Genomic DNA, 55625 nt, shown 5'->3' on the forward strand with positions numbered 1-55625 from the left:
CCGCGCCGTACAGGGCGAAGTGTTTGACGGCGGCCATGATGCTGTCCGGCGCCTGGGTGCTGCTGCCCTGAAAGGCGCGGGTGATGGTGCTGGAGATGCGCGACACCAGATAAGTGTCTTCGCCGAAGCCTTCGGAACTGCGGCCCCAGCGGGCATCGCGGGTGATGTCGACCATGGGCGCAAAAGTCATGTCCAGGCCATCGGCCGCTGCTTCGATGGCAGAAATCCGGCCGGTCTGGGTGATGGCGTCCATGTCCCAGCTGGCCGCAAGGCCCAGGCTGATGGGGAACACGGTGCGTTGACCGTGAACCACGTCGTACGCGAAGAACATCGGGATTTTCATGCGGCTGTGGGCGACAGCGGCGTCTTGCATCGCGCGGTTGTCCGGCAGGACGACGGAATTGAACGTGCCGCCGATTCGGCCCGCAGCGATTTCCTTGAGAATGGCCTCTCTGGGCATTTCCGGGCCAATGCTGATAAGGCGCAGTTGCCCGATCTTTTCATCGAGGGTCATCTGCTTCATCAATTTGGCGATGAAGGCATTCTTGGCCTGCAACTTCGTAACATCAGCGTCGGTGCTGGCAGCAAGCACAGATTGGCTGGCCAGACCGATGAAAAGACCCAGTAAACACAGCTTATTCATGAATGATTTTCTCAAGGCGTTGGCCGGCAACTCACACGTAATACCGGGCGGCCATTATGTTCGGGGTTCAAACCTTCGGCTTTTATTGTCATCAGGACGAAGCGGTCGCTGAACTCTTGATGCCGATAGGGTATCTGTAGCGCAGCAAGTTTTATCTGATTGCCGCTTGGCAATCCAGCACCCTGACAGCAGTTGGGGCGAGATTATGCCGGTGATCGTCTGATTTGGCTAAAGTCATATCTGATCGGAAGACATTTCTACTACTTATTAGGGAGCATCAAGACCATGCAATCACACCGCTGCGAGCAGTTCCGGAGCTATCGTTACAAATTGTCACTCATCCTGCTGATGGTGATGAGCACCTTTCTTTCCGGCTGCGGCATCAACAATATTCCGACGTACGACGAGCAGGTGAAGGCCGCCTGGGCGCAAGTACAGAACCAATACCAGCGCCGCGCCGACCTGATCCCCAATCTGGTGGAAACGGTCAAGGGCTACGCCAAACAGGAACAGGACACGCTGACCGCCGTGATCGAAGCACGGGCCAAGGCGACGTCGATCCAGGTCGATGCCACAACCCTCAACGACCCGGCCAAGCTCAAGCAGTTTCAGGACGCCCAGGGTCAGCTGACCGGCGCACTGAGCCGTTTGATGGTGGTGTCCGAACGCTACCCGGACCTCAAGTCCAACCAGAACTTCCTCTCCCTGCAATCCCAGCTTGAAGGCACCGAGAACCGGATCGCGGTCTCGCGCAAGGATTTCATCGCCTCGGTTGAGCGCTACAACACCGAAATCCGCACCTTCCCGGGCCGCCTCTGGCACACCGTGATGTACAGCGATCTGCCGATCCGACCTAACTTCGAAGCCACTGCCGCCGACGCGGATAAAGCTCCGCAAGTGAAGTTCTGATGCGCGCGCTGCGACGGGTCGTGCAGTTCGCCGCTTTGTGGTTGTGTGCGGTCGGCGTTGTCATGCCCGCCCACGCAGCGCTGAGCTTTCCGGCCCTGACCGGGCAAGTCGTCGACACCGCTGGCATGCTCGATGCCCAGAGCATCGAGCACCTGTCGCAGATGCTCAAGGCGCATCAACAGCTGACCACCGAGCAAGTGGTGGTGGTCACGGTGCCGAACCTGCAGGGCACCAGCATCGAGGATTACGGCTATCAGCTCGGCCGGCATTGGGGGATCGGGCAGAAGGACAAGGACAACGGCGCGTTGCTGATTGTCGCCAAGGACGACCGCAAGGTCCGCCTTGAAGTCGGCTACGGCCTGGAGGAGCGCCTGACGGACGCGCAATCGTCGGTGATCATCAACCAGATCATCACGCCTGCGTTCAAGAAGGGCGATTTCGTCGGCGGCATCACCCAGGGCGCCGAAGCCATGGTGCAGGTGTTGGGCGGTGACCCGCTGGCCGAACCTGCCGCAGGGGCCACGGGCAGCGCTGAATCGTCAGGTTCCACCTGGCAGAGCCTGGGCTTTCTGGTCGTGCTGGTGATTTTTATCTTCCTCAACATGAGAGGCGGACGTGGCGGCCGAGGCGGTGGCGGCGGCGGTTTTCTTACCGGCGCGGTGCTGGGTGGACTGAGCGGCATGGGTTCACGTGGCGGTGGCGGCGGGTCAGGCGGCGGCGGATTCAGTGGCGGCGGCGGCAGTTTTGGTGGCGGTGGCGCGTCTGGCAGTTGGTAATTGATAGCTCAACAGGGATTTGCACGACATGTCGCTACTCAATAAAGCAGAACAACGGCAGGTCGCCGAGGCGATCGACCACGTGGAGCGCACCACCGACGCGGAGCTGGTGACCGTGCTGGCGGGGTCGGCTGACGATTACACCTACGTGCCCTTGATTTGGGCGGGGCTGGTGGCGTTGCTGCTGCCGGGGTTGATCAACGTCTACGGTGGCTGGCTGGACGCCAATCAGTTGCTGATGACGCAAATCGGCACGTTCATCGTGGTCGCGGTGATCTGCCGGTTGCAGGCGGTGACCAGTCGACTGGTGCCGGAACGCGTCCGGCATTGGCGCGCGGGAAACCTGGCACGTCGGCAGTTTCTGGAGCAGAACCTGCACAAGACGGTAGGCGGCACCGGGATTTTGATTTTCGTCAGCGAGGCTGAACGGTACGTGGAAATCCTCGTGGATCACGGTATCTCCCACCGGGTGGATGATCAGGTCTGGCGGGGGATGGTGGACGTGTTCACGCAGAACGTGCGCGATGGCAAAACGCTGGAAGGGTTTCTCGGCTGCATCCAGGCGTGTGGCCAGTTGCTGACCGAGCACGTGCCGGTGACCCATGCGCGCAATGAGCTGCCGAATCGGTTAATCATTCTGGATTGATGCCGCGGACGTTTGCTGCGGACTTTGTAGGAGCGCGCTTGCCCGCGATAGGTTTTTTCAGCGTCAGGGTCATCGATTGACACGACGCATTCGCGGGCAAGCGCGCTCCTACAGGGGGTACGGCGGATTTGCGATACGCGAACCGTCGGCAATACATAATTAAATCCACCCCATCCGCTCAACCCGCCTAAAATACCCGCCTCGCATTTTCAGCTCCCCGAGGCTTCACCCGATGTCCGTCACTGCACCCAACGCCCAGCCCGCGCCGGATCACCGCGCTCAGTTTCTGAGCCTGCTCGACACCTGCCTGATGCAAAACTCGCTGATCAAGCTGGTGCTGGCCAAATACGTCGGCGCCGAGGCGCAGCTGCAACGGGTGATCATCAAGCCGCTGACCGTCAAGGATCAGCCCTGCCTGTCCTTCGTCTATCGCTACAAGACCCGCGACATCACCAAGAACTTCCCGCTGACCGAAGCCCAAACGCTGATTGCCGAGCTGCTGCCCGAGTCGTTCAAGAACGCGCATTTGCTGTCGCTCACCGACGAAGTTCAGCTGGAATTCAGCAAGAAGGGCAAAAGCTCGCTGTTCCGCAACAAGGCTCAGCAGTCGCGTGAGGCGCCTTCCGCTGAGCATGATCGCGAGAAGAAGCGCTACCTGGAATTGAGCCGGCCGTTCCTCACCGACCTGGGCGTGACCAACAAGCAGCACGAGTTGATCCCGGCCATGTCGCGCAAATGGAAGCAGATCAACAAGTTCATCGAGGTGTTTTCCCACGCCCTGGCGTCATCCCCGATCAAGCTGGATCAGCCCGTGACGGTGGCAGACTTCGGCTCGGGCAAGGGCTACCTCACGTTCGCGATCCACGATTACCTGCGCAACACGTTGCAGGCCGAGGGGCAGGTGACCGGTGTCGAACTGCGCGAGGACATGGTCACGTTGTGCAACAACGCCGCCGCGCAACTGGAACATCCCGGGCTGGTGTTCAAGCATGGCGACGTGCGCTCGGTGGCGCCCAGCGAACTGGACGTGATGATTGCGCTGCACGCCTGCGACATCGCCACTGACTACGCGATCCACACCGGCATACGTTCCGGCGCGTCGATCATCATGTGTTCGCCGTGCTGCCACAAACAGATCCGCTTGCAGATTCAAAGCCCGACCCTGTTGCGGCCGATGCTGCAATACGGCTTGCACATGGGCCAGCAGGCCGAGATGGTCACCGATGCGTTGCGCGCGCTGTTGCTGGAGGCCTGCGGGTACGAGACCAAAGTGTTCGAGTTCATTTCACTGGAACACACCAACAAGAACAAAATGATTCTGGCGGTCAAGCGCGCCACGCCGGTGGATCCTGCCCCGTTGCTGGCCAGGATCCAGGAACTGAAAGCCTTCTACGCGATTCAGGAGCAGTGTCTGGAGACCCTGCTCCGGGCCGATGCGCTGATCTAGATCGATGTCCGGACCGGCTGGGGCGCGATGACGGCGGTCTTGCGTCCCAGCATCACGGTCACGATGACGCCGCCGGCGAACAGCCACGTGATGGGGTCGATGTGTTCGCCGAAGAACAGCGCTGAAAACGCCATGGTGAAGAAGATCTGCACCAGCTGAATCTGGCTCACCCGGGCGATGCCACCCATGGCCAGCCCGGCGTACCAGGCAAAAAAGCCGATGAATTGCGAAAACAGCGACACGTAACCGAAGGCCCACCATGCGCCCGTCGAGATCGGCCCCTGATGCTGTGACGCCAGATACACCACCGGCACCAGCAAAAGCGGGCTCGACAGCACCAGCGCCCAGCAAATCACTTGCCATCCGCCCATCTGTTTGGCCAGGCGTCCGCCCTCGGCATAGCCCAGGCCGCCAAAGGCAATGGCCGCGAGCATCCAGAAATCCCCCGCCTGAATACTCCCTGCGCCGCTGATCAGCGCATAACTGAGCACCAGCGCGCTGCCCAATGCCGCGCAACCCCAGAACGCTTTCGACGGGCGTTCGTGAGACAGCCACGCCGCGTAAAGGGCCACCAACAGAGGCTGCAGACCGTTGACCAACGCGCCATGGGAGGAGGGGAGCGTCTTCATTGCCCAGGCGGACAACACCGGAAAACCGATGATCACGCCCAACGCAACCAACATCAATCCTCTGAACTGCGGCCAGGTCGGCCACTTCTCGCGGCGCCAGAGCAACAGCGCCGCCGCCGGAATCGCCGCCACCAGCGCACGGCCCAGGCCGTTGAGCAGCGGATGAACTTCCTGAACCACCACGCGTGTCATGGGCAGCGTAAGACTGAAGATCACCACCCCGATCAGGCCGAGGATCATTCCGGTGTTTTCGCGAGAGGACATCATGGCGCAGGCCTTGTTGTTATGAGTGAGAAACGGGCACCCATCTAGCCACACTCAAGCGTGGCGTCTCCTTTACAGCTGTCGACAGAATCATCCGTACACTTTGTAGGAGGCATTCCCGTTAGCTTTCAGAACGAGTCGCGAACTTTTTGTGTTTCTTCCCCAATAGTGGTTCGAAACTTGAATGCAACCTGACTGCAACACGCTTTGGTCAAAATCGCGCCACTGCCATCAGCCAGGAGAAACACCATGTCGATCATCGGAAAATGGGCTTTACAAGCGGTCGTCGTCTTCCTGTTCGCCTGGCTGGCGACAGTCGCCGCGCAGTGGGGCAGCCGGGTCGCGGCGGCTACCAGCAATGATCGGCTCGCAGTACTGAGCAGCGTGCGCCTGTCGACCGGGCCCGTCGCAAACGGCGCCAACAAAAGCGCATCGGGCAACGCGGTTGTGGCCGCGACGTCCGGGCAAGGTAACGAGTGAAAACGGGGAATGGGTAGAATTGGAGCGTCAGTCGGGCTGGGGTGGCGCAGTCGTACACCCCGCCTCACTATAAATTGAAAATTGATCAGCCCGTCCCCATCAGCGTCACACCTTCAGCCTCGCAACCGGCACCAGAAAGTCACCATCCCCCAGCGGATGCGTCTTGGCATCGAAAAACTTCAGTTCCACGTCCAGCCCTGCGAACAGTGCCGTGTAATGCCGTTTCTGGTGCTGGATGAAGGATTCGCTGCGGGGCAATACCGAGATGGCGAGGGCCTTGGGTTCAGCTGCGCGGACCGCGTCGACAATGTGACGATCCTGCTTGCCCAACGCGTGGCCGAAGATGCACAGCGGACCTTCGTGACGCGCCAGTTGTGCATGGCAGAAGGACAGATAGTCCGACCCGCGGATGACTTTGAGCTTCTCCTCGCTGCTGCCTTCACAGACGAACAGGGGCACATCGTCCAGCGCGTTGACGGCAAAACTGCCGAGCAGCGTGCTTTCCGAGGACAGCAATTTGCGCGCGCTGCCGTCGAAGTTTTTCACCAGATGCATCCCGCCATGCAGGTAAAGCAGTCGCGTCCCTTCGGCGTTGGTGTGGTGCAGGTTGAACGTGGCATCGTCGGCGAACAGATCATCGAACCGCGCCTGTCCGTGCATCGCCGCCCAGTAGGCGAGCAAATCGTAGTTGGTTGAGTACACCGTGTCGTATTGGCTCAGGGCCTCGCTGATGGCCAGCAACGTCGCTTGCTCCATCAATCGCCACGGGATATGCACGGAGCGCACGCCGTGGATCAGGGCTTCCTTGATCGCGAAGTAGCGATTGCGCGGCGAAGACGAGCTGATGGTCAGCGCGGCATTGACCCTTATGGACGTCTTGAGCGCGCTCAGCACGGGTTCGAAGTTGGTCGTCTCCATGGTTTTGAACAACGCAAGCTCGGTCGGGCTCAGCGGCTTGTTGCGCGTGGTCTGCGCCAGCTCGAACAGCGAGTCATACGTAAATTGCTTCCATACCGCGAGACTGGCGCCATTGCCCAGCAGCAGCCCGGAGCAGGGCGTGGTGCTCTGCACATCGTTCCAGTGCGCAAGCGCAGCGTCAAAATCAGTGTGTTCCATTTTCTCGCTTCGCTATCAGTGTTAGAGGGCAAGGCCGGCACCCTGGAATGGGGGACGACTTATAGGAACCCCGCCCGACATTGTCAACGACAGGCCTGCACGACGCGCGGTTCAAAATAATTCGAACCCGGCATTGCCGTCCTCCTCTAAAAATGAGCTGCCTGCCCGATCCATCGCAGCATGTATCGCGTCGTCATGCCGGCCAGGCGTGGCGGGGCGCAGGTAACCAGATATCCGCTGCACAACGACAATAACGGGAGGTGCCCATGAGCACGCCGATACTGAACAAGATGTGCCTCAATGGCTATGAAGTGATCAACGTCAATAACGGCCCCTGGCGGGTCTGCACACCCAGTGACCGACTGGGGTCGTTCGGCACCAAAGAGGAAGCGATGGCATTCGCCGCTGCGCTCCCGGGCTTCAAGGAACGCGCGGCACCTGAAACACGCGCCCGCCGATGAGCGGGGCGACAGTTAGAGCCTCGGTATTGCCGAGGCTTTTTACATTGTGTTTCAGAATTGATACCGGACATCGGTGAATTCAGACGCGCATTGCCCTGTCCGACGTAAGGAAGCAGAATGCCATCAACCTCAATAGAGATCGTCATCATGCGCAGTACACTTTCCGTTTTAGCCTTGACCCTCGCGATGTCCCAGGCGGCTTTTGCTGCGGGCGATGGCACGGCAGCAGTAGGCGGCGGCCTGGGCGGTGCGTTGGGTAACGTGCTGGGTCAGCAAATGGGCGGCAGCACCGCCGCGGCAGTCGGTGCAGGTCTTGGCGGGGCAGCCGGCGGCGCGGTAGGCGCCAAGAACGGCAATCGTGTGCAAGGTGCGGTGGGTGGCGGGCTCGGTTCAGCCGGTGGTTCATTGATTGGTAACCAGCTTGGCGGCTCGACCGGCGCCACCATCGGCGCAGGCCTGGGCGGCGCAGCGGGCGGCGCGGTCGGCAACAACCTTGGTGGCAGCGATGGCCACAGCTCCAAGAACAAACGGCACAAACGCAGTCATCGGTAACCGCTGATTGCATGCCGGGTTCGGATGGACATCCGACCCATAAAAAACCGGCTCTGAAGAGGCCGGTTTTTTTGTGCTCTGCCGGGGAGGGCAATGCACCCATGATGCGTGGATCTTCTGGCCCCTAACTCAATGCAGCAAGCACATGTTCCGGATCGTTGTGAATCGCTCTGAGCAACGCACGGGCAGGTCCCTCTGGCTCGCGGCGCCCCTGTTCCCAGTTACGAAGCGTGCCTACGGCAACATCAATGCGCTTGGCAAAGCTTGCCTGGGACAGCCCGGTTGCGAGACGAATCGCCTTTACCTGGAACGCGTCGATATGGAATTCACGAGACGGTTGACGCTCCCCCCGCGCGATCTCATCCATCTGCGTCATGCTTTCCACCAGACGACCAAAAAGATCTTTGTCCATCATTTCCACCCTTTGTTGATAGCGCGAAGCTGCGCCTTCTGGTCGTCGGTCAAGGAATCCAGGATGCCTTTCCGGTAGATCAGTAGCATTCGGATCTGATAGGCGGCGCTGAGGTGATAGTAAATCACGCGGACGCCTCCACGTTTTCCCTTGCCGTTCGCTGCCCAGCGTACCTTTCTCAACCCTCCTGTTCCCTCAATCAAAGCGCCGCACTGAGGCTGTTCAGCAAGATGTCCTTGTAGTGCCCTGTATTCTTCATCATCCAAATGATCCTTGAGCTGAGCGGTGAAAACCGGTGTTTCGATGAAGATCATGCAGTCCCTGCTATGCGTCATTGGCGTACGGGGAATTCTAGGTTGTCGCCTGACAATGATCAACACTGGGGATCCCGTTTTGGCGATGGTTCGTGTTCAGCCGTGATCCTTTTGCTATCGGGCGCGCATTTGCGTCGGGTGACGGCAGGATACTCGCCACACGTCATCCCCCTGTCACGCGTAGCCGCAATAGTTGACGTCCCCCGCGCCATCGGCGCCATTTTCAGGAGGACGTCCCATGCGTATCGACAGCAATCCCCGCTCGGCAGAAAGCAAATCCGCCGCCCTGGAAGCAGGCCAGCGCTTTGAAAAAATCCTCGGCGTTGCCCGCAAGCCCGTCAGCGACAAGAAGACCGCGCCCGGAACGCCCGCTGACAAAGAAGGTTCGCCGTCCCTGGGTGCCACGGCACTAAAAGTCGTGCAGCACGCGGTGGACGGTGCCCAGTCAGATGCCCAGACCTGGGAACAGGAGGGCTACCAAAGCGGGTTCTACGAGCAGAACCGCGAGACCATCGAGACGATCCGCGAGCGCTGGGACAACTGGAACGGCTCCGACAGCATCGTCAGCGATAAGGATTTGAGGAAGTACGCTGCCGACGAAAATCGCAGCCCGGAAGATCGCAAGGCTGCTCAATTCCTGCTCGACAACAAAGGCTTTTTCGACCTGCTGGATACCAAGGCACACAACAACAAGGCCGACGGCAAAATCAGCAATAACGACCTGAACGCGTGGTTGCGCCCTGTTGCCTTCAAAGCCGAAGACGTCGGTGCTTATAAAGATTTCCTGAAAGCCTCGCCGAAGGCAGACGCTACCTCCATCGAGCTGGCCAAACATTCGGCGCTACTGATGGAAAACTTCGATGACATCAGCAGCAAAACCGGCAGCGGCAAAAACCTGACCCGCGAGGCCTTGCAGAAATATCTGGATGAAAACCCGCACGTCAGCGACGACCTGAAGCAGGCCATTACCTTTTGGCTGCAGCCGGGCGCGTTCGAAAATCTTGAAACCAGCGGCAAGCCATTGGAGAGCAAGCCTGACGGCAAGCTCGGCAAGAGCGACATCCAGAACTGGCTGAAGTCCAGCAGCCCCAAAACGGCCGGGGATGCGCTGCTGTTCCTCAACCAGGTGGCGAACGCCAACGCCGTCTCCGGCATCGACACCGCACAGCTGGGCAAGGACGTCTTCGAAAATCCGGGCAACTACACCGTCGAACAGAAGGCGGCGGTGCTGCAGGACCTGCTCAAGGCGCAACAGTTGATCATCGATGGCGCGGCGGCAGGCATGTGGGGTGATGACTACGGCAAGGTGTCCATCGCCAACGCCGTTGGCAGCCATCCCGATCCGAACAAGTTGCTGGACGATGTCAACAGCCATATCGATCAGCTGCAAAGTGACCCCGAGGTGGTCAAATTCCTCAATGAAAGCAGCTCGACGCAGATGGACAAGCTGTTCGAGGCCGACCCCGGCTTGAAGGCGGCGGTGCAAAAAAACTACGACGACATCAAGTCCGGTGCCGCGCTCGACGCGCTGTGTGAAACCCATACCAAGGACGGCAGCACCGATCAGCAGGCCGCGCTGGCCGAGTACTTCTCCAGCGCAACGCTGTATCAGGAAGCGCTCGGCATCAATGATCGGGCAGAGATTCAAAAGGGCGTCGGCGCCTCTCAGCACGCCCAGGCGTTCACGGACTACTACGAGCACTCGCTGGCGTCCGGAACCCGGCTGGAAGAGCTGATGAAGACCGGCACCTTCGAAGAAGCGGTCGGCACCTTCTCCTCGGAGGTCGCACTTTACAATGCCGCGCTGGACCCCGCTGTCACCGCCCGCTTCGACACGCAGTTGAACGATAACTTCAGCCGGATCGGCCGCGACAACGCCATGAAGGACGGCACCTTCGATGACCTCAAAGAAGCCTTGGGCATCAATGGCGGTGAAGAGCTCGATGAAGCGAAAGTCCGGGCGATGGCCGAAGCGCTGATCAAGTCCAACCCCGAGCTGGTCACCAACCAGGATGGCACCGTTGCAACGGCGGACCAGATCGTCGCAGGCATCCGCTCGGACTGGGACATTCTGCGCCAAGGCACCAAGTCGCTGGCGGAGTTGAAGTCGTCCTGGCTCAACCCAGACCTCAAGAATCTCTCTGACAAAGGCGTGCTGCACGGCATCAGCGGCATCTTCATGGCCGGCGTGACCATCGCCAAAGGTGCTCAGAGCGGCGGCAAGCTGACCGAACGAAACATCATCGACATCACCACGGGATCGGTGCTGACCACGACCCTGCTCACCGAGGGCGGGGCCAAGAACCTCAAGAGCTACCTGAAAAACGCCGGCACGGTCCTTGATCCCAAAATCAAAGCGTTCTTCGACGACCCGATCAAGTCGTTGACCAACACCGTCGACACCCTTGAAAGCACGGCCAAAGGCATCGGCGGCCTGGCCGGTATCGTTGCGGGCGCGTACGGCATCTTTGACGGGGTTCAGTCGATTCGCAAAGGCGACGCGGTCGGCGGCGGCATCAGCATCACCTCAGGCGCACTGGCGACATTGTCGGGCCTGGCATCGGCGATAGAGGGCGGCTCAGGCGTTCTTGGCAACCTCGCACTCCGCGCCGCCGTGGCCCCGCTGGCCGGACTGCTCGGCACCTTCGCTGCGGGCGTCGGCGCCGTAGCCCTCTTGCTGCCGGGCCTGATCGCCGAAGGCAAGCGACAGACCCAGCAAGACCACTTCGGCGATCTGCTCGGCGACTACCTGACCCAGTACGAAATCGATGGGGTTGAGAACGGCGATATCAGTGACGTGCCGGATGAGGATTGGCCTGAAAGCGACTAAACGCGAACGCTCTGCCGGGGCCTGAATAGGGCCCCGGCTTGAGGTTTTGATGGCGCCGTCGAAGGTGCCTCCTGCGGTCCACTCAGTTCAGCGCCTTCCGGTCAACAACACGAACAGCCCTTGCCGTGGGACGCTGGGGCGGGCGGCTTGTCAGGATCTAACCGCGCCACGCGATGCGTGAGCAACGTCGGCCGCAGGTTAAGGACCCTCAGGCAAAGGGCGCCGCATTTCCCGCAATGGGCAGGCTCGTTGCGATCGTCCATGGCGCGCCTTTCTTCGAATACACCGCACTGTTCACATTGGTACTCATAGATGCCCATGATCGACGCTGCCCCCGGATGTCGTTTACCAGTACTTGCCCAGCTCGCCGCGGGCCATGAACTGGCCTTGGCCTGTGTTGCCGACCCAGTGGTCGCCATCGACCAATAAACGGCCACGCAGCAGCACCTTCTTGACCCGCCCGTGGACACGGTGGCCTTCGAACAACGTGAAATCGCAGTCGCTGTGCTGTGTTTTGGCGCTGATGGTGTGCGCTTCATTCGGGTCGAATATGACCAGATCGGCATCGCTGCCCACGGCGATCGTGCCTTTGCGTGGGAACAGCCCGAACAGTTTGGCGGGCGCGGTGGACATCAATTCGACGAAGCGATTGAGCGAGATGCGGCCGGTGCGCACGCCGCCGTCATAGACGACGGTCATGCGGGTTTCGACGCCTGGCACGCCGTTGGGTATTTGCGAGAAGTCGTCACGGCCGAGCGGTTTCTGATTGACCTTGCCCAGGTGTCCTTCCTTGAGGCAGTAAGGACAGTGATCGGTTGACACCAGTTGCAGGTCGTCAGTCTTCAAGGCCGTCCACAACGCATTTTGTGAATCCTTGGAGCGCAGGGGCGGACTCATGACGAAGCGTGCGTGTTCGTAACTGTCCTGCTCGTCGGTCTCTGCGTAAGACGATTCGTCGAAGAACAGATAATGCGGGCAGGTCTCCGCGAAGACCGGGATGCCCAGGTCGCGTGCTTCGATTACGTGCTTGAGCGCTTCCTTGGCCGACAAATGGACGAAATACACCGGCGCTTCGGCCAACTCGGCCAGCTTGATGCCGCGGTGCGTGGCTTCACCCTCGAGTATCGCCGGACGGGTCAATGCATGGTGGCGGGGTGAGGTATGACCCTTGGCGATGGCTTCGCGAATGAGCAGGTCGACGACCGTGCCGTTTTCAGCGTGCAGCGCGATCATGCCGCCATGCTGCCCGACCATGCGCATGGCCTGGAAAATCGAGGCATCGTCGGACATCACGGTGCCCGGGTAGGCCATGAACATCTTGAAGCTGGAGACCCCTTCATGGCGAATGGCGTGCTGCATGTCGGCCAGTACCTGAGCGTCCACTTCGGTGATGATGACGTGAAAACCGTAATCGATGTTGGCCTTGCCGGCCGCTTTGGCCTGCGCCCGTTCGAGGGCCTGCAGCGGGCTGGTTCCGCTTAACTGCAAGGCAAAATCGATGATGGTGGTGGTCCCGCCGTAGGCCGCTGAGCGTGTGCCCGACGCGAAGTTGTCCGCCGTCACCGACGGGCCGAAGGTGTTTTCCATGTGGGTATGGCAGTCGACGCCACCTGGAAACACCATCATCCCGGTCGCATCGATCACCTGGGTGTCAGAACTCACGGACAGTTGGCGACCGATGCTGACGATCTGTTCGCCGTCCACCAGGATGTCGGCGACGTAATCGTCGACGGCAGTGATGATGCGGCCACCACGAATCAGGGTAAGGCTCATAGTGCACTCCGGGCTTTAAGGGTGTCGGTGTTGAATGCGCAGGCGTGATTCAGCACATTTTCAAGGTGCGCGTACTGCTGCGTATCCAGCAGTGGCACTGGCGGGCGCACAGCGGCTTCAGGAAACCGGCCGAGCATGTGCAGACAGGCTTTCAGCCGGGCCGTGGCGTGCATACCCGGCGCCTTGCCATAAATCGCCTGGGCCAACGGATACACATAACCGTGCAGGCGTTGGGCTTCGGCCAGATTTTTGTCGGCCACGGCCCGGTAGAGCGCGACGACCAGTTCCGGTACGACTGCCGCGAGGCTGACCACGCTGCCCTCGGTGCCGAGAATGAAGCAGGTCAGCAAGTGTTCGTCGCCCGATGCCATGACCGCCACGTGCGGGGCAACTTCATGGATCAGGCGGCGATTGGCTTCGTAGGCGGCGGTTTCCCAGCTGCCTTCCTTGACCGCGATCACTTCCGGCAGCCTGACAAGCGCGTCGAGCATGTCGGGTGTGTAGGCCATGCCGCCGGTGCCCACCCCAGCCTGATAAAGCATCATCGGCATCCGCGCGTTGGCGTTGGCGATGCGGTGGTGGGTCAACACCGTCGAGACGTCGGTGGACAACGACCAGGAGTAGGGTGGAAACAACAGCACCACATCTGCCCCGGCTTTTTTCGCGTCGTCAGTGTGGGCCTGAGCCTCAAAGCTGTCTTCGCAATTGACGCCGGCGACGAGGATCGTGCGGTCGTCGCAGACCGCCTTGGCAATCTCCACGACCCGACGCTTGTCACTGCGCGACAGGGCAACGTTTTCACCGGCATGCCCGTTGATCAGCAGACCGCAAATGCCATCTACCGATGCAATCTCGCGCAGATAGCGTTCCAGGCTTGCTTCATCGAGATGGCGGCCGTCGTTGTCCAGCGGGCAGGGGGTGGCGGCGTAGACGCCGTTGAACGGGGTTGGATGCGCTGGGATCATGGCAGTAGTCTCACGTGTTCGGGGCAGTGGCGGCAGGCGTCTGGAGCAATCGAGCCGGATCGAAAAGAGGCAGTTCTGTGGTTTCCCCCAGCATGTGTTGGGCAAGCAACTTGCCCATGTACGGGCCGCTGGTATAGCCCGAATGCACGCAGCCGATGACGTAGGCATTGTCGAGGCCGGGGAGGGCCCCGATCATCGGCATGGCATCGGCGGTTTCCGATTCCAGCCCAAGCCAGATGCGCGCCACGCGGGCATTGGCCAGCTCGGGAATGACGTGCTGGGCCAGGCGCAGGTTGCCGATCAGGTTCTTGGGGATTGTCTCGACCCCGCCGCGCTGGCGATCACCGATGCCTTGCCAGCCCCCTCCGATCAGCACGCTACCGTTGGCAAATTGCTTCATCGACAGCAAACCGCTGGCGATGCTGAGCACCGAACGCATCACAGTGGGCATGCGCTCAGTGACGATCAGTTGGTTGACCAGGGTTTTTACCGGGATGTGCAGGCCGAGCATTTCCAGCAGCGGCTCAAGCCAGACGCCGCCTGCCATGACCAGCCGGGAGGCCTGGAATTGGCTGTCTGCCACTTGGCTGTGGATTTGATAGCCACCCTGAGTGCGCTCGATACGGGTGACGGGCGTTTGCTCGACGATGCGCACGCCGGCCTCTGTCAACGCAGCGTGATAAGCGCGTCCGGTCAGGTAGGCACTGGCAAAGCCATCGGTTGCGCAGTAGGCGGCTTCCAGTACCTGATCGCTCAGGCCAGGCTCAATGGTGCGCGCCTGGGCGGGGCTGAGCATGTCGATGTGCGCACCGTACTCACGACGGGCAGCGGCTCGGGCCTTGAGGATTTCCTGCTCGCCAGGGGTATACGCCAGCGACAATCCGGGCGCTGCGGTCGCCAGTACACCATGCCCCAGCCACGTGTCGGTCTGCATCCACATGTCCCAGGCCTTGATGGCATAGGGCACCAACGCGGCGCGGGTCATGTGCAACGTCAGCGTGCCGGCATTGACGCCCGATGCACCGCGGCAGAGCGCGTCGCGTTCGACCAGCACCACACGCATGCCGGCGCGCGCCAGAAACAGCGCGGTGGTGCAACCCATGACGCCGCCGCCGACAACGCAGACATCGAATCCATGAGTGGTTGAATGGGCTTTGTTCACAGCGGAGCCGCCTTGGGAATGGGGATATCGGCGTAGACGAAATCGCCCGTCAGCGCTGCGACCGAGAGGGGACGAAGCGGCGTGCGCGCAGAGAAAATGCCCACCTGATCCCGCGCCGTGTGGTGATGTGCGGCGACGATTTCTGCCGCCACATCGCCACAGGTGCGGCCCTGACAAGGTCCCATTCCGCAGCGCGTCCAGGCTTTCAGCTGGTTGACGTCACGCGCACCTGCGTCGCAGGCCGCATCAATCTCGGCGCGGGTCACGTCTTCGCAGCGGCACACGATGGTGTCCGGGGAAATGCTGTCGACATGGCCAGGACGCAAGGCCATCAGTCGCGCCATCGATCGACCAAAACGGGCGGAGCGCGCATGCAGGGTCTGGGTGGTTTTCAGTGCGGCGCCCAGCTGTGCGGACCGGTCGGGAAGCTGAAACAGCGCGCACGCCAGCCCCGCCAGTGCACCGTGATGGGCCGCCGCTGCGGCACCGGCGATGCCTGCGCCGTCTCCCACCACATAGAGACGCTCGCGGGAAGTCAGGCCGTAGGCATCCGTTTTAGCGACCCAGCCCCCTGATGCACGGGAATAGTGGTGCTCGGCACGCAGCAGGCGAGTGATGTCGGTGGAGGGCGTCAAGCCGTGGCCCACTGTGACGCAATCGACCAGCAGGCTTTTATGTGCGCCGGCGACGGGACGGCCCGCGCTGTCACACGGGGCAAGGACGGCGCGCAATTGTGGTCCGTCCGGCACGACGCTGACCAAGGTGTGGCGAGTGTGCAGCGGTACCCTGGCCCGGCGAATCGCCAGCGCCCACTTGACGCCCTGGCGAAGGATGTCCGGGCGCGACAACAGGGCGGGTGTGGCCCGAGCCCAGTCTGCCGGGCTCGCAAGATCTGCAATGCCCGCCACGGTGCCGCCCGCTTTGAGGATGCCCGCCGCGACGGCGGCCAATAAGGGGCCGCACCCGGCCACCAGGGTGGTTTTGCCCGGCAGGACTTTTTGCGATTTGAGCAGGATGGTTGCGGCGGCCAGCCCGATCACCCCCGGTGTGGTCCAGCCTTCAAAGGGCACGACGCGTTCAGTGGTGCCTGCGGCAACGATCAAGGCTGTGGAGCGGATGCAGATCGGGCCGGCCGGGCCAACGGCGTCTACCTGGAAGTCAGCGGTGACGGCCCATGCCGAATACCCGAAGTAGGTTTTGACCGCACTCTTGTCCAGCGCGGCGCGCAGTGCATGGCCGGCGGTGGCTTCAGGGCTGTCGTCCGAGGCGTCAAAAACGGCGGGCGCCCGGTAGACCTGTCCACCCGCCGCGCCGTTTTCATCGACGATCGCGACGCTCAACCCGGCGCCCGAAGCCGCCAGTGCTGCATTGATGCCTGCAGGCCCCGCGCCCAGCACGATGAGGTCGAAGTCAGTCATGGGCATGAGCCTGCGGCACCACCGAAATGCTGAGGCCCTGCGTGACAGGGGTCTGACACGCCAGCACGCGACGTCCATCCACCATTACCAGGCATTCCTGACACGAGCCCATCAGGCAAAACATGCCCCTGGGTTGTTGTGCTCTTGGGCTTGCGCGTAACACCTTCACGCCGCTGGCGAAAAGCGCCGCCGCAACGCTTTGCCCGGCCAGTGCGGTGTAAGCGCTGCCATCGAAGCGGAAGTCGACGGTCACGCCGCGGTGTACATCTTGCATGACGGTACTCATGGTTGATCGGGCCTTTGGCAAGGGGCTGCTTGACAAGCGATTCGTCATGCTATCGTATATGTTCGGTATACGCAAAATACTCGAACGATAGATTTTTGCACTTCTCGGCCGGTATTTTTCCTTGAGCCAGAAGCATCTTCCCGGAGCAACAGATATGAGATCACCGTCTACGCTGAGCCGTTTGTTCACCGCAGGGATCGTTGCTTGTGCGCTCCTCGGCGCCATGGACGCCAGCGCGCGCTCCCTTGATGAGATCATGGCTTCAAAGAAAATCATCTTCGGCGTCAATCCAAACCTGCCGCCGCTTGGGGTGTATGACGCCCAGAACAACATCGACGGCTTTGATGTCACTGTTGCGCAGAAGATCGCCGATTCATTGGGCGTAAAGCTGGAAATCGTGCCCATCGGTTCCAATGACCGTGTGCCGTTCCTCATGGCGGACAAAATCGACGCGGTCATGGGAGGCATGACACGCAATGCTGACCGGCTCAAGGTGGTGGACTTCACTAACCCGGTGAACACCGAGGTGCTGGGCGTTCTGACCACCGAAGGCAAGCCTTATACCGAATGGACTCAGCTCAACGACCCGGCGGTGCGCCTGGTCCAGGTGCGGGGCACGACGCCCATCAAACTGATTCAGGAAAAACTGCCTAAAGCGCAGTTGCTGATTCTCGACAACTACCCGGATGCCGTTCGTGCGATTTCCCAAGGCCGGGCCGACGCACTGATCGATGTGCTGGACTTCATGCTCAGCTACACCAAGAACTACCCCACTAAGTGGAAGGTCGTCGACGCGCCCATCGAAGTGGACTACGACTGCATCGGCATCCAGAAGGGCAACACGGCCTTGGCCGCTCGCTTGAACACCGAGCTGGCTACATTGCATTCGTCGGGCTTCATTGCAGCAAGCTGGAAGAAATGGTTCGGCAGCGCCATGTTGCACGACCCAACCACCTCGCCGACGGCTCAGTAATTCAACGACAGCAATGACGGTGCGCGCCTGATGGAGCAGGCGCGCCGCGTAGACCGGCAGGAACTTTCCCTGAATGAATCTGAATTTTGAACCGCTGCTTGAGCAGTGGCCCTACCTGCTGGGCGGCGCCTGGATCAGCCTGCAAATAGCGGTGTCAGCGTTTGCGTTGGGCATGATCGTCGGGCTGGTGTGCGCCTCCGTGCTGCGGTACGGGCCGCGCTGGCTGCGCAGGGTGGTCAACGGGTACGTGATTTTTGCCACCAACACGCCCCAGCTTGTGCAGATTTACTTTCTGTTTTTCGCCCTGCCTGAAGTCGGCATCACCCTGTCTCCCTTCACTGCAGTGCTGATTGGCGCAACCTTCAATGCCGGGGCCTACCTGTGCGAGATCCAGCGCGCAGGCTTTGACTCCGTGCGAAGGATGGAGATTGAGGCGGCTGAAGTGATGGGTTTTTCCAGCGTGCAGATCGTGCGTTACGTGATCCTGCCGCACGTGCTGAAAGTGATGTTTGCGCCGTTATCCAATCAGTTCATCGTCATGACGCTTGGGACATCGATGGCCTCGATCTTTGGCGTTGAAGAACTCACCGGGCGCAGTTTCAATCTCAGTTCGCAGACGTATCTGTCGGTGGAAGCCTTTTCGATCGCCGCCGTTCTGTACATCGTCATTACCTTGATCGCGACATTGATGCTGGCAGCGGTTGGGCGTTACGTCTTCCGCGCCAAGCTGAAGGCTTTCTGATGTCCGACGCTCATATGGCTGAACTCGTGCAGCTGTTCTCTTATTACAACGTTCTGTTGTTGCTCAAGGGCCTGCTCGCCACGTTCGTGCTCTCGGTCGTTGGCTGCCTCGCCGGGTTCCTCTTCGGGTTCCTGATTGCCGTTGTGCGCCTGACTCGATCACCGGCCATGGCGCCACTGCGGGCACTGGCCTATCTGTACTGCTTTCTCTTCCGGCGGATCCCGTTCCTGATCACGTTGATGTTGGTGTTTTTCGCCAGCCAGACGTCGAAGCTGGGCCTTTCGACATTTTCGGTAGCACTGGTCAGCGTGTGCCTGATCGCGGCGGCGTACCTGGGGGAGATCATCCGCAGCGGGCTGGAGTCCGTGCACCGCAATCAATGGGAGGCGGCGCAGACCCTCAATTTCAATTACCTGGAAACCCTGCGGTACGTCATCGTGCCTCAGGGCTGGCGGATTATCGTGCCTCCGACGTTCAGCTTCTTCGTGATGTTTATCAAGGACACTGCGCTGGCTTCGCAGATCGGGGTAATGGAGATGACGTCCGCCAGCAATGTGCTGACCAGTAAAGGCTTCTCGGCGGCACTCGTGTACGGAACGATATTGATCCTGTACTTCGCGCTTTCTTACCCGTTGTCGCGCTTTGGTAAGCGCCTGGAGAGAACACTTGCCGCAACTCGAAATCGTTGAGCTCAAGGCGTCGTACGGCGCACAAAGCGTTCTGGAACACATCAATCTGTCGGTAGAGAAAGGTGAGATTGTCAGCCTGATCGGCCCTTCAGGCTCGGGCAAAAGCACGCTGCTGCGTGTACTGATGGGCTTGCTGCCACCGGTCTCCGGCAGCGTCCGGCTGGAGGGGCAGGCGGTGGACTACGGCAACAAAGCCAGCGTTCGTGGCTTGCGCGCGGACATTGCCATCGTGTTTCAGCAGTACAACCTGTTCCAGAACATGACCGTGCTGGAGAACGTCATGATCACGCCCACCAAAATCAAAGGCTGGCCCAGGCAGGAAGTCGAAGCCGACGCGATCCGGCTGCTGAACCGGGTCGGGCTGGGGCATCGACTCAAGGCCTATCCCGACGAGTTGTCGGGCGGTCAGCAGCAGCGCGTGGCGATTGCCCGTGCGTTGGCAGTCAAGCCCAAGGTGCTGCTGCTCGATGAGGTGACTGCCGCGCTCGACCCGGAACTGGTCAACGAGGTGCTGGACACCATCCGTGAGCTGGCGGGTGAGGGCATGACGATGTTTATCGTGTCCCACGAAATGAGCTTCGTGCGGGAAATCTCCTCCAAGGTCGTTTTCATGGCGGACGGCCTCGTCGTCGAAGTCGGCTCGCCGCAGGTCATTTTCGACGCGCCGAACGAACAACGCACCCGAGCATTCGTCGGCAAGATCCTGCGTCATTAATCTCATTCCAAGGACAATTTCATGAGCCAGACGGTTTCATCCGCGCAGCTGTGCACAGCAGTCGACGCCCTTTTCCCGAGCCAGATCGAGTTCCTCGCGGACCTTGTGCGACGTCCTTCCGACAACCCGGCCGGCGACTGTGCCGAGCACGCCGAAGTCACGGCGCTTGCGCTGGAAGCGTTGGGGTTTGTCGTTGAGCGCTACAGCGTGCCGCAGGAGGAAGTCACGGCCGCCGGTATGCTCAGCGCCACCAATCTGGTGGTTCGGCATCGCTTTGGCGACGGCCCGATCATCGCCCTGAACGCGCACGGCGACGTGGTTCCGCCGGGTGAAGGCTGGACTGCCGATCCGTACGGCGCACTCATTCGCGACGGCATGATGTATGGGCGCGGGGCCGCTGTTTCCAAGTCCGATTTTGCAACCTACGCGTTCGCCCTCAAGGCGTTGATCGAATCGGGTGCGCAGTTGGCGGGCACAGTGGAGCTGCACCTGACGTATGACGAGGAAACGGGCGGTTTGATCGGCCCGGCATGGCTGTTGAAGAACGGCATCGTGAAGCCCGATTACGCCATTTGCGCGGGTTTCAGCTATGCAATCACCACCGCGCACAACGGCGCGATCCACCTTGAGGTCGTTGTGCGCGGCAAGTCGGCACACGCCGCCCGGCCAGACACCGGTCATGATGCGATGGAGGCCATAAACACGTTACTGACGGCGCTGTACGCCTATCGCGACACGCTGGTTCACACTCGCTCACAGACACCGGGCATTGAGCATCCCACCCTGGTGGTCGGCTTGATCGAGGGTGGTATCAATACCAACGTCGTGCCCGACCGCGTCACCCTGCGGCTTGATCGACGCGTCATTCCGGAAGAGAAAGCACAGACCGTGCTGCATGAGCTCAAGACGCTGATAGCTTCTGCAGTCGACGGGTTACCGGGCATCACGGCTCACGTGCGGGAAATTCTGGTGACGTCGCCGCTGTACATGCTCGACGGTGCCGAGCGTCTGACGCTTGCATTGCAAAGCGCCGCAAAACAGACCTTGGGGATGGACATCCCCACCGAGGGCGTTCCGCTGTACACCGACGCGCGTTTGTACTGCGAGGCTGGCGTGCCGACCGTTATCTACGGCGCGGGTCCACGCAGCCTGTTGGAGGCGAACGGGCATCGTGCCGACGAGCGCATCGTCCTAGAGGATTTGCGAATCGCCACCCAGACCATCGCGATTACGCTCAATGATGTGCTTGCCCCCGCCTGAAAAGACGTCGCCGGGGGGCAGGCTTTGCGAGCGCTCTAGCTGATCCGGTCAAGCACAAACAAGCGCAGGTTTTGCAGGTGGTTACGCACACTGGCACGGGCGGCGTCGACGTCGCCCGCCAGGTAGGCTTCGAGGATGGCTAGGTGCTCGGCCCGGTCCTCTTCGATTCGGTTGAACGGGCTGACCAGTTCGAAAAGGCGACTGTGGGTGCGCACTTGTTCAATCAGCCGGGCCAGGACCGGGTTGCCTGATGCATGGGCATACATGGTGTGCACTTGATCATCGATCTGCCAGTGCGCCGGTTCCTGCTGGCCCTTGCCCAGTGATTTGAGTTTCTTGATCAACTGCTCGATCTGGCGGTGGTCAATCTTGCCCATGGCCAGTCCGATCGCCTCCATCTCCAGCAACTCCCGAACCTTCATGGTCTGAAAGTATTCCTGCGCGCTGACATACCGCACCGAATAGGAGCGACCGCCGCTGCGCACCAGCAATCCCTCGCCTTCCAGTCGCAGCAATGCCTCGCGAAGAGGTGTGCGGGAGATATTCAGTTCCTCGACCAAGCGACCTTCGACGACAGGACCGCCGGTGCGCAGAACCTTTTCCAGGATCATCCGGCGCAGCGTTTGATAGGCCAGTTCGGCCAATTTGTCGGAGGGAATTGCAATAGGTCGCGTCACGGTCAATCACTCAAAAACTTTGCCGAAGTATACGAGAGATATGCGCTGCTGCGCAGTACACCCGTTGTAGCGAGCAAATGTTCAGGGTCAATCGACAGCCAGAAGAGGTCGTGCGCTGGAGACAGACGCGATCTGATGTTGCCGAAGGCTTCGAATAGAAGGGGCAACATGAAAAGCCGACACGGCATTGGAGGGGGCAGGGGAGGAGATTTGTGTGTTGCGCTGTTGCGCAAACATTTCCAGATTCAGTCACTGTCACCCGCATTGCATGGTCACATCGGTACCGCTGGAAGCCTTGAATAGATTGGAGCGGGTGAAGGGAATCGAACCCTCGTTATCAGCTTGGGAAGCTGGAGTAATGCCATTATACGACACCCGCTTGTCACGCTTTTGGAGCGGCTGACTTTGTACCAGAAGCGGTGCTTTAAATGAAGCGCTAATTTGCGAAGCTGGCAAGTTTCAGCGGCACGGACGCAAAGGCAGAGACCGGCGCGACGGCGGCTGTGGGGCGAACGCCGACGCGTGGGGCCCTTGCGGGTGATCATCATCAGAGGGCGAATGCCGGGTGGCGCTGTTCCTGTCGGTACTGGGATCGGCGAGGCTCGGGGGCGGTTTTCAGAAAGCTCAGCAGCGCGTTTTTCGAGTCCAGGGACGCGGCTTTGTTTTCCATGTCCAGAAAGTGCCCGGCGGACTGGATGGTGCTGAAGTGGCATTCGCGCACATGGTTGGCGAACAGCCGGGCGTCGGGGGCCGCGGTGTATTCGTCCCACTCACCGTTCATGAACAGCACCGGCACGTTGATGCGCTTTGCCAATTTAAGCTGCCCCGGTGCATCGATTTGCAGCACGTGGTTGATGTGGTGGTGCATCTGTGCGTACTCGTGCAGGTCCAGGGAGCTGACGTGTTTGTGGTTGAAGCGCTTGAACAACGGCGGCAGGTGTTTGCCGAGGGTGCTGTTGATCAGGTTGCCCACTTCGTACCGGTCAAACGCGCCAAAGTGCTGGACGCCGCGTTCGAGGTAGTCGCGCAGGGGGTTATTGATGACCGCCGTGAACGAACTGATCACAGCCCTTTCAATGCGCTTGGGCCTGTGCGCCAACGCCACCAGCGCGGCCGCGCCACCCCACGAAAACGACATGATGTGCTCGGCGTTGAAGTGGTCGATCAGCTCCAGCAGGATCTGCCCTTCGACCCCATTGGTCAGCGGCTTTTCATGCAGGTTATGCGGCTTGGATTTGCCGGCGTAGGGTGGGTCGTAGAGCACCACATTGAACTGCGGGTGCAGGTTGCGAACGGTTTGTGCGAACGATGCAGTCGTGGCCAGTGAGCCGTTGACCATGATGATGGTCTTTTCTGCGGCGTCTGCGCGATAGAACTCCGTGTAAACCCGAAACTGGCCCTGTAGATCAAGCACAGCGATTTCTGGCCTCATAGTGTGTCTCCTGACGTGAACAGGTGTGCGCGCAATCAGGTTGCACGTGTCTCGTGACAGGTAGGCATTTGCCTTGTAAAAGGCCCATGTCGATCCGAACGATCTGTTCGACAGGTATTGTTATTGGCGGGCGATTCGCCGACGGCGCGGCCAGGACAGTGGCCAGCACGGCGAAAGGTTTCTTGGAATGGTGCATGACTCGTCAGTCACAGGCGAACCGACGATTGGAGTCAAGCAGGCGACGGGGGATGCCGCAAGTGCCATTCGTACATTGCCAAGCTGTTCGGCAGGGCGGGCAACGAACGTCAGATCAGCGAAATTTCAGCGGTGCTCAACGCCCGGTATTGCCCGGGCTCCAGCTCGGGGTCCAGCGTCAGCGGCCCCATGCTTTCGCGGTGCAGATTCAGCACTTTGTTGTCGAAATGACCGAACATCCGTTTGACCTGGTGGTAGCGTCCTTCGACGATGCTCAGCCGCGCGTGATGGGTGTCGAGCACCGTTAACTGCGCCGGTTGGGTGGTGAGGTTTTCGAAGGCGAAGTAGAAGCCCTCGGCGAATTTCGCGGCGTAGTGCGCGCCGATGGCCTGCTCGGTCTCGACGTAATAAACCTTCGGCAGTTTCGTCGCCGGTTGCGTCAGGCGTCGCGACCACTGCCCGTCATTGGTGATGAGCATCAGGCCCGAGGTGTTGTAATCCAGTCGCCCGGCGATGTGCAGTTCGTGCTTGTCGGGCTCGTCCAGCAGATCAAGCACGGTTGGGTGTTGGGCGTCGACCGTGGCGCTGACGCAGCCCGGTGGCTTGTGCAGCATGAAATAGCGCGACGCTTTGCCGGCCTGCAGCACCTCGTCATCGAACATCACGCAGCTGAATTCACGCACGTCGTGGTGAGGGTCGGCGACGGTCTGGCCATCGACTTTCACGCGGCCAGCCGTCAGCGCAAACCGGACGTCCTTGCGGTTGAAACGGGGCAGGTTGCTGAGAAAACGGTCGAGGCGCATGGCGTAATGGGTGTCAGTCGGCAGGAGCGATGTTGACGGGCAAGGCATTGTCCGCGGGCTCGGCTTGGGACACACCCGCGCAGCGTGGACACAGGCACGCGGCATTGCGTAGCGCTTGCGGCAGCGATGCGAGCACCGCCGGGTCGATCTGCGCAGAAAAGCACCAGCAGGGGTTGGCTGCCGTGCGCGGGTCCGCCAGGGTGCAGCGGTTACTGAAACCGCAGACAGGGCAAATGTCGGCACGTGGCGAGTCGAGCGTCGAGCGAAGGGGCATGACCGATCCGGTTTCAGGGCATTTCAGACGATTGCGCATGCTAGCGTGCCAACACCGTGGGCGCCATGACCTGTCGCGCCTTCGGGCGGGCAGTTCACGGGCTGATCGGGACGCTGCCTCCCGGCGCCTTGAAAGCCGGGGCCCGACCCAGCGCTGAACTGACCGCCGAGCAGCGGCAGTGCAGGAGCAGGATGTGATCGTAATGAATGCCTTGCCGGGCCAGTGCGCCGAACAGGGTTTCCAGCGACGGGTTGCGGGTGCCGAAGCGGTTTCTCACCGTCAGGACATCCATCGGCGTGGACATCAGTTGGCCGTAAAACGGTGACGCGTTCGAATACCGGACCACGTTGCTGATGTCGCGATAGCTTTCGTAGCGCTCACTTTGAAACTTGCCCAGCGTGTAGTTTTTTACCTTGCCCAGTTGTGACGTGCCCGCCAGCGCCTTGTGGGTCAGTTGCCAGGCCGGCAGTTGACTGGAAGCCGGCCCCGGCATGTTTTCGCCAGCCTTGAGCAGCGAAAACGGCTGAATGTTCTGGCTCACGACCCGGTGCAGGCGAGGGTCCACCAACTCGAATCCGTGGGGCGCGTAGGTGCGCAGTTCGGTGCCATTGGGTATCGCGGCGGTTTTGCTCCATGGCAGGTAATAGCCGTGGGTGCTGACCACCAGCGTTCTGGCCTGGGCCCGTTCCGAGGTCCACAGCAGAAACTTGCCTTCCAGTTTCCAGGCCTTCACCGGCAGCGTGGCGAAGTGGCCGGAACCCGGAATCGTCCAGGTTTTGAGCAGGCTGCCGCTGGAGAAGAAGCGCTCCAGTTGCGTCCTGCGCCCCCGCATGGAGCGTTGCAGCAAGGTGCTGAAGCTTCGTTGGCTGACCGATGCCAGGGGCGCTGCGGCTTTGCTCGTCGTAGTGAAGGTCCGAAACGCCCGTAACAGACCTGGCGTCAGGACACCGGTTTGCAAAAGGCCCAATGACAGGGCACTCAGCAGCAGCTGCCGTTTTTCCTTGTCTCGATTGCCCGGCAGGTTCGCCGCGCGAGCATCCAGATAGAGCGTGCCGGCAGCGGTGACCATCGATGCGACGGCGGCGGGCGACAACAGCACTGAAAGCGGCGCGAGCATGAGTTGCAGGTGGTTAAGCCGTTTGCTCCACTCGCGCAATGACACCTGCGCGGATGTCGTCACGCTGTCCTGCGCGTCATCCAGTGAGTTGCGGCGCATGACCTGGCACATGAACACGAACGGCGAGAGCGTCAGCGGATGTTCGCAGAATTCCCTCGCCTGGGCCTGATGAACGTCTTCGTGATAAAGCGCATTCAGCCATGGTCGCAAGTCCGACAGCGGTTTGGGCGCTGCGCGCACCTGGCCCCAGAGCGTAAGGATATAGTCCAGGCGCGCGTGCTGGCTCAGCGGCACGTAACGAAGCAACGTCTGGCGCCACTGCGCGTCGGCGGCGGCGCGGGCCAGGTGCGCGACAAGCTCATCGCGGTGCTGGAACTCGATGAAGGGCTCCTCCTGCCCGGGCTGATACAGGACACGCCCCGGGTTTTGGTCGTGGCTGAAGACCAGCAGCCCGATGCAGCCATCGCAATGCGTGCTCGGTAGCAGCGATCGCTGTAAGTGAAATCCCAGTGCCGACCACTGTGTGCTGCGTTCTCGGGGTTCGGTTTCTGAGTCCTCCAGCACCTGAGTGAGCAGGTCAAAGCCGGCACGCGACAGCGTTCCGCGTTTCAGACTCACCAGCGCCTGACCCACGAATGTCTGGCGCAGCGAACGTTCGACCTCGGTGCCCTGTCGGTCCCAGAAGCGTTGCAGCTGCTGCGTCATGACCCCCAGAAAATCGATGTCCCGGATGTGCTGTTCGATGGTTTCGGCGCCGATGGGCACCTCGTTTATCGCAGACCATTGACCCTTTGAGGTGCGGTCGATGTACACCGCTGTCCGCCCGCCTTCATCGATATAGCCCACCGGGTGCTCGACGCGGTAGTTGTCCACCAGCGCCTGATCCAGCGCGACCGGCAACAGGCTGGGCGCGCGAACTTCTGTCACCGGTGCTCGCGCGTGGCCCAAGGGTGTGGTGGATGATCCGGGCAGGTAACGGATGAACACCTGATCCGGGTTCGCATCCAGCGCGTAATTGTCGTTGAGCCAGCGCTTCATCATGTGGTTGGCGGTCTGCAACGCGACGGGAATTCGCGAGCGGATATCGGCGTGTTCGTCCCAGATATCCAGTGCAGCAACGTGCTTGAGACTGCGCTGGATCGGCATGAGTACGCTGTCGGCCGCATCAAGTCCCTCCGGTTTCAGGCACTCGGCCACAAAGGCCTGTTGCGCCAATGTCAGCGCACGAAACACATCGCCGCTGCAGTCGCGCAGGCCCAGACCGGTAGCGTGGTCGATACGGGGGACGGCGTCGAGATAGCTTCTGTGCCAGGGCGAGCGATTCAACGCGTCAAGCAACGGCGGTTCGCGCCATGGCGCATCGGCGCTGATGTATTCAATGCACTGCGGCTCTTCCCCCAAAACGTGGAGGTAGCAGTGGTCGGTGTTTCTGGATTTGAGCTGAAAAATGCCCGGAACGGTCCGGCCGTTCAGCTCCACCAAGCCAACCACCGAGAGCCGGGCAACGCTCTCGGCATCCAGGCTCGCAAGGCTGTCGGGAAACGTACTCAGCCCCAGCGTATCCAGAGCGAGCCGGTAGCCATCAGCGCTGATCCGGCGCTGGCTGCGCAGTTGGCACAGCCCGTCGATGAACGAGCACCTGGCGAGCAGGTGATAGGTGCGTTCGTGTTTTGCCCAGAACGTGTTGAGCAGCCCTTGGTAGTCCTCGGTCCATGTGGATTGCGTGATCAGCCGGATCAGTTTTTTCAGGGTCAATTCCGGCGTGTCCGGGTGCAGCGGGCGGTCCGCTTCCATGCTCCGCATCAGCCCGAGAAAGGTGGCAGGGTCCAGAGATGTTCTCGCCAGTTCGGCCACGCTCAGGCGGCATTCATGACGTTCGACCCCGTCAGGGCTCACGCCGGGCTGGGCGTCGGTGGAGAAATCGATGTGCAGCGTATGAGGACGCAACCGGTCACTGCCGTGCTCGGCCAGGAGCGTCGTGCACTGTTCGTCGATGTAATCGTCGGGCCCTGGCGGACAGTCCATGTCGAGCTGGTACGCCTTCAGCACCCACGGCGAGCCCTTGAGCAGTTGCGCAATCGGGCTGCGTCGCTGCCGCGCCAGTGCCTTGCGGTTGAAGTGATGAACGCCCTCGGTCGGCACGGCGGGAACAAGCGGCGCGGTGTACGCCGGGAACGGCGACACCGCGTAGTCGGGAGAAGGTCGGGAGTCGTTGCTTTCAAGGGCCAGCCCATCGCGGGGCGGTGCGTTCCAATGGTCGTTCATGGGGGGACAGTGACGGCGTGATGGGGGCGCTCACTATGTCGCAAAAGATTTTTTGTCTGGGTTACGTATGTACCGCAGCTCACGCGAAATATGCAGGAGCGAACGTGTTCGCGAAGCGTTGCGCCTGACACGCCGCGTTGTCCGATTCGCCAACAAGTTGGCTCCTACAGAAAAAGGGGCGTTAGCCCTTCAGATAACGGCGCCACCCGCCGAAATGGCTGATGTCTTTCGCGCCCTCAAGCCCATACTGTTCACAGATGAAACCCGTCTCCCAGCGACCATCGGCGAGCTGCACTTTGCCCAGCCCCAACGGCGCCGGGATGCCGGTCAGAAACGAGCCCAGCTCGCGACTCGGCAGTTCCCAGACCTCGACCTCGATGGCCACGCCGCCCTGATCGACCCGCACCATGCCCGGCCGAAACGGCGGGCCGCCGGCCAGTGCATACAGCTGATAGTCCGGCGAGCTGTGGGTCGCTTCAATCAGGCGCGCGCCCCTTTGTTTGAGCTGCCAGTTCAACGCCAGGCCGTCCAGGTGCGCGCCGCAGACCACCAAGCGTGCAACGTCACTGCGCGCCGCCTGACTCGGAGCATTTGCAGCCAGCGCCTGCCCGCCAATCAGCGGCAATCCTGTCTCCCCTTGCAGGGCCTGGGCGACGCTGAGCAGGTATTGATCGGTGAACGCGCGGCCAAACAGGGTCACGCCCCACGGCATGCCGTTGTCCATGAACGTGCTTGGCACGGCGATGGCGGCGTAATCCAGCAAATTGACGAAGTTGGTGTAATAACCCAGTTCCGAGTTGCGCAGCACCGGTTCGGCGTCCAGTTCGGCCAGCGTGACCGGGCGGCCGATGGTGGGCGTTACCACGCAGTCCAGGCCTTCCAGCAGGGCGTCGCATTGCGCTTTGAGCACTTGCAGGCGGTATTGCGCGCGGAAGGTCTGCACGCCGGTCACCGTCGGGGCTTTGGCGAGCACCGCGCGAATCACCGGCAACACCGCGTCCGGATTCGTCGTGAGCAGTTCTTCCACCACGCTGTAGCGCTCGGCGACCCACGGGCCTTCGTACAACAGGCGCGCAGCTTCCAGGAACGGCGAGAGATCAAGTGTCACCGCTTCGCCGCCCAGCGCGATCAGTCGATCAATGGCATCGCCAAACAAACGCGGGCCCTGGGAGCAGCCGAAAAATTCCAGATCCTCAGTGCGGGGCACGCCGAAGCGGAACGGGCGCGGCGTGCCGAACGCCGATCCGTCGTTCCACGAAGGGTTGCTGCGGCTGTATTCATCGCGCGCATCCAGGCGGGCCGTGAGGGCCAGTAACTGGCTGGCTTCCTGGGCGGTGGCGGTGAAGGTGGTCACGCAGTCCAGGGTGCGGCAGGCAGGCACAACCCCGCCGGTTGAAATCAGACCTTTCGTGGCCTTCATGCCCACCAGATTGTTCAGCCCGGCCGGCACGCGGCCTGAGCCTGCGGTGTCGGTGCCCAGGGAAAAACTCGAAACCCCCAGCGCCACGGCCAGGGACGATCCCGCGCTTGAACCCCCGGCCGGATAGTCCATGTTCACGCTGTTGGGGCAGGCGCCGTAGGGTGAGCGGCTGCCGTTCAAGCCGGTGGCGAACTGGTCCAGATTGGTCTTGCCCAGCGGGATCGCGCCCAGGCTGAGCAATTGCTCGACAATGGTCGCCGAGCGCTCGGGGGTGTACGCGAAATCAGGGCACGCCGCCGTGGTGGGAATCCCGGCCAGGTCGATGTTGTCCTTGATCGAAAACGGCACGCCATACAGCGCCAGGTCCTTCAGTTCTCGGCCTTCCAGCGCTGACAAGTACGGCTCCAGCTCTTCGACGCTCAGCAGGTGGATAAACAGGTGGTAATCGGGGTTCAGCGCCGCGGCTTTTTCCCGTAGTGACAGGATCAGCTGGCGCGGTGTCTGGCTGCCGTTTTCATAGGCGGCACGCACGCTGTCCAGCCGCAGGTCGAACGAAGACGTGTTCTGGTTCATGGCTCTATTCCGTAGTCGTTAAAAGAAAACCGCATCATTGGGCTTGCAGCACCACCACCCGTTGCCCGGCGCGCACGGCGGATCCGGGTTGCACGCGCACCTCCTGCACCACGCCTGTGATCGGCGCGAGCAGGGGGATTTCCATCTTCATCGATTCAAGGATCACCAGCGTGTCACCGGCCTGCACCTGTTGGCCGACGCTGACCTGCACCTGCCACAGATTGCCGGCGATGTGGCTGTCGACGCTGATCTGACCGACCTCCAGCGCGGCTTCGTCAGCGACCTCGGCCACCGCTTCATCGCTCTCGAACGTCGCCTGACCGTTGGCGATCCAGCGTTCCCGTTCAGCCTGAAACGCGCTTTGCTGCTGTTCGCGAAACGCTGCGATGCCCTCGGCTTCCTTGGCCAGGAACGCCTGGTAATCGGCCAGGTTCAAGGTGCTGTGCTCGATCTGCAGCGGGTAGCGCCCGAGGGGGAAATCCCGGCGGATGCGCAGCAGTTCATCGGCGCTGACCGGGTAGAAACGGATCTGGTCGAAGAAGCGCAGCAGCCACGGCTTGCCGTCGAATGCGGCGACTTCCCGGTAGCGGTTCCACATCTGCAGCGTGCGGCCGACGAACTGATAACCGCCCGGGCCTTCCATGCCGTACACGCACATGTATGCGCCGCCGATGCCCACCGAGTTTTCGGCGGTCCAGGTGCGGGCCGGGTTGTACTTGGTGGTGACCAGACGGTGGCGCGGGTCCAGCGGCGTGGCCACTGGCGCGCCCAGATAGACATCGCCCAGGCCCATCACCAGATAGCTGGCGTCGAACACCGTGCGCTGCACTTCGTCCAGATTGGGCAGGTCGTTGATGCGGCGGATGAACTCCAGATTGCTCGGACACCACGGCGCGTCCTTGCGCACGGTGGTCATGTATTTGTCGATGGCCAGCTGGCAGGCCGGGTCATCCCAGGACAGCGGCAGATGGACGATGCGCGACGGCACTTCGAGGTTTTCGCTGGCGCACACCGCGTCCCATTCACCGGCGACGATGTTCAGCAGGTCGGCCAGGGGCAGTTGTTCGGGTTGGTAGTGGACTTGCAGCGAGCGGATGCCCGGCGTCAGGTCGATCACCCCGTGCAACGCCTTGGATTCCAGCGCCTGCATCAGCGCATGGCCACGGAAGCGCAGCACCAGGTCCAGCTCCGGCGCGCCGATTTCCAGCAGCAGATGAGTGTCGCCGGAGAGGCGGGCGACCAGGCGGGTGTCGTCCTCGCCAATGTCCAGCACGACCGGGGATTTAACTGAAAACCCCTGTGGGAGGGAGCTTGCTCGCGATGCCAGTGGTGCGCCCGATGAAGATGCATCGCCTGTCCCGGCCTCATCGCGAGCAAGCTCCCTCCCACGGTGTTGCGTCCCCTGTAGGAGCGAATTCATTCGCGAAGACGGCGTTTCCAGCGCTAAAGATGCGGCGGATGTCCCGGCCTCTTCGCGGACAGGTCCGCTCCCACGGTGTTGTGTCCCCTGTAGGAGCGAATTCATTCGCGAAGACGGTGTTTCCAGCGCTGAAGATGCGGCGGATGTCCCGGCCTCTTCGCGGACAGGTCCGCTCCCACGGTGTTGCGTCCCCTGTAGGAGCGAATTCATTCGCGAAGACGGTGTTTCCAGCGCTGAAGAGGCGGCGGTTGTACCCACCTCTTCGCCAACACGTTGGCTCCTACAGAATATGGCGCGGGCAGCTTCGACGGTGACCGGCGCAAACCGCACTTTATCTCCGGCCTTGAGCTGGCCCAGTTGCCACAGGTCCGCCTCGATGATGGTCACCGGGCAGACGAATCCGCCGAGGCTCGGGCCATCCGGGCCGAGGATGACCGGCATGTCCCCGGTGAAGTCCACCGCGCCAATGGCGTAGGGATTGTCGTGAATGTTCGACGGGTGCAACCCCGCCTCACCGCCGTCGGCCCGAACCCACTCCGGCTTCGGGCCGATCAGGCGCACGCCGGTGCGGCTGGAGTTGAAATGCACCTCCCATTCCGTGGCGAAGAACGTCTCGATATAGCCTTCGGTGAAATACTCCGGCGCCCCGTGCGGCCCGTAAATCACCCGGATATCCCGTACCGCCGGCAGCTCATGAACCCACTCGTCCGACAGTCGTTGCCCCACCACGCGGCCCATCTCCACCGCCTGAAGCACTGCATCCGCGGGCAAACGCGCTCCTGCAGGCGATGCAGATTCCTCGCGATCCACTAATGGCGATACGTGCAGCACGTCCCCGGCCCGCAACGCACGACCGCCGTGCCCGCCAAACTGGCCCAGGGTGAACGTGCTTTTGCTGCCCAGATAATCCGGCACGTCCAGCCCGCCCCGCACGCACAGATAGCTGCGCGCACCGGCACATGAAATGGTGCCCAGCGCCAGGGTCGATCCCGCCGCCACCCGTAACGACGTGTTCATCGCCTGCGCCACGCCGTCCAGCGTCAGCGGAATCACAGCCCCGGTCACCGCCACCACCGCATCGGTGTTGAAGCGCAGTGTCGGCCCGCTCATGGTGATTTCCAGCGCGGCGCAACCTTCGGGGTTGCCCAACAACCTATTGCCCAGCCGCAGCGAACGACTGTCCATCGGCCCGGATGGCGGCACACCGACCGCCCAGTAACCCAGGCGGCCGGGATAATCCTGCACGCTGGTCTGCGTCCCGCCGCTCAGCACTTCAAACGTGTTGGCGCGGTAGACCAGGCCCTCCAGGCAGCGGGTCCACGGCTGACCGCTGGCGAACGGTACGTCGGCGATGATTTGGCGCAGGTAATCGCGGTTGGTTTCCAGGCCGTACAGACGGCTGTCGCTCAGGGCCTGGGAAAGCCGGTGGCTGGCAGTGCCCCGGTCAGGCGCCCAACTGATCAGCTTGGCGATCATCGGATCGAAGAACGGCGGAATCTCGCAACCGGCCTCCACCCAGGTATCGATGCGCAGGGTCTTGCCGTCGGCGGCGGGGAAGTGCACTGCGGTCAACAGGCCGGGGCTCGGCTGGAAATCCCGGCCCGGGTCTTCTGCGTACAACCGCGCCTGAATCGCGTGGCCGCTGGCTTTCAAACCTTGTTGCAGCTCGGACAACGGCGGCAGATCCCCAGCGGCCAATTGCACCATCCAGCTCACCAGGTCGACGTTCCACACCTGCTCGGTCACGCCATGCTCGACCTGCAAGCGGGTGTTCACTTCCAGAAAATAGAAGCGTTGATCGTCGCTGTCGAACATAAACTCCACGGTCCCGGCGCTGCGATAATCCACCGCTTTCGCCAGCTTGATCGCCGCCGCGCACAGCGCTTCAGCCATGCCGTCGGGGAGGTTGGGCGCCGGGGTTTCTTCCAGGACTTTCTGATTGCGCCGCTGCACTGAGCAGTCGCGCACGCCCAGGGCGATGACGTCACCCTGGCCGTCGCCGAACACCTGCACTTCCAGATGGCGGGCGCGCTGGATGTACTTCTCGATGAACACCCCGGCGTCGCTGAAATTGTTCTGCCCCAGGCGTTTCACCGCGTCGAACGACTCGCTCAGTTCGCCGGCACTACGGCACACGCGCATGCCGATGCCACCGCCGCCGGCCGTGCTTTTCAGCATCACCGGGTAACCGATGACATCAGCCGCCGACAAGGCAGACTCAACGCTGTCCAGCAGGTCGGTGCCTTCGAGCATCGGCACGCCGTGCTGTCTCGCCAGTGCCCGGGCGGTGTGCTTGAGGCCGAAGACCCGCAGCTGTTGCGGCGTAGGACCAACGAAAGCGATGCCCGCGTCTTCGCAGGCCTGAGCGAAGGCGGCGTTTTCCGAAAGAAACCCATAACCGGGATGAATGGCCTTGGCCCCGGTCGCCTTGGCGATGGCCAGGATCTTGTCCACCGCCAGATAGGTCCCGGCCGCGCCGCCTTCCCCCAGGCTGTGCGCCTCATGGGCTTGCACGATGTGCAGACTGGCGACGTCGGCTTCGGAGTAGACGGCAACGCCCTGAACGTTCAGGTCACGCAGCGTGCGCAGGATGCGGCAGGCGATGGCGCCGCGGTTGGCGATCAGCAGTTTGTCGAACATGGTGTTGACCCCGGAGACCAATGTGCATCGATCCCACCCTGGGAAGCGGGCCGTCCCGCTGTTAAACGATCTGCACAGCGGTCGTCCGCTGTGGCTTAACCCGACATGCAGCGATCAGCGATCAGTCCCAGACCAGCAATTCGGCGGGTGTCGGGTTGTAGCCGTTGCACGGGTTATTCAGCTGCGGGCAGTTGGAAATGAGCACGATCACGTCCATCTCCGCGCGCAGTTCCACGTATTTGCCGGCACCAGAAATGCCGTCCTCGAACGTCAACCCGCCGTCAGCCGTGACCGGCACGTTCATGAAGAAATTGATGTTGGGGCTGATGTCGCGTTTGCCCAGGCGACCGTCGTGAATGCAGGCGCGCAGGAAGCTGTCGCGGCAACTGTGCATGTGGCGTTTTTCCAGCGCGTAACGCACGGTGTTGCTCTCTTGGGCACAGGCACCGCCGAGGGTGTCATGGCGACCGCAGGTGTCTTCGACGATGGTCAGCATCGGCCGGCCAAGGTTGGAATACAGCACGCTGCCTTTGCTCAGATAAACGTTGTTCTGCCGACGCAGGGTGCGTTGCACGTCGTAGCGTTCCCGGGGGTTGGCCAGGCTGTAGAACAGGGTGTCCACCGCCTGATTGCCTTCCAGGTCCAGCAAACGCAGGGTTTGTCCGGCCTTGAGTTCGGTCAGTGAAGGTTCGCCTGCCGGGATGTGGGTGAGGGAAATGGGAGCTGGCATGGTGTTGATCCTCAAGCGAACAGGCGGTCGGTGTTGATGAATCCACGCACGTTTTCCGCGCGCGAGGTGCGGCAGTGCTCGGCGACGCTGGCGTCGGCCTTCATCCAGGTCAGCTTGAGCGGCTGCGGCGAGTACTCCGGATTGGGGTCCATCGGGTGTTGCAGCGCGGTCAGCACCACCAGGGTGTTCATCGGCGCGTACAGCTCGATGAAGTCGCCGGCTTTCGAGTTGCCCGGCACGAAGGCCAGGCGCCCGGCGTTATCGACGTTGACCCGGCTGAACAGGTTCAGGGTCATCAACAGGTCGGCCAGGCCCAGGTCCCATTTGCCCAGTTCTACCAGCAGGTTGTCGGCGCCGTTGCGAAAGAAGTCGTTGCGCAGTTCCTGATAGCGGCCCTGGCCGTATTTTTCAGTGACCTCTTCGGCGCAGAGCACGCCGCCAAGGCTGTCGCTCCAGCCGCAGGTGTCGGCGGTGATCGCGGCCAGTACACGGCCCATGTCCGAATACAGGCAATGGCCCTCGGTAAGCTTGGCGGTGTGTTGGCACTTGAGGCTGTCGGGCAGGTTCAGGCGCTCGGTTTTCTGGTCGGCGTTGAGCATCGTCAGGCTGACGTTGGCGTTGCCGTTAAGGTCGGTCAGGCGCAGCAATTCGCCACGCTTGAGCACGAACGACAGGTGGCCTCCGCCGGGCAGAAGGTCTTCGGCGAACACGGGAAACAGGGAAGTGGAATCAGTCATGTGAAAAGTCCTCTAGACCGTGTGCAGTGATTCGAAGGCGGCGCGGGCGGCGCGACGATCGCTGTTGAGGGGGATGTCATAAGTGATGCGTGCGCCATAGGCGCCGGGGGCGTGCGGGTCGTGGCGGACCTTGTCGAACACCATCAGGCGGGTGCCGAGGTTGAAGCCTTCGGACAGGTCGTGGGTGACCATGAACACTGTCAGTTGCGTCTCGCGCCACAGCTCCAGCAGCAACACGTGCATGTCCTTGCGGATGCCGGGGTCCAGCGCGCCGAAGGGCTCGTCCAGCAGCAACACCCGAGGTTTCATGATCAGCGCCTGGGCGATGGCCAGCCGCTGCTGCATGCCGCCGGACAGTTGCGTCGGGTACTTGTCCAGCGAATGGCCGAGGCCGACTTTGTGCAGCAGCATCGACGCCTGTTCCCGGGCCTCGCGCTTGGCGCTGCCGAACAAGCGACCGAGCAGGGCAGAGCGCGGCAATTCCAGGCCCAGTGCGACGTTGTCCAGCACGGTCAGGTGCGGGAACACCGAGTACCGCTGAAACACCACGCCCCGGCTGGCATCCGGTTCGCTGGCCAAGGGCTTGCCGTCCAGCAGGATCGCGCCTTTGCTCGGCACTTCCTGGCCCAGCAGCAGGCGCAGAAAAGTCGATTTGCCGCAGCCCGACGCGCCAACCAGGGTGCAGAACTCGCCCTCGGCCACGCTCAGGTTCAGGCCTTCAAGCACCACCTGATCGTCGTATTGCTGCCAGACGTTGTTCACCGAAATGAAGCTCATGGGCGGGCTCCCTCATACCAGGGGAACGCTTTGCGGGTCAGCGCCTTTAGGGCCCAGTCCATCAGCCAGGCGAGCAGGGTGATCCACACCACGTACGGCAGGATCACGTCCATCGCCAGATAACGACGCACCAGAAAGATCCGGTAGCCGAGGCCGTCCGTGGAGGCGATGGCTTCGGCGGCGATCAGGAACAACCAGGCCGACCCCAGCACCAGCCGCAGGGAAATCAACAAACGCGGCAGCAGTTGCGGCAGCACCACGCGCAGGATCAGGGTCCAGGTAGAGGCGCCCAGGGTCTGCGCCTTGATCAGCAGCTCCACCGGGATTTCCCGCGCGCGCTGTTCCAGGTCACGGGCCAGAATCGGCGTGATGCCGATGACGATCAGCATCACTTTCGACAGCTCGCCCAAGCCGAAGACGATGAACAGAATCGGCAGGATCGCCAGCGGCGGCACCATCGACAGCACCGTCAGCAAGGGCGACAGCGGGGCGCCGAACAGCGGCAGGATCCCCGAGGCGATGCCCAAGCACAGCCCGACCAGCGCGCTGATGGACAGACCGATGGCCAGCCGTTGCAGGCTGGCGGCGCTGTCCTGCCACAGCAGGTATTCGCCGGTGCGGGCGTCCGGGACAATCGCGACGCGTTTGATGGCCTCGGTCATTTGCACAGCGCTGGGCAACAGCTTGTCGTTGGGGTTTTCCGTCAGCCGCGTCGCCGAGCCCATGAAATAGGCGAGCAGCAGTAAGGCGAACGGCAGGAGCACCAGAATCAAACGGCTGGCGCGATCCGGACGGCGGTTTATCAGTCGCATGGCAAGGGCCTTCGTTTAGAGCTTGCCGTCGGCGGCCATCTGCACGTAGCTCGGGTCGAAGTGCAGCTTGAGGTTGGCCTTGTCGCCTTCGGTCACGCCGCCGGCGAAGCTCATGCCCACGGCGCTGGCGTCTTTGGCGCCTTCCCCGAGCAGGCCGTGGGCGAAGGAGAAGTCCGCGACTTTACGCATGGTGGTCGGCAGGTCCTTGCTGGTGGCGAAGGCCAGGGTTTCTTTCGGGGTGTAGAACAGCTTGGTGGTCGCCAGTTGCGACTTGAAGCCCGCCAGGTCGGTGCCCGAGGCTTTGGCCATGTGCTCAAGGGCGGCGGTGGACGCCGCGGTCTTGGCGTTCATGGTGTCCATCACTTCAAACCAGGCGCCGGTCAGGGCTTTGCCCAGGTTCGGGTTGTCCTTCAGGGTCTGGGTGTTGACCACCATCATGTCCATGATCTCGCCGGGAATCTTGCTTGAATCGAACACTTCGGTGACGCCGGGCTTGGCCTTGATCTCCGACAGCATGGGGTTCCAGGTGGTGACGGCGTTGACGTCATCGGTGTTGAAGGCAGCGGCGATGTCAGCGTCGGAGGTGTTGACGACTTTCAGGTCTTTTTCCGTTAGGTTCGCGGTGTCCAGCGCCCGGGCCAGCAGGTAGTGGGAAACCGACAGTTCCACCAGGTTGACGTCCATGCCCTTGAGGTCGGCGACCTTCTTGCCTTCGCCCTTGATCACGACGCCGTCGTTGCCGTTGGAGAAGTCGCTGACGATCAGCGCGGTGCTTTCCACGCCGCCGGCGGCCGGGATCGTCAGTGCGTCCATGTTGGTCATGGTGCAGCCGTCGAACTGGCCGGCGGTGTATTGGTTGATGGATTCGACGTAATCGTTGAGCTGGGTGACCTTGATGTTGATGTTGTACTTCTTGGCCCACTTGTCGACGATGCCTTGGGTGCCGGCGTATTCCCACGGCATCCAGCCGGCGTAGATGGTCCAGCAGACATCGAAGTCTTTCTTGGCGGCGGCGCTGGCCGAGAGGCTTGTGGCGGCGATGACGGCTGCGGCGAGCAGACCGAAAAGACGGGACTTTTGCATGGGGGCATCTCCAGTAGCGAAAAAGGGCGGGCAGGAGCACGGCGACACCACTGGTGTCCTGTCTCCCGGGCTTTTATCCCGCCGTGTAACCTCTACTGGAGGTCGCCAACTCTCGGACCAGCCACTCGCGAATCGCGAGCCGGAACCCTAGTCGGCTATTGCAAATTGTGGTGCCGCGAACCGGTGTTGACTCCTGCACGAATGTTTCTTAAGCGAGAGTTGTGCCAATTCGCTGGAAGCCCGGGCGGACAAGGGCTCTTGCGGGAGGAGGGTGGGTCTGGCTGCCTCAATGCAGGTTTTCGCGCGCCTCTGTGTGCACCGTCACGGGGCGCCGCCGGGCGGGTTCGGCACGTGTCGGGGCACTAGGTCACGAAATTGCAGTCTTACGGGTTGTCCGTCAGTCATTTTGGCGGATGCCGACCAGCGTCGCTGGTTTGAGCCCTACCGCGGTCCAGGAGGCCGCCATGTATAGACGAATCCTGTTAACCCTTTTGATGACTTCGGCGCTCGCAGGTTGCTACGCCGATTCCGGCTATTACCAGGAAGAGGTCTACACGCAGCCGGTCTATGCGCAGCCTGCCTATAGCGGAGTTTACAGCGGCACTTATATCTATCAGGGTGGTTATCAGCCCTACTACCGGCGTGATGTTTATGTAGCGCCACGTTATTACGCGCCGCCGCCGCGTTATTACAACGGCTACAACGGTCGCCCAGGGTACGGACCGCGACCTGGTTATGGCGGACCACGTCCCGGCTACGGCGGTCCAGGCTGGAATGGCGGACCGCGTCCCGGAAATGGCAGCGGACAAGGCTGGCACACAGGGCCGCGTCCGGGGTCGGGCTATCAGCCCGGTCGACCTCCGGGCGGTGGCGGCGGCCCTCGTCCGGGCTGGAACGGCAATCCAGGCGGTGGCGGTGGACACGGCCCAGGCCCAGGTCGTCCCGGTGGCGGCAATCAACGCCAGGACGGTAATTTTGGCCGAGGCGGCCACGGTGGGCCCGGCGGTGGGAATCGCTGAAGCCTGAACACAAAACGGCGCTCCTCGGAGCGCCGTTTTTCGTTTAGCTGCCGCATAGCCTGTAGGAGCTGACGAGCCCGTGCGAGGCTCCGGGGTCGCGCTCGACCGATGCGGTATACCTGACACACCTCCAGCGCCTGATCCTTTGATTCGCGAATGAATTCGCTCCTACAGAAGCGAGCAATTCAATACTCCGACAAATCCGCCAACGGATGCCGTCCTTCCCACGCCTTCTCGAAATGCGCATCCACCACCGCCAGTGGGATCGCCGCCACATCCTGCCAATGCCAATGCGGGGTCTGATCCTTGTCGATCAGGCGTGCGCGCACCCCTTCGCTGAATTCCGGATGACGGCAGCAGTTGAGGCTCATGCTGTATTCCATCTGCAACACCTCGGCCAGCGACATGTGCCGTGCCCGGGCGATCTGTTCCCAGACCAGGTGCGCCGTCATCGGGCAGCCTTCGGTCATGGTCTTGGCGGCCTTGGCCAGCAACGCGTCACTGCTGTGGAGTTGGTGTTTGATGGCATTCCAGGCGCAAGGCGCGTCGGCAATGTCCAACAGCTCGTCAATGACCTGCCGCCGTGGCAGCCACTGGGCGGGCGGCAACTGCGGCAACGCTTCGTGCTGCAACGCCTTGAACAGGCTGTTGAGCTGCACGGCGGTCTGTTCCTGCCAGTTCAATTGCAGCAGGCGCTCGATCATGTCTTCCTGCTGATCGTCCAGCAGGAAGCGGTCGGCGAGGTTCAGGTCCAGCGCGTCGTGGCCATTGATGTGGGCGCCGGTCAGGCCAAGGAACAGCCCCAACTTGCCGGGCAGTCGTGACAGAAACCAACTGGCGCCGACGTCAGGAAACAGGCCGATGCTGATCTCCGGCATCGCCAGACGGCTGCTGGGGGTGACCACCCGGATACTGGCGCCTTGCAGCAAGCCCATACCGCCCCCGAGCACGTAACCGTGGCCCCAGCAGATAAGCGGTTTGGGGTAGGTGTGCAGCGAGTAGTCCAGGCGATATTCCGCCGCGAAAAACTGCGCGGCCAGCGGCGGGACTTCGCCTTTGTGATTGCGTCCCGCCTCCACCAACGCGCGAACATCGCCCCCGGCGCAAAAGGCCTTCGGACCGTTGCCGCGCAACAGCACGCACACGATCTGCGGGTCGCTGGCCCAGGCGTCGAGGCGATCCTGCAGCGCCAGAATCATCGGTAGCGAGAGGGCGTTGAGGGATTGTTCGGCGTCGAGACTGGCGATGCCAATGCGGGCGCCGTCGATGCCGGTGAGCTCTTCGAATTGCAGATTCATCGTGACCTCATATAAGGGGGACCGGAGCGTCTCTGGAAGTTGTGAGTCCTCGCGACGCAGAGAAGTTGCACATCAGCGCTGAGGGAGAGTGTAGGAACGCAGGGGTCATCGCGTCGGTTTTTTCCCTGGCACCGCGCCTTGCGCTGAGGCGGCAACAGCCCCTAAAGTCCGCCCAATGTTTTTGCCGGACGACACCATGACAAGCGATGACCGCATCAAACTGGAAGCCAGCTGGAAACACGCGCTGCGTGATGAATTCGAAAAGCCCTACATGGGCACGTTACGTGAATTCCTGCGTCAGGAGCACGGGGCGGGCAAAGAGATTTATCCGCCGGGCCCGTTGATCTTCAACGCGCTTAACTCCACGCCGCTGGACAAGGTGAAAGTGGTGATCCTCGGCCAGGACCCGTATCACGGGCCCGGCCAGGCCCATGGCTTGTGCTTTTCCGTGCAACCGGGCGTGCCGGCGCCGCCGTCGCTGATCAACATTTACAAAGAGCTCAAGCGCGACCTGAACATCGACATACCGAACCATGGCTACCTGCAATCGTGGGCGGACCAGGGCGTTCTGATGCTCAACACCACGCTGACCGTGGAGCGCGCCAACGCCGCCTCACACGCCGGCAAGGGCTGGCAGCATTTCACCGACAAGGTGATCGAGCACGTCAGCGCCCATCAGCCGCATTTGGTGTTCCTGCTGTGGGGCGCCCACGCCCAGAGCAAACAGAAACTGATCGACGCCACCAAGCACCTGGTGCTGACCTCGGTGCATCCGTCGCCGCTGTCGGCGTACAAGGGGTTTCTGGGCTGCGGCCACTTCAGCAAGGCCAACAAGTTTCTGGAGCAGAACGGCATTGCGCCGATCGAGTGGCGGTTGCCGCCGACGGTGTAACTCTGTTGATTGATCGTTTCCACGCTCCGCGTGGTAACGCGCTTACCGAAGATGTGTCAACGGACGCGGAGCGTCCCGAGAGGCATTCCCACGCAGACCGTGGGAACGATCAAACGCTCAAGCACTGCGCCGAACCCAAACCCGAAACAGCGGCTCGGCCAGAAACAGCACAAACAACAGTCGCATCACCTGCATCGCCGTCACCAGCGGCACGGAAAGCTGCAGCACTTCTGCGGTTAGGCTCATTTCAGCGATGCCGCCCGGCATCATGCCCAGGGTCAGCGAACGCAGATCCAGCAGGGTCAACGCACTCAGAATGAAGGCCGCGACGGCGGCGATGATCATGGTCAACGCCGTGCCCACCAGCGTGCGCCCGAGAAACGACGGCGCGCGACGAAAGAACGCGCGATTGAAATGACAGCCCAGACCGCTGCCGATCAACCATTGCCCGATCTGGCTGCCGCCGTTGGGTAGACCGATGTGCAGGTCAGCACTCACGCTGACCACAGCGCTCACCAGCAACGGCCCGAACAGCCACGGATTGGGCTGCCGCAAGCGCTGCCACAGATACGCCATCGCCGCGCCCGCCGGAAACAGCACCGCCAGCCAGGCCCAATCCACCGTCACCGGGTGCAACGGCGGTGCGCTGGCACCCAGCAGGTATTTGAAGATGGCCGGCACGCACAACACCACGCACAGCACCCGAAGGCTCTGGCCGGCCGCAACGTTACTCAGGATCGCGCCATTGCGGGCGCCGAGATTGACCATCTCTCCGGAGCCGCCCGGCATGCTGGAGAAGAACGCCGTGGCCCGGTCTTCGCCGGTGCGCAGCATCAGCCACACGCCGACCACACTGGAAACGCTGGTCACCAGTGCGCCAATGAAGATCAAGCCGAAATGGGAGAGGACTTGTTCGATCACCACAGGGGTGAAGTGCAGGCCGATACCGATGCCGACCACCCATTGGCCGCATTTGCGGCCGCCGGGGATTTCAGCCAGCTGCCACGGCGTCAGGCAGCGGACCAGGATGATTGCCAGCAGTGAGCCGACCATCCAGGGTAATGGCCAGCCGACCTGGCTGGCGAGGTAACCGCCAAGCAGGCCGACCAGCGGTGTACCCCACCATGTACTGAAGGGTCTGTCAGACATTCGTCACTGCGCGACGTTGACGGGCACGCTTGCGCCAGATGCGGATCAGCGGTAACACCAGCATGAACGCGGTCACCACCCAGACACCGAGGGTGATCGGGCTCGACCACAGGATCTCCAGCGCACCGTTGGAAATCGACAGCGCGCGACGCAGGTTCTGCTCCATCAGCCCGCCGAGGATGAACCCCAGCAGAATCGGCGACAGCGGGAAGTCCAGCTTGCGCAGGATGTAGCCGAAGATGCCGATGCCGACCATCAGGAACAGGTCGAACGTGGTGGCGTGAACTGCGTAGACGCCAATCCCGGTGATGATCGCGATGACCGGCACCAGTGCCCAGTTCGGCACAGCGAGGATGCGGGTGAAAATGCGGATCATCGGGATGTTGAGGATCACCAGCATAATGTTGGCGACGAACAGCGAAGCGATCAGGCCCCAGACGATGTCCGGCTGTTGCTGGAACAGCAGGGGGCCGGGAGTGATGTTGTACAGCGACAGCGCGCCGATCATCACCGCCGTGGTGCCCGAACCCGGAACGCCCAGGGTCAGCATCGGCACCAGGGCACCGCAGGCCGTGGCGCCGATGGCGGTTTCAGGCGCGGCCAGACCACGCATGTCGCCTTGTCCGAATTTGCCCGTGTTACCGGCGATACGTTTCTCGGTCATGTAGGCAACCGCACTGGCGAGGGTCGCTCCGGCACCCGGCAGCACGCCCATGATGAAACCCAGCAGGCCGCAGCGAATGTTCACCGCGAACACCGCGCCGGCTTCCTTGAGGTTGAACATCATGCGCCCGGTGGCTTTGACCGCTTCCTGACCGCGGTGGGTTTTCTCCAGCAGCAGCAGAATCTCACTGACCGAAAACAGACCCAGCACCAGCACGACGAACTGAATGCCGTCAGCCAGGTGGATATTGTCGCCCGTGAAGCGGTAGACACCGCTGTTGGCATCAATGCCGATGGTCGACAGAAACAGCCCGATCAGCGCGGCGACAAAGGTCTTGAGCGGTCGATCACCGGCCATCCCGCCGAGACAGACGATGGCGAACACCATCAGCACGAAATACTCCGCCGGCCCGAAAGCAATCGCCCATTTGGCCAGCAGCGGGGCGAACATCACCATGCCGCAGGTCGCGATGAACGCACCGATGAACGAACTCCACGCCGACAGCGACAACGCCACACCGGCCATGCCCTGACGCGCCATCGGGTAACCGTCCAGCGCGGTCATGACGGTGGAGGCTTCGCCCGGAATGTTCAGCAGAATCGAGCTGATACGACCGCCGTATTCGCAGCCCAGGTACACCGCCGCCAGCAGAATCAAGGCGGATTCAGGCGGCAAGCCCAGTGCGAACGCGATAGGAATCAACAACGCCACGCCATTGATCGGGCCCAGGCCCGGCAGCAGGCCGACGACGGTGCCGATCAACGTACCGGAGAGGGCGGTGATGAGGTTGTAAGGGGTCAGCGCAACGCCGAAGCCCTGTCCCAGATAGCCGAGAGTGTCCATGTTATTTCTCCAGAACGTCGAGCAGACCCAGGGGGAGCGGCACGTCCATCACTTTGTCGAACAGCACGTACAGGCCAATGCTCATCAGGACGGTGGTCACAATGCTGGGCAGCCAGCGGCCGCCATACAGGCGCGCCATGGGGATGCCGATCAGGATGCTGCTGAGGATGAAGCCCAGCGGCTCGAACAGACCGGCGAACACCAGCAGCAGGACAATGCAGATGGCGATCTTGATCAGTGTCGGGCGGTCCAGCTCGGGTTCGTCTTCGGAGTGCACCACCGGCGCGGGGCGAAACACCATATACAGCAGGGAAATGCCCATCAGGCCCAGCATCAGCAGCGGAAATGCCCGCGGACCGACGGGTTCGTAGGAGAACGGTGCCTTGTAAGGCCAGGCCATCATGGCCAGACCGATGCACACCAGCAGCAGCAAAAAGGAGAAGATTCTTTGCAAGGGGATCATGGATAAAACTCCTGGGTCGCGCCGCCGCGTGGACAGCGCAACCGCTCATCAGTCAATCGAGTTCATTCACTGAATCAGGCCGAATTCCTTGGCCAGCGTTTTGTAGTCGTTCACGCTTTTCTTGACGTAGGTGTCCAGCTCCTGACCGGTCATGGCGAACGGGAACAGCTCGCGCTGATCACGCAGCTTGGCGAAGTCTTCGGACGCGAGCAGCTTGTCGAACGCCGCCTTCCACCAGTTGTATTCTTCGTCGGTCACCTTCGGCCCGAGGTAGAAGCCACGCACCACGGGCCAGACGATGTCGTAGCCTTGCTCTTTGGCAGTGGGAATGTTCTTCATCTCCGGCTCGTCCAGACGCTCGTTGGCGAACACCGCCAGCAGGCGCATGTCACCGCTCAGGATGTGCGGCATGGAGTCGGAAATGTCGGTACTGCCCACCTGAATGTGGCCGCCGAGCAAGGCGGTCGCGATCTCGCCGCCGCCTTCGAGGGCCACGTAACGCAGGTCGCGCGGGTTGATTCCGGCCGCCTTGGCGATCAGCGCGGTCTGCATCCAGTCCTGGCTGCCCACCGTGCCGCCTGAGCCGATCACCACTTTGCTTGGGTCGGCCTTGAGTGCCTTGACCAGGTCATCGAGGTTTTTGTATGGCGAATCGGCTTTCACCGCAATGGCGCCGTAGCTGGTGCCGACGGCCGCGAGCCAGCGCACCTGATTCTCGTCATAGCGCCCGAACTTGCCTTGGGCGAGGTTGAGCAGCGAACCGCTGGACCAGGCCACCAACGTGCCCGCATCCGCAGGACGCTGCGCAACGACGGCGTTGTAAGCCACGGCGCCCACGCCACCCGGCATGTAGGTCACGCGCATGGGCTTGGACAGAATCTTCTCGTTGACCAGTGCGCTCTGCACCAGCTTGCAGGTCAGGTCGAAGCCGCCGCCAGGGGAGGCGGGGGCGATGCATTCAGGTCGTTTGGGTTCGTTGGGCTCAACGGCCCAGAGTTGAGTGGCCACCAGCATGCAGCTGGCGGCGACGCTGAAACGGCGCAGTGTCGGGTTCATTGATCTGTCTCCAGAGGAGTTGTTGTTCTTGAGGTGTTGGGGTCATCAGGTAAACGGCTTGCGATCATCAAGCAGGCAAAGGGTTACTGCGATGATCGATAGAAGGAGGCATGGCGAAGCGACGGGTACGGGCAAGCCGTATCGTTGGGTTGTACAGAGCGTATCTGGGGGCAAAGCGGGAAAGCAGGGACAGGGCCCAATACTTGAAGGCGTGGCATCGCGGTGACTCCGATATTGTTTTTATTGTTGAAAACGCATCGAGGCGCTTTTCGTTACGACTCGGGTCACTGGAACCGTAACAAGTCGTGACTTGATCGTAGTCGGCGAAGCTTTCATGAACCTTTCAGCTACCTTTCAATAATCCTGGACTGAACCTACACGGACCGGCCCCGAATATGTTTGCTGTACGCCGGCCCTTCACAGCGCCCACGGCGCCTGTAAACTCCGCCTCCACCCCACGCCTCATATCGGAGAAGTCGATGCGTGTATTGCTCGTCGAAGACCATCTGCAACTGGCTGACAGTGTTGCGCAGGCGCTGAAGAGTGGCGGGCTCACCGTTGACGTCCTGCACGACGGCGTGGCGGCTGATCTGGCGTTGAGCAGCGAGGAATACGCCGTGGTGATCCTGGACGTGGGCTTGCCGCGCATGGACGGTTTCGAGGTGCTGGCCCGGCTGCGCGCACGGGGCAAGAACCTCCCGGTGATGATGCTGACCGCCCGCAGCGACGTGAAGGATCGGGTCCACGGCCTGAATCTGGGTGCCGACGATTACCTGGCCAAACCCTTCGAGTTGTCCGAGCTGGAAGCGCGGGTGAAGGCCTTGCTGCGGCGCAGCGTGCTGGGCGGTGAACGCCAGCAGCGCTGCGGGGTGCTGGCGTACGACCTGGAAACCCGACGTTTTTCCGTGGGCGAAGACCTGCTGACCCTGACCTCCCGCGAGCAGTCGGTGCTTGAGGCGCTGATCGCGCGGCCTGGCCGGGTGATGAGCAAGGAGCAGCTGGCTGCCCAGGTGTTTGGCCTGGACGAGGAGGCCAGCCCCGATGCCATCGAAATCTACGTGCATCGCTTGCGCAAGAAGCTCGATGGCCAACCGATCGCCATCGTCACCTTCCGTGGCCTGGGTTACCTGCTGGAAAGCCGCGATGCCTAGTTTTTTTCCAGACCGGGAAAACAGTCTGCGCTGGCGACTGCTCTGGAACCTGGGGCTGTTGCTGGTGGTGTTGATGATTTTCAGTGGCATGACCGCCTACTGGAACGGGCGCGAGGCCGCAGACACCGCGTACGACCGGACGCTGCTGGCTTCGGCGCGCACCATCGCCGCCGGCCTTTCCGAGCGCGACGGCACGTTGAGCGCGGACGTGCCGTATGTGGCCCTGGACACGTTCGCCTACGACAGCGCCGGGCGGATTTACTACCAGGTCAACGACATCGACAAGCGGTTGATCTCCGGTTACGAAAACCTGCCCGGTCCGCCGGCCGGCACTCCGCGCACCGACGCGTACCCGGCGCTGGCGAAGTTCTACAGCGCCCGCTATCAGGGGCAGGACGTGCGCGTGGTCAGCCTGCTCAAGGCGGTCAGCGAACCCAATATGAACGGCATGGCCGAAATCCGCGTGGCCGAGACCGAGGAAGCGCGGATCACGATGGCCCGTGGCCTGATGGCTGACACCTTGTTGCGACTGGGCATGCTCGGCGGCGGCGCACTGCTGTTGGTGTGGTTCACGGTCAGTGCCGCGCTGCGCCCGCTGGATCGCCTGCGCACGGCGGTGGAGGAACGCCAGCCGGACGACTTGCGCTCCCTGCCGCTGGTGGAGGTCCAGCACGAGTTGCGGCCACTGGTCAGCTCGCTCAACCATTTCACCGAGCGGCTGCGGCTGCAGTTCGAGCGACAGGCGCAGTTTATCGCTGATGCCGCCCATGAATTGCGCACGCCGCTGGCCTCCATCAAGGCCCGCCTGGAACTGGGCTTGCGCGACAGCGACCCGGCCGCCTGGCGCTCGACGCTGGAAACCGCCGCCGCCGGCACCGACAAGCTGACCCATCTGGCCAACCAGCTGTTGTCCCTGGCCCGTATCGAAAACGGCGCGCGCGCCATCTCCGAAGGCGGTGCCGAAGTATTGGACTTGAGCCAGCTGGCCCGTGAACTCGGCATGGCCATGGCCCCTCTGGCCCACGCCCGGGGCGTCGCCCTGGCATTGGAGGCCGACGTGCCGATCTGGCTGAGGGGTGAGCCGACCCTGCTCAATGAGCTGCTGAGTAACCTCATCGACAACGCCCTGGCCCACACGCCTCAGGGCGGCAACGTCATCTTGCGGGTCCACGCGCCTTGTGTGCTGGAGGTTGAGGACGACGGGCCGGGCATTCCGCTGGAAGAGCGGGGTCGGGTGTTTGAACGCTTCTATCGGCGTAATCAGTCCGGGTCCGGCCTGGGACTGGCGATCGTGGGGGAAATCTGTCGCGCGCATTTGGCGCAGATCAGCCTGCACGACGGGGCGGAGCGAGGCTTGAAGGTGCGGGTGAATTTTGTGCCGCTGGATCCGTGTTCTGTCTGATCCAGCCGCTTGCCATGTTGGAGCGAGGCTTGCCCGCGAAGAGGACGTCACGGGCAATAAAAATGTGGCGACTGAACGGCCGTCTTCGCGGGCAAGGCTCGCTCCAACAGGTTTCAACGCTAATAAAGCAGCGTCATCGCCTCGTTCATCTGGACGATCAGTGCGCCCTCTGCGGGGTTGAGACCCAGCTGCTTCACCGCTGGCAGGACGCTCATGTCGGTGTTTTTGTAAGGGTGGCCTGTCACGTCGTGAACATGCACGGTCGCCACTTGCACCAGGTCAACGTAATCGGCCTTGTGGGAAACGCGGGAAAAATTCTGGAATTGCTGCGGAACAATTGCCAGGGCGTCAGGGAAATCCCAGGACCGCAGCAGCCGCTCGCCAATCACCGGGTGAATGCGTTCGATCACATGATTGAGGCTGACGGCGTCGGACAGCAGTTCATAGTTGTCCTCGGCGTAGGTCAGGATCGGCAGCACGCCAATCAGGTGCACCAGACCCGCCAGCGTGGCCTGGTCGGCCCGCAGGTGAAAGGTGCGCTGGCTCAGGCTGCTACTGATGCCGGCCACCTGCAGGCTCAGCCGCCAGATGTCGCGCATCTTGCTTTCGATTACCGGCGACTTGGCGTGAAACATCTGCTCGACCACCAGACCGATGGCCAGGTTGCAGGTGTAATTGACGCCCAGTCGGCGAACGGCCGTCATGACATCGCTGACTTCAAAGTTCGGACGCAGCAGGGGGCTGTTCACCACCTTGATCAGGCGTGCCGACAACGCGGTGTCAGAACCGATGACCTTGCTGAGGGCGGCGATGCTGATTTCGGCGTCTTCCGCTGCAAGACGGATTTTAAGCGCTACTTCAGGGAGTGTTGGCAAAAACAGGGCGTCCTTGTCGATCGCCCGGATCAGGTCCCTTTGCACCTCGTCAGCCATCTTGCTCATTTCGCATCTCTGGGGCGTTGGAAGGAATCGCCACCTGCGCCGCGGTCGTCCCGCAAGACGATGGATACGCTGACGCCGGATCGACGTGGGTGTAGCAAGCGGTTAGCGCTGTGTCTCAAGTTTGCTGTCCAGGGTGTAGGGCAAGTCCAGCAGGCGTAGCGCGGGACCGTCTGCCGAGCCCAGGTGGATGTGGCCATCCTCTGCGGCATCCGCCTGCAACACGGCCAGCAGTTCAATGCCTTCTGGAGTGCTCGCAGCGATAACAACCTCGCCGACAGCACTGGCATGCACCGGGGAGAACAGTGCAACCCCAGCTTCAGGCAACTCGCCATCGTCAAGGTTCAAGCGATAAAGGCGGCGCTTGAGTTTGCCCAGATACTGCATCCGCGCAACGATCTCCTGGCCGGTGTAGCAGCCTTTCTTGAAGCTCACGCCGCCGACCGCTTGCAGGTTCAGCATCTGCGGGATGAAGGTTTCACGGGTCGGCCCCACCACCTGGCCGATGCCGGCACGGATCTGACCCAGCAGCCATTCGTTGAGCGGAAGATGTGGGAGCACACCGGCAAGCCGCGTCTCGACAGCGGCGGCCTGATCGGCGCGGACCCAGAGCTCGGCACGGCCCGGCGACACACGAATCGCGATCAGGTCATCGGCCCGCACGACGGCGTCGGTGTCCTGAGGCAATTCCAGGCCCAGTGCGACCAGCGTGCTGTCGCTGTTGCTCAAACCGAAGCGGGTCCAGGACGCGCTTTCATCGGTCAGCTTGGACTTGGAGAACACGGCGTATTTTTTCAGGTCGAGCAATTGCGCTTCAATCAGCTCGCTGGCCATCGCCAACAGGTAGCCATCCCCTTCGGGCAGGATGCGGAAACTGGATTGCATGCGACCTTTTTGCGTGCAGCGCGCACCGAGGGTCGCTTTGGCGTCGCTCAGGTAATCGATATTGCAGGTCAATTGGCCCTGAAGGAATTTGCCGGCGTCCACGCCTCGAACGGCGAGAACACCTTCGTGGGAGAGGGTGCAGAAGAATGCTGAGTCGGCCATGGGTCATCGCAGGGTTAAAGTCTGGGGCACCATGATAGTGCCGAGTGTCATCGATGGGTATATGAAAACTGCCGAGACGAAGTGCAAGTGCGCCCGTCGGTCATGGCCCTGTATACTCGCCGCCAAATTCGAGGAGCCCTCCATGGTCGAAGATGTTGAACTCAATCGCCTCTTCTGGCACAGCCGACGCGGCATGCTGGAGCTGGATGTCCTGCTGGTACCGTTCGTCAAAGAAGTCTATCCCCACCTCAATCAGGTCGACCGCGACCTCTATGTGCGTCTGCTGACCTGCGAAGACCAGGACATGTTCGGCTGGTTCATGCAGCGGGCAGAATCCGAAGACCCGGAACTGCAGCGCATGGTTCGGATGATTCTGGACCGTGTCCAGCCGAAGTGAGCGCTTCGAATGCCGCTGGCAGGCGTCGCGCCGCCTGCTGGCGGCGTACATCGGTGTCCAGTGCCTGGCGCTGATTGCCCTGTTTTTCCTGAACGTCCCCGTCTGGATCAAAGCCATCGGCGTGCTGTTGTGCCTGTGGCACGGCGTTCGTTATCTGCACCGTGTGGTTTTGCAGCGTGACGAGCGGGCGTACACCGGTTTACGCCGTGATCCTGGCGGCTGGCAGGTGTGGAGCGAACGTTCTGGCTGGCAGGGCGTGCAATTGCGGCGCGACAGCGTGGCGTTGCCGCTGCTGGTGATCCTGCGTTTCCGCGTCACCAGCGGCGGCTGGATGGATCGCTGGTGGGTCTCCAGCGTCTGCATTCCGGCGGACGCGCTGCCGCCGGAGACCCATCGACGCCTGCGTCTGCGGCTGAAGTTCAGCCGGCGTAGGTGGGCGGCACCAGAATAGTGTCGACGGCCTCAGGCAGCAGGTCCGGGTAATCCAGCGTGTAGTGCAGCCCTCGGCTTTCCTTGCGCGCCATGGCGCAACGAATCATCAGCTCGGCGACCTGCGCCAGATTTCGCAGCTCGATCAGATCGCGGCTGACCTTATAGTTGCTGTAGAACTCATCGATTTCATCCAGCAACAGCCTGACCCGGTGAGCGGCTCGCTGCAGACGCTTGGTGGTGCGCACGATCCCGACGTAATCCCACATGAAACGCCGCAATTCATCCCAGTTGTGGGCGATGATCACGTCCTCGTCCGAATCGGTGACCTGGCTGGCGTCCCAGGTGGGCAGCCGTTGCGGCTCTGGGACAGCGTCCAGTTGCGCAATAATGTCGTTCGCCGCCGAGCGCGCATAAACGAAGCATTCGAGCAGCGAATTGCTGGCCATGCGATTGGCGCCGTGCAGCCCGGTCAGGCTGGTTTCCCCGATGGCGTAAAGGCCCGGCACGTCGGTTCGTCCCTGCCGATCGACCTTCACGCCCCCGCAGGTGTAGTGCGCGGCGGGCACGACAGGGATCGGCTGTCGGGTGATATCGATCGAAAACGCCAGACAGCGCTCGTACACGGTCGGGAAGTGCGTCTTGATGAAATGTGCGGGCTTGTGGCTGATGTCCAGATAAACGCAATCGATGCCCAGCCGTTTCATCTCATGGTCGATGGCGCGGGCGACGATGTCCCGTGGCGCCAGTTCTGCACGCGGGTCGAATCGCGGCATGAAGCGTTCGCCGTTGGGCAGCGTCAGGTACGCGCCTTCACCTCGCAGGGCTTCGGTGATCAGAAAGCTCTTGGCCTGGGGGTGATACAGGCAGGTGGGATGAAACTGGTTGAATTCCAGATTACCGACCCTGCAGCCCGCGCGCCAGGCCATGGCTATGCCATCGCCGCAGGCGCCGTCGGGATTGCTGGTGTACAGATAAACCTTGGCAGCGCCGCCGGACGCCAGCACTGTAAAGCGGGCGCTGTGGGTATCGACCTCGCCGCTCGATCGGTCCAGAACATAAGCGCCGAGGCAGCGTGTCCCTTCCAGACCCAGGCGCCGCTCAGTGATCAGGTCAATGGCCACACGCTGGTCCAGCAACTCGATATTGTCGCGGGTTCTTACCTGAGCCAGCAGGGTGTTGAAGATCGCGGCGCCGGTCGCATCGGCAGCGTGGATGATACGCCGATGGCTGTGACCGCCTTCGCGCGTCAGGTGAAATTCGAATCCACCGTCTTCATCGGTGGTCGGGTCGTCACGGGTAAACGGGACGCCCAGGTCAATCAGCCATTGGATGGCTTCACGGCTGTGCTCGACGGTAAAGCGCACGGCGCCTTCATCACACAGCCCACCGCCTGCGTTAAGGGTGTCCTCGACGTGGGATTGAACGGTGTCGGCAGTGTCCAGAACGGCTGCAACACCCCCCTGAGCCCAAAATGTCGAACCGTTCGCCAGATCGCCTTTGCTCAGGACTGCTACACGTAAATGATCCGGCAAGGTCAGCGCAAGGCTCAACCCGGCAGCACCGCTGCCAATCACCAGCACATCGTGATGGAAATGTTCGCTCATCTGAATTTGGCTCTCTTATTCGGCCACTAGTATATGTAGGGGTGTACCGGCACAATAGCGGCGATTTTACGGCATCGTGAATCCACAGCGGGCCCGGATTGAGTGCAACCCCGAGCACCGTGCATACCGTCATACCGTCAGGCATGTTCGAACCGTCGAAGGGCTTTCCTAGGCTTCGTCCTGCATACGGAGTGCCGTGAGTCTTACACCCCTAAAGGAATGTGGAACTTTTCATAAAGTGCCACGTTCAATAGAGGGTTGCCGATAAAGGGACAGCGTCGGCGCCAGGTGAGGATCAATCAATAGCCATTGCCAGCGCTTCGACGACAAGATTATTCACGCAGCCGACCTGGTTCGGGCTGCGTTTTTCGTGCGTGCCGCCGTCGCGCGCCGGAAACTTGCTTGAAGGGGGGAGAACTTTTGCGAAAAGCCCGAGTCTATTTTTGCAAGCCTGTTGAAGAGCCGATGCAACGCTCCTTTAAGCTCTATGAGGAGTATGCATGCTAACCCAGGAAGAGGATCAGCAACTGGTCGAACGCGTACAGCGCGGCGACAAGCGAGCCTTTGATCTGCTAGTGGTGAAATATCAGCACAAAATTCTTGGATTGATCGTGCGATTCGTCCACGACACCCATGAAGCTCAAGATGTTGCGCAAGAAGCGTTTATCAAAGCGTATCGCGCACTTGGAAACTTCCGCGGAGACAGTGCCTTTTACACATGGCTGTACCGCATCGCCATCAATACGGCGAAGAACTATCTGGTGTCGCGAGGTCGGCGACCGCCGGACAGTGATGTGAGGTCTGAAGACGCGGAGTTTTACGACGGCGATCATGGCCTCAAGGACATCGAGTCGCCGGAGCGGGCGCTACTACGGGATGAGATCGAGGGCACTGTCCATCGAACTATCCAGCTCCTTCCGGAAGATTTGCGTACCGCTTTAACTTTACGTGAGTTCGACGGTCTGAGTTACGAAGACATTGCTAGTGTCATGCAGTGTCCGGTTGGCACCGTGCGTTCACGCATTTTCCGCGCTCGGGAAGCCATTGATAAAGCCCTGCAGCCTTTGCTGCAGGAATCCTGAGACAGCGGCGATAGCCAAAAGAGAGGAACCGCCATGAGTCGTGAAGCCCTGCAGGAATCGCTGTCCGCGGTGATGGATAATGAAGCGGACGAACTGGAATTGCGTCGAGTGCTCAGTGCAATCGACGATGCGGATACACGTGCCACATGGTCGCGTTATCAGATCGCACGTGCCGCGATGCACAAGGAATTGCTGATCCCGCACCTGGACATCTCGGCGGCGGTCGCTGCTGCTATCGCTGATGAGGTCAGTCCGCTCGAGGCGGGTCGTGGCCCATGGCGCACGCTGGGTCGCCTGGCCGTCGCCGCTTCGGTGACAGTTGCCGTATTGGCCGGTGTACGTTTGTACAATCAGGACGACATCGCTGGCGCACAAATGGCGCAACAGTCGGCACAGCCTGCCAACCTTGCACCACAGGTGAAAGGTCCGGCAGTATTGGCGGGCTACACTGAAAGCGAGCAAGCGCCAGGCCCTATGGCCAGCGGTGTGTTGCAAGGGCAGGCCGGCTGGCACGATCAGCGTCTTCCAGGCTACCTGCGTCAACATGCTCAGCAAGCTGCGTTAAAGGGTACTGAGAGTGCGCTGCCTTACGCTCGCGCTGCCAGTCTGGAAAACCGTTAAGGAGGATCATGCGTCCCATCCCTCTATTGCCGATTCTGCTAGGTGGATGGCTGGTCCTTCCAGTTCATGCCGATGATGCGCAAGACCAGCTCAAGCGTCTTGCGCAGGCAGAACAGTCTCAGAACTATCAGGGCACCTTCGTTTACGAACGAAACGGTAGCTTCTCCACTCACCGAATCTGGCATCGCGTCGCTGATGGCAAGGTTCGTGAGCATCTTCTTCAGCTCGATGGCTCTGCCCAGGAAGTGTTGCGCGTAGACGGGGTCACCCAATGCGTGAGCGGCTTGCTGGCGCCCGGGCTGAACAATATTCCCGATTCCCCGGCCCATTCGTTCAACGCAGCCAAGTTGTCGGCGTGGTATGACATGGCGGTTGCGGGGAAATCGCGAGTCGCTGGTAGACCGGCGGTAATCGTTAGCCTGACGCCGCGCGACCAGCACCGTTACGGCATCGAACTGCATCTGGACGCAGAGACGGGTTTGCCGCTGAAGTCGCTGTTATTGAGTGACAAAGGGCAATTGCTCGAGCGCTTCCAGTTCACAGAGCTCAACACCACTGACTTGCCTACTGATCAGATGCTGGCGCCCAGCGCGGATTGCAAACAGGTTGAAGTCGCCAAGGCGAAAACCGACACCCAGCGTTCCGCACCCGTTGCATGGCGTTCGGACTGGCTGCCGGGCGGTTTTGAGCTGAGCAGCGCCGCCGCCCGCAAGGATGCCGATTCGAAAGCCCTGGTCACCAGCCTCATGTACGACGACGGGCTGGCGCGATTCTCGGTTTTCATCGAGCCTGTTTCCGGTGCAGCGGTCACTGACATTCGCACGCAACTGGGGCCGACCGTTGCAGTGTCTCGCCGGCTCAATACCCCGAAAGGGGATGCCATGGTGACCGTCGTAGGCGAAATTCCGATGGGCACCGCCGAACGTATTGCCTTGTCGATGCGCAACGATCCGGCTACCCCCAGCAAAAAATGATCTGACAGCGCGGCAGGCGCCCACTATGAAAAAGGTTTCATTTCGGGCTACTCCGCGTTTCCATCCAGTGTTTCCGGCCCTCGGGCCCACCTCTGAAATGTTTGGTGGGTTTTGCAGGTTGCAAACAATCAAATTATTTTCTATAGGTCACAGCTTCGCAGCTCTGGCCTTTGTCG

The 55625-nt window shown here is 61.6% G+C and carries 53 protein-coding genes, 1 tRNA gene and 1 riboswitch (1 of these 55 only partly in view); of the genes, 22 read left to right on the plus strand and 32 right to left on the minus strand.

Annotated elements, in window-relative coordinates:
• On the minus strand, window positions 1–643 hold the beginning of the coding sequence (bglX, locus tag ABQX22_RS19145; RefSeq protein ID WP_349801419.1) for a beta-glucosidase BglX. Its footprint begins 1649 nt before the window's first position; 643 of the gene's 2292 nt are visible here — the first part of the coding sequence; it begins with the start codon at window positions 641–643; its stop codon lies beyond the left edge, outside the window.
• Window positions 644–928: 285 nt separating this feature from the next.
• Between bglX and ABQX22_RS19150 the strand changes: the two genes are divergently transcribed.
• The 4 genes from ABQX22_RS19150 to ABQX22_RS19165 all read left to right on the plus strand — a co-directional run bounded on the left by ABQX22_RS19150 (window position 929) and on the right by ABQX22_RS19165 (window position 4421).
• Window positions 929–1552, plus strand: coding sequence for a LemA family protein (locus ABQX22_RS19150; RefSeq protein WP_349801420.1), 624 nt, complete (start codon window positions 929–931; stop codon window positions 1550–1552).
• Window positions 1552–2328 (plus strand): TPM domain-containing protein, encoded by a 777-nt coding sequence (locus ABQX22_RS19155; protein WP_349801421.1) that lies wholly within the window; start codon window positions 1552–1554, stop codon window positions 2326–2328. Before ABQX22_RS19150 ends, ABQX22_RS19155 begins: the two co-directional genes overlap by 1 nt.
• Window positions 2329–2356: 28 nt before the next feature.
• Entirely contained in the window at window positions 2357–2974 is a 618-nt protein-coding gene (locus ABQX22_RS19160; RefSeq protein WP_349801422.1) for a TPM domain-containing protein, read from the plus strand.
• A 232-nt stretch (window positions 2975–3206) separates the two neighbouring features.
• A complete protein-coding gene (locus ABQX22_RS19165; RefSeq protein ID WP_349801423.1) occupies window positions 3207–4421 on the plus strand; it encodes a class I SAM-dependent methyltransferase in 1215 nt (404 codons plus the stop codon).
• Here ABQX22_RS19165 and ABQX22_RS19170 read toward each other — a convergent pair.
• On the minus strand, window positions 4418–5317 hold the full coding sequence (locus tag ABQX22_RS19170; protein WP_349801424.1) for a DMT family transporter: 900 nt from the start codon (window positions 5315–5317) through the stop codon (window positions 4418–4420). The two genes, ABQX22_RS19165 and ABQX22_RS19170, sit on opposite strands and share 4 nt — an antisense overlap.
• Window positions 5318–5563: 246 nt before the next feature.
• Between ABQX22_RS19170 and ABQX22_RS19175 the strand changes: the two genes are divergently transcribed.
• Window positions 5564–5794: a hypothetical protein gene (locus ABQX22_RS19175; protein WP_349801425.1), complete on the plus strand. Its 231-nt coding sequence runs from the start codon at window positions 5564–5566 to the stop codon at window positions 5792–5794.
• Window positions 5795–5899: 105 nt separating this feature from the next.
• On the opposite strand, the gene ABQX22_RS19180 is transcribed toward ABQX22_RS19175, so the two are convergent.
• Window positions 5900–6910, minus strand: a complete 1011-nt coding sequence (locus ABQX22_RS19180; RefSeq protein ID WP_349801426.1) for a DUF4917 family protein — start codon at window positions 6908–6910, stop codon at window positions 5900–5902.
• Window positions 6911–7176: 266 nt separating this feature from the next.
• Between ABQX22_RS19180 and ABQX22_RS19185 the strand changes: the two genes are divergently transcribed.
• Both ABQX22_RS19185 and ABQX22_RS19190 read left to right on the plus strand, forming a co-directional pair.
• Window positions 7177–7371, plus strand: coding sequence for a hypothetical protein (locus tag ABQX22_RS19185; RefSeq protein ID WP_349801427.1), 195 nt, complete (start codon window positions 7177–7179; stop codon window positions 7369–7371).
• 117 nt (window positions 7372–7488) lie between these two features.
• Entirely contained in the window at window positions 7489–7923 is a 435-nt protein-coding gene (locus tag ABQX22_RS19190) for a DNA transfer protein p32 (RefSeq protein ID WP_349801428.1), read from the plus strand.
• A 124-nt stretch (window positions 7924–8047) separates the two neighbouring features.
• Here the strand turns inward: ABQX22_RS19190 and ABQX22_RS19195 are convergent, their stop codons facing one another.
• Window positions 8048–8335 (minus strand): helix-turn-helix domain-containing protein, encoded by a 288-nt coding sequence (locus ABQX22_RS19195; protein WP_349801429.1) that lies wholly within the window; start codon window positions 8333–8335, stop codon window positions 8048–8050.
• Entirely contained in the window at window positions 8335–8649 is a 315-nt protein-coding gene (locus ABQX22_RS19200; RefSeq protein ID WP_349801430.1) for a hypothetical protein, read from the minus strand. Before ABQX22_RS19200 ends, ABQX22_RS19195 begins: the two co-directional genes overlap by 1 nt.
• A gap of 238 nt (window positions 8650–8887) precedes the next feature.
• Between ABQX22_RS19200 and ABQX22_RS19205 the strand changes: the two genes are divergently transcribed.
• The gene (locus tag ABQX22_RS19205) at window positions 8888–11479 is read left to right on the plus strand and encodes a type III effector HrpK domain-containing protein (RefSeq protein ID WP_349801431.1); all 2592 of its coding nucleotides are present in this window, start codon (window positions 8888–8890) and stop codon (window positions 11477–11479) included.
• A 101-nt stretch (window positions 11480–11580) separates the two neighbouring features.
• Here ABQX22_RS19205 and ABQX22_RS26990 read toward each other — a convergent pair whose 3' ends face one another.
• From ABQX22_RS26990 to ABQX22_RS19230, 6 genes are read right to left on the minus strand one after another with little or no spacing between them, the layout of a single operon-like run.
• The gene (locus tag ABQX22_RS26990; protein WP_441005312.1) at window positions 11581–11898 is read right to left on the minus strand and encodes an FmdB family zinc ribbon protein; all 318 of its coding nucleotides are present in this window, start codon (window positions 11896–11898) and stop codon (window positions 11581–11583) included.
• Window positions 11825–13252, minus strand: coding sequence for a dihydropyrimidinase (hydA, locus tag ABQX22_RS19210; protein ID WP_349801432.1), 1428 nt, complete (start codon window positions 13250–13252; stop codon window positions 11825–11827). The genes ABQX22_RS26990 and hydA overlap by 74 nt, the downstream gene beginning before the upstream one ends.
• The gene (locus tag ABQX22_RS19215) at window positions 13249–14217 is read right to left on the minus strand and encodes a dihydrodipicolinate synthase family protein (RefSeq protein WP_349801433.1); all 969 of its coding nucleotides are present in this window, start codon (window positions 14215–14217) and stop codon (window positions 13249–13251) included. The genes hydA and ABQX22_RS19215 overlap by 4 nt, the downstream gene beginning before the upstream one ends.
• A gap of 10 nt (window positions 14218–14227) precedes the next feature.
• Entirely contained in the window at window positions 14228–15379 is a 1152-nt protein-coding gene (locus tag ABQX22_RS19220) for an NAD(P)/FAD-dependent oxidoreductase (protein ID WP_349801434.1), read from the minus strand.
• Window positions 15376–16797, minus strand: coding sequence for an NAD(P)/FAD-dependent oxidoreductase (locus ABQX22_RS19225; protein ID WP_349801435.1), 1422 nt, complete (start codon window positions 16795–16797; stop codon window positions 15376–15378). Before ABQX22_RS19225 ends, ABQX22_RS19220 begins: the two co-directional genes overlap by 4 nt.
• On the minus strand, window positions 16790–17071 hold the full coding sequence (locus ABQX22_RS19230; RefSeq protein WP_349801436.1) for a (2Fe-2S)-binding protein: 282 nt from the start codon (window positions 17069–17071) through the stop codon (window positions 16790–16792). Before ABQX22_RS19230 ends, ABQX22_RS19225 begins: the two co-directional genes overlap by 8 nt.
• Window positions 17072–17237: 166 nt before the next feature.
• On the opposite strand from ABQX22_RS19230, the gene ABQX22_RS19235 reads away from it, so the two are divergent.
• The 5 genes from ABQX22_RS19235 to ABQX22_RS19255 all read left to right on the plus strand — a co-directional run bounded on the left by ABQX22_RS19235 (window position 17238) and on the right by ABQX22_RS19255 (window position 21462).
• Entirely contained in the window at window positions 17238–18056 is an 819-nt protein-coding gene (locus ABQX22_RS19235) for a transporter substrate-binding domain-containing protein (RefSeq protein WP_349801437.1), read from the plus strand.
• 73 nt (window positions 18057–18129) lie between these two features.
• On the plus strand, window positions 18130–18798 hold the full coding sequence (locus tag ABQX22_RS19240) for an amino acid ABC transporter permease (RefSeq protein WP_349801438.1): 669 nt from the start codon (window positions 18130–18132) through the stop codon (window positions 18796–18798).
• Window positions 18798–19487 (plus strand): amino acid ABC transporter permease, encoded by a 690-nt coding sequence (locus ABQX22_RS19245; protein WP_349801439.1) that lies wholly within the window; start codon window positions 18798–18800, stop codon window positions 19485–19487. The genes ABQX22_RS19240 and ABQX22_RS19245 overlap by 1 nt, the downstream gene beginning before the upstream one ends.
• Entirely contained in the window at window positions 19465–20202 is a 738-nt protein-coding gene (locus tag ABQX22_RS19250) for an amino acid ABC transporter ATP-binding protein (RefSeq protein WP_349801440.1), read from the plus strand. The genes ABQX22_RS19245 and ABQX22_RS19250 overlap by 23 nt, the downstream gene beginning before the upstream one ends.
• Window positions 20203–20223: 21 nt before the next feature.
• Window positions 20224–21462, plus strand: coding sequence for an ArgE/DapE family deacylase (locus ABQX22_RS19255; RefSeq protein ID WP_349801441.1), 1239 nt, complete (start codon window positions 20224–20226; stop codon window positions 21460–21462).
• A gap of 35 nt (window positions 21463–21497) precedes the next feature.
• Here the strand turns inward: ABQX22_RS19255 and ABQX22_RS19260 are convergent, their stop codons facing one another.
• The 13 genes from ABQX22_RS19260 to ABQX22_RS19320 all read right to left on the minus strand — a co-directional run bounded on the left by ABQX22_RS19260 (window position 21498) and on the right by ABQX22_RS19320 (window position 38417).
• Window positions 21498–22139 (minus strand): GntR family transcriptional regulator, encoded by a 642-nt coding sequence (locus tag ABQX22_RS19260; RefSeq protein WP_349801442.1) that lies wholly within the window; start codon window positions 22137–22139, stop codon window positions 21498–21500.
• Window positions 22140–22444: 305 nt separating this feature from the next.
• A tRNA-Gly gene (locus ABQX22_RS19265) sits at window positions 22445–22518 on the minus strand.
• A 168-nt stretch (window positions 22519–22686) separates the two neighbouring features.
• Window positions 22687–23571 (minus strand): alpha/beta fold hydrolase, encoded by an 885-nt coding sequence (locus ABQX22_RS19270; protein WP_349801443.1) that lies wholly within the window; start codon window positions 23569–23571, stop codon window positions 22687–22689.
• A 305-nt stretch (window positions 23572–23876) separates the two neighbouring features.
• Window positions 23877–24569, minus strand: a complete 693-nt coding sequence (locus tag ABQX22_RS19275) for a pseudouridine synthase (RefSeq protein WP_349801444.1) — start codon at window positions 24567–24569, stop codon at window positions 23877–23879.
• Between the two features lie 13 nt (window positions 24570–24582).
• Window positions 24583–24843, minus strand: a complete 261-nt coding sequence (locus ABQX22_RS19280; protein ID WP_349801445.1) for a cysteine-rich CWC family protein — start codon at window positions 24841–24843, stop codon at window positions 24583–24585.
• A 94-nt stretch (window positions 24844–24937) separates the two neighbouring features.
• Window positions 24938–28225 (minus strand): dermonecrotic toxin domain-containing protein, encoded by a 3288-nt coding sequence (locus ABQX22_RS19285; RefSeq protein ID WP_349801446.1) that lies wholly within the window; start codon window positions 28223–28225, stop codon window positions 24938–24940.
• A gap of 181 nt (window positions 28226–28406) precedes the next feature.
• On the minus strand, window positions 28407–30218 hold the full coding sequence (atzF, locus tag ABQX22_RS19290) for an allophanate hydrolase (RefSeq protein ID WP_349801447.1): 1812 nt from the start codon (window positions 30216–30218) through the stop codon (window positions 28407–28409).
• A 34-nt stretch (window positions 30219–30252) separates the two neighbouring features.
• Window positions 30253–34278 carry a 5-oxoprolinase/urea amidolyase family protein gene (locus ABQX22_RS19295; RefSeq protein WP_349801448.1) on the minus strand — a complete coding sequence of 1342 codons (4026 nt, stop codon included), beginning with the start codon at window positions 34276–34278 and terminating at the stop codon, window positions 30253–30255.
• Window positions 34279–34399: 121 nt separating this feature from the next.
• The gene (locus ABQX22_RS19300; RefSeq protein ID WP_349801449.1) at window positions 34400–35008 is read right to left on the minus strand and encodes an urea amidolyase associated protein UAAP2; all 609 of its coding nucleotides are present in this window, start codon (window positions 35006–35008) and stop codon (window positions 34400–34402) included.
• An 11-nt stretch (window positions 35009–35019) separates the two neighbouring features.
• Window positions 35020–35745 (minus strand): urea amidolyase associated protein UAAP1, encoded by a 726-nt coding sequence (locus ABQX22_RS19305; protein ID WP_349801450.1) that lies wholly within the window; start codon window positions 35743–35745, stop codon window positions 35020–35022.
• 12 nt (window positions 35746–35757) lie between these two features.
• Window positions 35758–36522 carry an ABC transporter ATP-binding protein gene (locus ABQX22_RS19310; RefSeq protein ID WP_349801451.1) on the minus strand — a complete coding sequence of 255 codons (765 nt, stop codon included), beginning with the start codon at window positions 36520–36522 and terminating at the stop codon, window positions 35758–35760.
• Complete coding sequence (locus tag ABQX22_RS19315) at window positions 36519–37334, minus strand: ABC transporter permease (RefSeq protein WP_349801452.1); 816 nt, start codon at window positions 37332–37334, stop codon at window positions 36519–36521. Before ABQX22_RS19315 ends, ABQX22_RS19310 begins: the two co-directional genes overlap by 4 nt.
• A gap of 15 nt (window positions 37335–37349) precedes the next feature.
• Window positions 37350–38417, minus strand: coding sequence for a putative urea ABC transporter substrate-binding protein (locus tag ABQX22_RS19320; RefSeq protein WP_349801453.1), 1068 nt, complete (start codon window positions 38415–38417; stop codon window positions 37350–37352).
• Between the two features lie 60 nt (window positions 38418–38477).
• Window positions 38478–38579: riboswitch (guanidine-I (ykkC/yxkD leader) on the minus strand.
• Window positions 38580–38881: 302 nt separating this feature from the next.
• Here ABQX22_RS19320 and ABQX22_RS19325 point away from each other — a divergent pair.
• Window positions 38882–39436 (plus strand): hypothetical protein, encoded by a 555-nt coding sequence (locus tag ABQX22_RS19325; protein WP_349801454.1) that lies wholly within the window; start codon window positions 38882–38884, stop codon window positions 39434–39436.
• Between the two features lie 185 nt (window positions 39437–39621).
• Here the strand turns inward: ABQX22_RS19325 and ABQX22_RS19330 are convergent, their stop codons facing one another.
• Window positions 39622–40734, minus strand: coding sequence for an enoyl-CoA hydratase/isomerase family protein (locus ABQX22_RS19330; protein ID WP_349801455.1), 1113 nt, complete (start codon window positions 40732–40734; stop codon window positions 39622–39624).
• A gap of 196 nt (window positions 40735–40930) precedes the next feature.
• Here ABQX22_RS19330 and ung point away from each other — a divergent pair, with 196 nt between their 5' ends.
• A complete protein-coding gene (ung, locus tag ABQX22_RS19335) occupies window positions 40931–41626 on the plus strand; it encodes a uracil-DNA glycosylase (RefSeq protein ID WP_349801456.1) in 696 nt (231 codons plus the stop codon).
• 117 nt (window positions 41627–41743) lie between these two features.
• On the opposite strand, the gene ABQX22_RS19340 is transcribed toward ung, so the two are convergent.
• The 4 genes from ABQX22_RS19340 to ABQX22_RS19355 form a co-directional block, all read right to left on the minus strand.
• Window positions 41744–42775 (minus strand): AbrB family transcriptional regulator, encoded by a 1032-nt coding sequence (locus ABQX22_RS19340; RefSeq protein WP_349801457.1) that lies wholly within the window; start codon window positions 42773–42775, stop codon window positions 41744–41746.
• Window positions 42768–44282 (minus strand): tripartite tricarboxylate transporter permease, encoded by a 1515-nt coding sequence (locus ABQX22_RS19345; protein WP_349801458.1) that lies wholly within the window; start codon window positions 44280–44282, stop codon window positions 42768–42770. Before ABQX22_RS19345 ends, ABQX22_RS19340 begins: the two co-directional genes overlap by 8 nt.
• Window position 44283: 1 nt before the next feature.
• Window positions 44284–44745 carry a tripartite tricarboxylate transporter TctB family protein gene (locus tag ABQX22_RS19350; protein ID WP_349801459.1) on the minus strand — a complete coding sequence of 154 codons (462 nt, stop codon included), beginning with the start codon at window positions 44743–44745 and terminating at the stop codon, window positions 44284–44286.
• A gap of 66 nt (window positions 44746–44811) precedes the next feature.
• On the minus strand, window positions 44812–45801 hold the full coding sequence (locus ABQX22_RS19355; protein ID WP_349801460.1) for a Bug family tripartite tricarboxylate transporter substrate binding protein: 990 nt from the start codon (window positions 45799–45801) through the stop codon (window positions 44812–44814).
• 479 nt (window positions 45802–46280) lie between these two features.
• Here ABQX22_RS19355 and ABQX22_RS19360 point away from each other — a divergent pair, with 479 nt between their 5' ends.
• Window positions 46281–46952 (plus strand): response regulator, encoded by a 672-nt coding sequence (locus ABQX22_RS19360; RefSeq protein ID WP_349801461.1) that lies wholly within the window; start codon window positions 46281–46283, stop codon window positions 46950–46952.
• Window positions 46945–48354 (plus strand): sensor histidine kinase, encoded by a 1410-nt coding sequence (locus ABQX22_RS19365; RefSeq protein WP_349801462.1) that lies wholly within the window; start codon window positions 46945–46947, stop codon window positions 48352–48354. The genes ABQX22_RS19360 and ABQX22_RS19365 overlap by 8 nt, the downstream gene beginning before the upstream one ends.
• Window positions 48355–48473: 119 nt before the next feature.
• Here the strand turns inward: ABQX22_RS19365 and ABQX22_RS19370 are convergent, their stop codons facing one another.
• On the minus strand, window positions 48474–49295 hold the full coding sequence (locus ABQX22_RS19370; RefSeq protein ID WP_349801463.1) for an HDOD domain-containing protein: 822 nt from the start codon (window positions 49293–49295) through the stop codon (window positions 48474–48476).
• A 102-nt stretch (window positions 49296–49397) separates the two neighbouring features.
• Window positions 49398–50339 (minus strand): CAF17-like 4Fe-4S cluster assembly/insertion protein YgfZ, encoded by a 942-nt coding sequence (ygfZ, locus tag ABQX22_RS19375; protein ID WP_349801464.1) that lies wholly within the window; start codon window positions 50337–50339, stop codon window positions 49398–49400.
• Between the two features lie 142 nt (window positions 50340–50481).
• Here ygfZ and ABQX22_RS19380 point away from each other — a divergent pair, with 142 nt between their 5' ends.
• Window positions 50482–50736, plus strand: coding sequence for an FAD assembly factor SdhE (locus tag ABQX22_RS19380; RefSeq protein WP_349801465.1), 255 nt, complete (start codon window positions 50482–50484; stop codon window positions 50734–50736).
• Window positions 50720–51187: a protein YgfX gene (locus tag ABQX22_RS19385; RefSeq protein ID WP_349801466.1), complete on the plus strand. Its 468-nt coding sequence runs from the start codon at window positions 50720–50722 to the stop codon at window positions 51185–51187. Before ABQX22_RS19380 ends, ABQX22_RS19385 begins: the two co-directional genes overlap by 17 nt.
• Here ABQX22_RS19385 and nadB read toward each other — a convergent pair.
• Window positions 51156–52772: an L-aspartate oxidase gene (gene nadB, locus ABQX22_RS19390; RefSeq protein ID WP_349801467.1), complete on the minus strand. Its 1617-nt coding sequence runs from the start codon at window positions 52770–52772 to the stop codon at window positions 51156–51158. The two genes, ABQX22_RS19385 and nadB, sit on opposite strands and share 32 nt — an antisense overlap.
• Window positions 52773–53272: 500 nt before the next feature.
• Here nadB and rpoE point away from each other — a divergent pair, with 500 nt between their 5' ends.
• The 3 genes from rpoE to ABQX22_RS19405 are packed head-to-tail and all read left to right on the plus strand — an operon-like array spanning window position 53273 to window position 55449.
• Entirely contained in the window at window positions 53273–53854 is a 582-nt protein-coding gene (gene rpoE, locus ABQX22_RS19395; protein WP_268797658.1) for an RNA polymerase sigma factor RpoE, read from the plus strand.
• A gap of 33 nt (window positions 53855–53887) precedes the next feature.
• Complete coding sequence (locus ABQX22_RS19400; RefSeq protein ID WP_349801468.1) at window positions 53888–54475, plus strand: sigma-E factor negative regulatory protein; 588 nt, start codon at window positions 53888–53890, stop codon at window positions 54473–54475.
• Window positions 54476–54483: 8 nt separating this feature from the next.
• Entirely contained in the window at window positions 54484–55449 is a 966-nt protein-coding gene (locus ABQX22_RS19405) for a MucB/RseB C-terminal domain-containing protein (RefSeq protein WP_349801469.1), read from the plus strand.
• The last annotated feature ends 176 nt before the right edge of the window (window positions 55450–55625 follow it).

Source organism: Xanthomonas sp. WHRI 1810A, from assembly GCF_040202885.1.
Classification (GTDB): Bacteria; Pseudomonadota; Gammaproteobacteria; order Pseudomonadales; family Pseudomonadaceae; genus Aquipseudomonas.

What these genes read in the sequence shown, in the direction of transcription:
- ABQX22_RS19150 (WP_349801420.1), top strand. Translation starts at nt 929, where the DNA reads ATGCAATCACACCGCTGCGAGCAGTTCCGGAGCTATCGTTACAAATTG.
- ABQX22_RS19155 (WP_349801421.1), top strand. Translation starts at nt 1,552, where the DNA reads ATGCGCGCGCTGCGACGGGTCGTGCAGTTCGCCGCTTTGTGGTTGTGT.
- ABQX22_RS19160 (WP_349801422.1), top strand. Translation starts at nt 2,357, where the DNA reads ATGTCGCTACTCAATAAAGCAGAACAACGGCAGGTCGCCGAGGCGATC.
- ABQX22_RS19165 (WP_349801423.1), top strand. Translation starts at nt 3,207, where the DNA reads ATGTCCGTCACTGCACCCAACGCCCAGCCCGCGCCGGATCACCGCGCT.
- ABQX22_RS19170 (WP_349801424.1), bottom strand. Translation starts at nt 5,317, where the DNA reads ATGATGTCCTCTCGCGAAAACACCGGAATGATCCTCGGCCTGATCGGG.
- ABQX22_RS19175 (WP_349801425.1), top strand. Translation starts at nt 5,564, where the DNA reads ATGTCGATCATCGGAAAATGGGCTTTACAAGCGGTCGTCGTCTTCCTG.
- ABQX22_RS19180 (WP_349801426.1), bottom strand. Translation starts at nt 6,910, where the DNA reads ATGGAACACACTGATTTTGACGCTGCGCTTGCGCACTGGAACGATGTG.
- ABQX22_RS19185 (WP_349801427.1), top strand. Translation starts at nt 7,177, where the DNA reads ATGAGCACGCCGATACTGAACAAGATGTGCCTCAATGGCTATGAAGTG.
- ABQX22_RS19190 (WP_349801428.1), top strand. Translation starts at nt 7,489, where the DNA reads ATGCCATCAACCTCAATAGAGATCGTCATCATGCGCAGTACACTTTCC.
- ABQX22_RS19195 (WP_349801429.1), bottom strand. Translation starts at nt 8,335, where the DNA reads ATGGACAAAGATCTTTTTGGTCGTCTGGTGGAAAGCATGACGCAGATG.
- ABQX22_RS19200 (WP_349801430.1), bottom strand. Translation starts at nt 8,649, where the DNA reads ATGATCTTCATCGAAACACCGGTTTTCACCGCTCAGCTCAAGGATCAT.
- ABQX22_RS19205 (WP_349801431.1), top strand. Translation starts at nt 8,888, where the DNA reads ATGCGTATCGACAGCAATCCCCGCTCGGCAGAAAGCAAATCCGCCGCC.
- ABQX22_RS26990 (WP_441005312.1), bottom strand. Translation starts at nt 11,898, where the DNA reads ATGGCGACCACTGGGTCGGCAACACAGGCCAAGGCCAGTTCATGGCCC.
- hydA (WP_349801432.1), bottom strand. Translation starts at nt 13,252, where the DNA reads ATGAGCCTTACCCTGATTCGTGGTGGCCGCATCATCACTGCCGTCGAC.
- ABQX22_RS19215 (WP_349801433.1), bottom strand. Translation starts at nt 14,217, where the DNA reads ATGATCCCAGCGCATCCAACCCCGTTCAACGGCGTCTACGCCGCCACC.
- ABQX22_RS19225 (WP_349801435.1), bottom strand. Translation starts at nt 16,797, where the DNA reads ATGACTGACTTCGACCTCATCGTGCTGGGCGCGGGGCCTGCAGGCATC.
- ABQX22_RS19230 (WP_349801436.1), bottom strand. Translation starts at nt 17,071, where the DNA reads ATGCAAGATGTACACCGCGGCGTGACCGTCGACTTCCGCTTCGATGGC.
- ABQX22_RS19235 (WP_349801437.1), top strand. Translation starts at nt 17,238, where the DNA reads ATGAGATCACCGTCTACGCTGAGCCGTTTGTTCACCGCAGGGATCGTT.
- ABQX22_RS19240 (WP_349801438.1), top strand. Translation starts at nt 18,130, where the DNA reads ATGAATCTGAATTTTGAACCGCTGCTTGAGCAGTGGCCCTACCTGCTG.
- ABQX22_RS19245 (WP_349801439.1), top strand. Translation starts at nt 18,798, where the DNA reads ATGTCCGACGCTCATATGGCTGAACTCGTGCAGCTGTTCTCTTATTAC.
- ABQX22_RS19255 (WP_349801441.1), top strand. Translation starts at nt 20,224, where the DNA reads ATGAGCCAGACGGTTTCATCCGCGCAGCTGTGCACAGCAGTCGACGCC.
- ABQX22_RS19270 (WP_349801443.1), bottom strand. Translation starts at nt 23,571, where the DNA reads ATGAGGCCAGAAATCGCTGTGCTTGATCTACAGGGCCAGTTTCGGGTT.
- ABQX22_RS19275 (WP_349801444.1), bottom strand. Translation starts at nt 24,569, where the DNA reads ATGCGCCTCGACCGTTTTCTCAGCAACCTGCCCCGTTTCAACCGCAAG.
- ABQX22_RS19280 (WP_349801445.1), bottom strand. Translation starts at nt 24,843, where the DNA reads ATGCCCCTTCGCTCGACGCTCGACTCGCCACGTGCCGACATTTGCCCT.
- ABQX22_RS19285 (WP_349801446.1), bottom strand. Translation starts at nt 28,225, where the DNA reads ATGAACGACCATTGGAACGCACCGCCCCGCGATGGGCTGGCCCTTGAA.
- atzF (WP_349801447.1), bottom strand. Translation starts at nt 30,218, where the DNA reads ATGAACCAGAACACGTCTTCGTTCGACCTGCGGCTGGACAGCGTGCGT.
- ABQX22_RS19295 (WP_349801448.1), bottom strand. Translation starts at nt 34,278, where the DNA reads ATGTTCGACAAACTGCTGATCGCCAACCGCGGCGCCATCGCCTGCCGC.
- ABQX22_RS19300 (WP_349801449.1), bottom strand. Translation starts at nt 35,008, where the DNA reads ATGCCAGCTCCCATTTCCCTCACCCACATCCCGGCAGGCGAACCTTCA.
- ABQX22_RS19305 (WP_349801450.1), bottom strand. Translation starts at nt 35,745, where the DNA reads ATGACTGATTCCACTTCCCTGTTTCCCGTGTTCGCCGAAGACCTTCTG.
- ABQX22_RS19310 (WP_349801451.1), bottom strand. Translation starts at nt 36,522, where the DNA reads ATGAGCTTCATTTCGGTGAACAACGTCTGGCAGCAATACGACGATCAG.
- ABQX22_RS19315 (WP_349801452.1), bottom strand. Translation starts at nt 37,334, where the DNA reads ATGCGACTGATAAACCGCCGTCCGGATCGCGCCAGCCGTTTGATTCTG.
- ABQX22_RS19320 (WP_349801453.1), bottom strand. Translation starts at nt 38,417, where the DNA reads ATGCAAAAGTCCCGTCTTTTCGGTCTGCTCGCCGCAGCCGTCATCGCC.
- ABQX22_RS19325 (WP_349801454.1), top strand. Translation starts at nt 38,882, where the DNA reads ATGTATAGACGAATCCTGTTAACCCTTTTGATGACTTCGGCGCTCGCA.
- ABQX22_RS19330 (WP_349801455.1), bottom strand. Translation starts at nt 40,734, where the DNA reads ATGAATCTGCAATTCGAAGAGCTCACCGGCATCGACGGCGCCCGCATT.
- ung (WP_349801456.1), top strand. Translation starts at nt 40,931, where the DNA reads ATGACAAGCGATGACCGCATCAAACTGGAAGCCAGCTGGAAACACGCG.
- ABQX22_RS19340 (WP_349801457.1), bottom strand. Translation starts at nt 42,775, where the DNA reads ATGTCTGACAGACCCTTCAGTACATGGTGGGGTACACCGCTGGTCGGC.
- ABQX22_RS19345 (WP_349801458.1), bottom strand. Translation starts at nt 44,282, where the DNA reads ATGGACACTCTCGGCTATCTGGGACAGGGCTTCGGCGTTGCGCTGACC.
- ABQX22_RS19350 (WP_349801459.1), bottom strand. Translation starts at nt 44,745, where the DNA reads ATGATCCCCTTGCAAAGAATCTTCTCCTTTTTGCTGCTGCTGGTGTGC.
- ABQX22_RS19355 (WP_349801460.1), bottom strand. Translation starts at nt 45,801, where the DNA reads ATGAACCCGACACTGCGCCGTTTCAGCGTCGCCGCCAGCTGCATGCTG.
- ABQX22_RS19360 (WP_349801461.1), top strand. Translation starts at nt 46,281, where the DNA reads ATGCGTGTATTGCTCGTCGAAGACCATCTGCAACTGGCTGACAGTGTT.
- ABQX22_RS19365 (WP_349801462.1), top strand. Translation starts at nt 46,945, where the DNA reads ATGCCTAGTTTTTTTCCAGACCGGGAAAACAGTCTGCGCTGGCGACTG.
- ABQX22_RS19370 (WP_349801463.1), bottom strand. Translation starts at nt 49,295, where the DNA reads ATGAGCAAGATGGCTGACGAGGTGCAAAGGGACCTGATCCGGGCGATC.
- ygfZ (WP_349801464.1), bottom strand. Translation starts at nt 50,339, where the DNA reads ATGGCCGACTCAGCATTCTTCTGCACCCTCTCCCACGAAGGTGTTCTC.
- ABQX22_RS19380 (WP_349801465.1), top strand. Translation starts at nt 50,482, where the DNA reads ATGGTCGAAGATGTTGAACTCAATCGCCTCTTCTGGCACAGCCGACGC.
- nadB (WP_349801467.1), bottom strand. Translation starts at nt 52,772, where the DNA reads ATGAGCGAACATTTCCATCACGATGTGCTGGTGATTGGCAGCGGTGCT.
- rpoE (WP_268797658.1), top strand. Translation starts at nt 53,273, where the DNA reads ATGCTAACCCAGGAAGAGGATCAGCAACTGGTCGAACGCGTACAGCGC.
- ABQX22_RS19400 (WP_349801468.1), top strand. Translation starts at nt 53,888, where the DNA reads ATGAGTCGTGAAGCCCTGCAGGAATCGCTGTCCGCGGTGATGGATAAT.
- ABQX22_RS19405 (WP_349801469.1), top strand. Translation starts at nt 54,484, where the DNA reads ATGCGTCCCATCCCTCTATTGCCGATTCTGCTAGGTGGATGGCTGGTC.